We start from the raw sequence: 48,368 nt of genomic DNA, 5'->3' as shown, positions 1-48,368 counted from the left end.
CGCCTTTACCCGTAACTGATTGGAAATTTTCAGCTGGTGAAAGGTCAATATTTTGAAGCGACGAATACGCTACAATCGCACGCGCTAAGGGGTGACCTGAATACGATTCGATTGACGCTACTTTTTGCATGACTTCCTTTTCCGTAAAAGTTGCATCTGTTGATACGTCGGTTACTTCTGGAAAGCCTTTAGTTAATGTACCTGTTTTATCAAAAGCGATGGATTGCAAGCGGCCCATTTCTTCTAAATGAATGCCGCCTTTAATCAGAACACCTTGTTTTGCTGCATTGCCAATTGCGGTAACAATAGCGACCGGTGTTGACACTACAAGGGCACAAGGACAACCTACTACTAATACAGCAAGACCTTGATAGATCCAAGCTTGCCAATCCCCCATAAATAAAGGAGGAATAACAGCAACGAGTAGAGCGATAACAATTATGGCCGGTGTGTAATACTTAGCAAATTGATCGACAAATTTTTGAGAGGGCGCTTTTTCAGCCTGTGCTTCTTCTACTAGATGAATGATTTTTGCAATCGTGGTGTCTTCTACTCGTTTCGTTACACGAACTTCAAGAGCACCTTCTTCATTTAATGTACCCGCAAACACTTCGTCTCCTTGGTTTTTGACAACAGGCATTGATTCTCCTGTAATCGGAGCTTGATTAACTGAAGAATACCCAGTCAATACCTCCCCATCCATGGCAATTTTTTGACCTGGTTTTACAAGAAGTATGTCTCCAATCACGATTTCTTCCGTAGCTAGTTCCATCGTTTCGCCATTTCTACGAATAAAAGCCCGTGCTGGAGCAATATCCATTAACTGACGAATAGATTGACGTGCTTTTGTCATCGAGTATGCCTCTAGTGCTTCACTGACTGCGAATAAGAAGACAACCACAGCCCCTTCACGCCATTCTCCAATAATGGCCGCACCAATAATCGCAATGGTCATCAGTGTCTTCATATCGAAGTAGAAACGTGATAAGTTTTTCAAACCACTCCAAAACATTTCATAGCCACCAATTGCTATTGATAAAGCAAAAAAGAAGATAGCATATGGATCTGCTTCAGATGTTTGAAATGAAATGATTGTTCCCACAACCAATAACATAAAGGACAGCATCGTCAGTATATTTTCTTTTCTTTTATAAAACGGCTTATTTTCAATTGTGCGCTTTGAGGTCATTGGCACTACTTTGATGCCATCAAATGCTCCTGCCTTTTCTAACTCTTCAACAGTAATTGGACCACTAACTCGCAATTTCGATGCTCCGAAATTTACATTTACTTCACTAACATCCGGTAGAGCTTGAATATTTTTTTCGAATTTCATGGCGCAGTTCGCACATGTTAGATTTTCTAATCGAAATTCCTGTTGATCAGTTACTTTCATGTTTTTCGCCTTCTTTCGCATGTTCGTAAGCAATTTTCACAAGTTGACCTACATGATCATCAGCTAACCGATAATAAACAAGCTTGCCTCTTTTTTGGGATTTGGCTAAATCGAGATCTTTTAAATAGCGTAAATGATGTGAAGCTGTTGCTGTAGACGATTGAATAATCGCTGCGACATCGCAAACACACAATTCATTTTGGAGTGTTAATGCATATGAAATTTTCAGTCTTGTTTCATCTGCTAATGCTTTGAATATGACGGTCATGCCCTTTAAGTCAGGTAAGTTTTGTTTCACATACCTTACATCTTCTTCATGCACGCATGCTACTTCGCATGTTTCAGTATTCATCGTCTCAACCCCTCATTCAAACGTTCATTTGATTATTAGTTAAAGTATATGCTCGAGTACTTTGGAATGCAAGGGCAGTGATACGTTATATACTGATTTAGGGATGGTGTAGTGGTGCCCAGGTTGACGGAGTGGTGCTCCAGGTTGACGAAGTTGCTCTCCAGGTTGACGAAGTGTCCCTACAGGTTGACGAAGTCGCTCTCCAGGTTGTACAAAATACTTTTCTGCTCGCTATCGGGGACTACGTCGGCACACCTAAAAATTATAATGAATCTGTGTAAATAAAGGATTTAACTTCCACTCTGAAGAATATATATTTAGTACATAAGCTATTTGTTTGTTTTGAAATGTAACCAATTGCAAAGAAGAAACACTCAACAAGGGGGGCTCGTGATGTATAAAAGAATATTAGTTGCTGTAGATGGTTCTTCGCACTCGAAGAGAGCAGCGACTCATGCTGTGTTCTTAGCAAGTTCCACTGAAGGTGCACAAGTAACGTTACTCTATGTGTTGGATTACGATAAAACACGGGCTGAGGTCATTCATAGCATGAGTAGCGAAGAGCTACACATTGATCGCAAAAACAAAATTTTGCCCATTAAAGAATTATTCACATCTCAAGGAATTTCAACCGACATTAAATTGCTTCATGGCGAAGCTGGACCAGTAATAGTCGAGCATGCCAACAAAGAAAAGTATGATATTGTGGTCATAGGCAGTCGAGGACTCAACACGCTGCAGGAAATGGTACTTGGTAGCGTAAGCCATAAAGTGGCAAAACGAGTTCATTCACCGGTGTTATTAATTAAATAATTAAACTCAGACTGGTCCACTCATTGGTCAGTCTGTGTTTTGTATTTGGAGATGATTAATTTGAAGAAAGGCACGTTAAATTTAATTACTGATGTACCAGGGGTTAAAATTGGGCATGTTACCTTGCATGAAACCATCAATGATAAGGATTCCATTTGTACAGGAGTGACAGCAATCTTGCCCCATAGTGAAAATTCCTTTTCACATAAAGTTCCCGCTGCAAGTTTTGTCTTAAATGGTTTCGGAAAAACGGTAGGTCTCATTCAACTTGAAGAATTAGGACTGATGGAATCTCCAATTATGCTCACGAACACATTTAGCGTCGGAGCGGTTTTAGAAGGAACACTTTCCTATATGTTGGAACAAAACCCTGCGATTGGTGACTCTACAAGCTCACTTAATCTGGTTGTCGGTGAATGCAACGATAGCTATTTAAATTCGATGCGTCTTCTAGCTGTTCGTCCACATCATGCGATAGAAGCATTACTAGCAGCGAGCTCAGGAAGTTTTGAGCAAGGAGCGGTTGGTGCGGGTACAGGTATGATTTGTTACGGAGTAAAAGGAGGTATTGGTAGTTCTTCACGGATTGCCCAACACGAAGATCTTGCGTTTCATGTTGGAGTACTAACACTAACGAACTTTGGTCGTGCACAAGAATGTCGAATATCGAATTGGCAACAAGATGATTTAGACAAACCAGATGGCTCCGTCATCATCGTTGTCGCAACAGACGCACCTGTTGATGCACGTCAATTGAAGCGACTAGCAAAACGGGCTGCGATTGGCTTAGGTCGAACGGGAACACATATACATAACGGTAGTGGCGATATTGTCATTGCATTTTCTAATGCTCACACTGTTGCTCATGAGTCAGATACTGCTTATAACACATATACACTTTTACGTGACGATCATCCATTAATGAATGAATTATTCCAAGCTGTGATCGAAGCAACAGAAGAAGCCGTGTATCAATCTATACGTCACGCAGAAACGACAACTGGTCGATTAGGTAGAGTGATAGAAAAAGGAGCATTTCAATAAAAAGCAGCCACTCCGTCACGATAAGTGACAGAGTGGCTGCTTTTTAGTAAAGGAAGTTCCCAATCCACCACCCAATTGTGACGAAAATAAACCCTCCAATTAGGGTCAACATCGCATAACTAATTGCTTTGGATTGCTCAGCTTTAGACCAGCTTTCCACGAATTGAACTGCAAACGTTGAAAACGTAGTAAATGCTCCTAAAAATCCTGTTATCCAAAAGATGGCTATCCAGTTCGTTTGTATTGCTATGTGTAAGGACAAGCCCATCAGCAATGAGCCTAAACAGTTAACTAATAAAATCCCTGTCATGCCTTGAATTTTTAGAGAGATAGCATAGCGAGATATTGCGCCAAAGAAACCGCCAATTGCGACTGCCAGGAGAATCATGTAGAACCGCCCCCAACCTTAAAGCCTAAAGCGGCTGCTAGGAAGCAAATCAATGTCATACCAAGCCCATAAAAAATCGCTTCTATTATGTTTTCCTGCATCAAACCAAGCCACTCTGCAGAAAAGGTTGAAAACGTGGTAAAAGAACCAAGAACTCCTGTCGTCCATAAAATTGATGCCGTTTTCCCGGTTGCCACAGCACGCCCTGTCAACCACCCTAAGACGAGACTCCCTATTCCATTCTCCAACCATAGTACAAGCATGTCTGGTGCCGTTAACATCACGCTATAGCGTAATAATGCACCAATCATTCCACCCATGCCCACCAAGAGAAAATTCTTCATCATTTACACGTCCTAATAATTACTCGTTTGGAGTTAATGTTAACGTATGAGCATCTTGTATGTCACCATTAAGCAGCGTTTCGTGATAGTCTCCCTCCGCCCAGTCATTTACTTGGTTATGGAACCACTCCGATTTCATATGGCCACTTTGACCAGGCCCAACTATGTGATGAGTACTTGAAAGATCTTGTAAATCAGCAACAAATCGCCACGAAGCTCCGTGATCAACTGAACCATCTTCAGTAAACCCTGCAGCTTGAACGGTTATGTTGGAGCCACCAATCGGCACTGGTTTCGGATTCAAGAAATAAGCAAAAATTGATGAGGCACCGCTTAGCGGATGATCGAAGGTCAATTGGTGATATTCACCCCACTCCCAATCACTCGGTTTATCACCAAATTCATCATTAATCGAAGCCACTGCAGTTACAAAGGAATCCATCATCCACGCATCAATTCCCCCGTGTTCACTCACCCAAGCTCCATCTTGTCCCGAGAAACTTTCTCGCATCATCATATCCGTAATATTGCCTTTGCCACCCATTAAGTCATAAATATCTTTTGGCATTTGTTCCTTGAATAGTGTAATGGGTAATTGCTTTATCCATTTATGGAAAACAAGAGGCGCTGCCGCATCAACGGAATCAACTTGATTCCATTGTTTTAATATAAACGTAACATCATCGTATTCATTTTTTGTATCCATTTTTTCAACTGAAGCGACCATGTCTTTTAAGAATTCGCGAGCTTGCAGGTTATGTTGATCCATTTGTAGAGCCATCATATCTTCTTTTGTGAATTTATCCCCTTTTTCTAGCACTTCTGAGATACGTTCATAGCGATATGATTGAGCCCAAAAGTCGGTGATATGGTAGGGATATGTTTCATCTACTACTTGATTATTAGCTGTTGCAATAAATCCTTCATCCGGATTTACGACAGTCGGCAATTCATCATACGGAACATATCCTTCCCATCCATACTCTTCAGAATCACCTGGTACTGGTAACTGCGCATCACCAGACTTCCGTATCGGGATGCGTCCATTCGCTTTATAAGCAATCGTTCCGTCTTTCCCTGCAAAGACAAAGTTTTGAGCAGGTGCATGGAAATCTTCCAATGCTGTTTCGAATTGTTGCCAGTTTGAGGCTTTATTCATATTTAATATTGCTTGTAATTCTAGTGTTGGTTCTAGTGCAGTCCACTGCATTGAAAACTGTGCACTTGGTTCTTCTTTATCAAACATGACATTGGAAATAATTGGACCATGACGCGTCACCACAACTTCGAAGTCAACCGTGTCACCATCTTTCACCTTAATTGGTTCGTCTCGAACTTCGGCTTGTTCCCATTTTCCTTCGTATTTATATTGGGTAGGAGCATCAGGATTTGGAGTTTCAATATATAAATCTTGAACATCCGGTCCAACATTCGTAACTCCCCATGCAATTTCATCGTTATGTCCTAAAATAATTCCTGGAATCCCAGCAAAAATAACACCGCTTACATTTTGCTGCGGTGATTGCAAATGCATTTGATACCATATCGAGGGTGTACTCAGCCCTAAATGTGGATCATCAGCAAGTAACGGCATTCCTGATTCCGTTTTATCGCCAGATAGTACCCAGTTGTTACTCCCATTAAATTCATTAGGAATCACTGAGGGATCAAATTCACCTGCCACATCAACAGGATTATTCAGATTGGCCTGGATTATTGACGGTTTATCTTCTGGATATGTAATAAATAACTCTCGAGCTTTTTCTTCAGAAAAATTCCCAAGTGCCCAGTGACGTATTGCCATACTTGACCAGTTTCCACCGAGGTCATATGCCATAAACTTACCAATCGTCAAAGAATCCACTTCTGTCCATGGTTCTGGCTCATATCCTAACAATTTAAATTCAAAGGATAATTCACCTTCGACCTGCGCTTGATCTATGTAAGCATTAACACCTTCAGCGTACCAAGTAAGCACTTGCTTTGCTTCGTCCCCATAACTAGACCATGAATCTTCTGCGGCTTTTTTCAAACTAAATGTACGGAAGAATTGATCTGTTGTAACTGCAGCTTCTCCAACTACTTCTGATAATCTACCACTAGCTTGTCTTCTCGCTAAATCCATTTGAAACATACGGTCCTGAGCTTGCACAAAACCTTGCGCACGATATAAGTCCGCATCACTTTCAGCTTTAATATGAGGCACTCCTTGCTCGTCACGTGTTACAACAACTACTTTCTCCTCTAATACTTTCAGTGCCATATTTCCTTCAATTTGTGGTTTCGATTTCCCAATGTAGACATTCAAAAAAAGAACGCCAATGAGAAGAATCAACACCAGACTACCTAAGATCCAAGCAATCCACTTTCCAATCTTTCTTTTATTGGTCATGTCCTTCTCCCCTTAAACTTTCTTACTATATTATTTCGGCTGAATAGGAAAAAGTCCTGCTTATGCTAGAGAAGATGAAATTCTCTGTATTTACACAAAAAAACTAGAGGGCACGAAGACACCTCTAGTTTTAGATCATTAACTCTTCTGCTAACACTAATTTCACATTAGCTACTTGCTCTTTTGCAGTGAGTATATATAATATGTCTTTCTTTTGCAGTTTCGTTCCTCCAGTAGGCATAACTAAATTCCCTTGACGAATAATCGCACTAATTACCGTCTTTTCTGGTAAGCCAATGGTTTGAATAAGTTGCCCCGCAAATGGGGATGACTCAGAAACCTCGAATTCTAACATTTCTGCATTAGCACGATCCATTGAGACAAGTTCCAATGTATGAATACGTTTTGGTTCCGGTGGTCCATTTAACCCCAACACTTTTGCCACAAATGGAATGGTCGATCCTTGAAGTAAAGCCGAACTTAGCACGATAAAGAACACGATGTTGAAATACAGCGTACTGTTTTCAACGCCAGCTAACATAGGGAAAGTCGCGAGTACGATCGGAACGGCTCCGCGTAGTCCAGCCCATGACATAAACCATTTCTCTTTCATGGAATAAGGGAAGAAGATGGTGGATGCAAATACAGCGATAGGTCTTGCAATAACAATTAATACAAAAGAAAGGACAAGCCCTTTCCAAATAAGGTCCCATTGTGCAAGTTCACTCGGGAATACTAATAATCCCAAAATTACGAACATGGTAATTTGCATCAACCAGGCAAAACCCTCATGAAAGCTAAATATGGAATGACTATGTGTCAATTCTCTGTTGCCTATTATCATGGCAGCTATGTAAACGGCGAGTAGTCCACTTCCCCCTAATACGGCCGTAAGACTGTAAATAAAAATGGCAAAACCTGCAGATAATACAGCGTAAAGTCCACTTGCATCTAATTTTATTTTATTCATCGTTTTTGATGCTATATAGCCAAGACCGAATCCAAACAATAAGCCAAGTCCCATTTGCATAAGGAACATTCCAACTAAAGACCACACAGAAATGTCTGGCATCAAAATCCATTCGATAAAGACAATTGTTAAAAACATAGCCATCGGATCATTTGTTCCCGATTCAGCCTCTAAAGTTGATGTTAGTTTTTGTTTAATATTTTGACCTGATAATACGGAGAAAACAGCAGCCGCATCGGTAGAACCCACAATCGACCCAAGCAGGAATGCTTCTAGCCAGCCAATGTCTAATACATAGTAAGCTGCAACCGCTACAATAGATGTTGTCAACACGACTCCAAGTGTCGCAAGCACTGTTGCTCCTCCAATAATTGGGCGAGCGTGTTTCCACTGTGTTTGGAGTCCTCCTTCAAATAATATAATGATAAGTGCAAAGACCCCTACCATCTGAGCAAGTTTTGCATCAGTAAAATGGATGAGGCCAGAAATATCACTACCTAATGCCATTCCTAAAAACATGAATAAAATAAGTGCTGGTACTCCCACTCTTGCTGAAAGTTTTGTCATCATAACACCACACAAAAGAAAAATACCGACTAATAATACCGTAAAATCCGTTGAAAACTGTTCCATTGGTCCTCCTGTCTTTACATTAGTAGTCTCTTCAGTTTAATAGAACATGCAAGTTTTCGCATGTAAAAAGCCTCGAATTCAAAGAATTCGAGGCTTTTGTTTATTCATTTTCGCCAACAATTTTCACTTCAAGGTCGAGTAAAATCCCGAATTTCTCTTGAACCTTTTTACGGACCATATCAATTGTTTGAATATAGTCGGTAGCAGTAGCGTTATTTTTATTAACAATAAAGCCTGCGTGCTTCATGGAAACTTCTGCACCGCCAAATCCCTTACCCTGTAATTCACAGTCTTGAATTAACTTTCCTGCAAAATAGCCAGGGGGACGCTTAAAGACACTACCAGCTGACGGATATTCTAAAGGTTGCTTCGATTCACGTAAATGCGTTAAATCTGCTACCTTGGCATCGATTGTTAATTGATCACCTGGTACTAAGTCAAATTCTGCAGATAATACATAATATCCTTTTTTGGTAATCACACTCATACGATAATCTAGCTCGAGTTCTTCCTTAGACAACACAAGCTTTTCACCTTCGTGCGTCAATACAGTCGCTTGGAAAATAATATCTTTAATCTCGCCGCCATACGCTCCTGCATTCATTGCCATTGCTCCACCTACAGAACCTGGAATTCCGCATGCAAATTCAAGCCCAGCTAATGTTTCCTTCACTGCAGCTCTTGAGACATCAATGATATCGGCGCCACTTTCAGCATATACACGAGTTCCCTTAATTTTTATGCGATTTAATTTAGACAAGTTCAATACGATTCCGCGTACTCCGCCATCTCGAACCACCATATTAGATCCATTACCGAGTAATAACAATGGAATTTGGTTGTGATGAGCATATGAAACGACAAAAATAGTTTCTTCTTCAGTTGTCGGAGATACATACAAATCTGCTCGACCACCCATTTTTGTCATCGTGTGCAAGTAAAGTGGTTCATCTATTTTGACACATTCGTGTGCAATTTTTGAAGTTAGATCGTCAAACCAACGCTGTTTATTCATGAAAAGCCAAATCCTTTCGCTTAAATCTTTTCATTACATAGTATGCGTATTGACGACCAATTTGACAAGTGATTTTCAAGATAACCATACTTTTGACCAATGTTCGATGTTTTCAATTGCATCTTTAAGCCCTTTTCCTTTTTCTGTCAACGAGTATTCCACTTTCACAGGCACTTCTGCAAAAACATGACGTTCGACAATTCCTTCTTTTTCAAGCTCCTTCAATCGCTCTGATAAAAGACGCCCACTTACTGGCAAGGCAGATTCAATTTCATTAAATCTTTGAGGACCTTCTAATAACTGATATAGGATTAGCCCTGTCCATCTTTTTCCAATGAGTTCCATTGCTTTAGATAAACGGGGACATAATGTAATTTCTTTCATATTTCTCACCTCTATTACCTGAATTATAACGCAAAAAAAAATTCGTGTAAAATATAGTAATCTAATTACTTGATGTAATCACGTAATTTTTATATATTTACTTACATATAGTAACTTATTGAAGACAGTAGTTTTTTTAACGATAGAATAGAAGGATTCTTTAATTAGCTATTCGGCCGAAGATGCAATTTCGACCTCTTCAAGCTTCTTTTATTTTTGAATCTGTTGATTTTACTTAAAAACAAATGACTGCATTTGCGTCAAATATGCCGAAAGAGCATGGAAAATGAGATCCATGAATATGTGGGTTTCATACTTGTCATGCCCATACGTAACGTCCGGCTAGCGCAACTGAAAAATTGTCAAAACAGAGGCTTGAAAAACAAGTACTGATTCAGAAGATTAACGACCAATTAAAAAATATATCTCGAATTCAAGATATATGAATTAAAACATATTGACATCAAGATAATACCCGCATATAGTAAGACATAGAAATTAAAAAACAATTTGGAGGAATTTAAAATGAAAAAATGGAACGTAGACGCTGCTCACTCAAGTATTGGATTTTCAGTGAAACATATGATGGTATCTAAAGTACGCGGAAGTTTCGGTGACTTTGGTGCAGAAGTTGAAGCTAATGAAACAGATTTAACTGCAGCAAACATTGCATTCACTATTAAAGTAGCAAGTATTAACACTGGCAACGAAGATCGTGATAATCACCTTCGTTCAGCTGACTTCTTTGATGTTGAACAATATCCAGAAATTAAGTTCGTTGCTAACAACATCACGAAAAAAGACGATGACTATGAAATCGCTGGTGATATTACAATTAAAGACGTAACTAAACAAATTGTATTCGAGGCTGAATACGGCGGTAAAGGTACAAACCCATGGGGACAAGAAGTTGTAGCTTTTTCAGCTGAAACGAAACTAAATCGTGAAGATTTTGGTTTAACATGGAATCAAGCACTTGAAACTGGTGGAGTTTTAGTTGGTAAAGATATTAAAATCACGATTGATCTTGAAGCTAACCCAGCTTAAGTAGTTCAGAGGCAAATGTGCAACGGCGCGACTGTTTGAGAGTTTCCTCATAATTAGCCCTTTCAAACAAAAAAGGAACTTTCTCTTTAATTAAGAGAAGTTCCTTTTTTAATGCATCCAAATTTGTTTTCGAAGTTCAATTGCCAACTCGGCTACGACAGGACGACTGATTAGGTACCCTTGAACTTTATGCGCACCCATTTCTCTCAATAATTCGAGTTGATCTAGCGTTTCTACACCTTCCATAATTGTAGACATTCCTAGGTTGTTAACGATATCTAATACTCCTTGTAAAATAACCAGTGATTTCTCCCCATCTTGCTCCATTTCCACAATAAATGAACGATCCACTTTCACTTGTTGGATTGGCAACAATTTCAATATCGATAGTGAAGAGTAACCGGTACCAAAGTCATCTAGAGCCGTTTTTACACCCAGATTATTTAATTCAGTTAAGATTTGAGTTGCCAACTCAATATTTTGTACAGCAACAGTTTCAGTAATTTCAAAAACTAAACGTTGAGGTGAGATATTCGTCTCATGAATAATTGATTTCACCTCATATAAAAAATCAGGATGCATCATTTGTTTAACCGAAATATTAATGGCTACCTGAAAATCTTCGTATCCTTCTTCTTCCCATTGTTTCATCTGCGCAGTTACTTTTCGTAAAATCCATCGCCCAACAGGAATGATCAAATCACTTTCTTCCAACAAAGGAATGAATTCTACTGGAGATACTTGCCCAATTATGGGGGAATCCCATCTCAACAATGCTTCATAACTCGTAATTTTTTTCGTAGATAGATTATAAATAGGTTGAAATACCATAAAATATTCTTGATTTGCTAATGCATGTAAAACATTGTTAGCAATCAAACGAACACGCTCATTCTGATTGGCTAGTTCTTGAGAGAAATAGATATAGCGATTTCCACCCTGTTTTTTCGCCTCTTGAACGGCAAAGGTTGCATCCTGCATCATTAAATCCGACCAATCTCCTAATGAAGATTTTCGAATACCTACGCTTAAGGTTACCCAAACGCTTTCAAATGAAGATAACTCTATTGGACTTTCCATTAATTTAACTAAGTTTACTGCAATGGTGCGTATTTCTTCTTCAGAATCAAAAGGTACAAGTAAGACAAATTCATCGCCCCCAACACGGTACAACTCATGTCGACCAGCAAACATTTGAATTTTACGACTCGTTTCAAATAATACTCGGTCACCTAACTGATAACCATTGCGTTCGTTTATTTCTTTGAAACGATCTAAGTTTATAAAAAATAACGTGAATTTTTTAAAGCTGTGTGGGTTTAAATCCTTCGTTAAGTTTTCTTCTAGCATGAATCGATTCGGTAAGTTCGTTAATAAATCCCGTTTTAGTAAATTCTCTTCACGCTTTTCATTTAGTCTTAAGTAAAATAAAATTCCACATAGAACTAGCACTGCAAATACAACAATCAGTGTGTTGCGCCAAAAAAGAGATGCGATTTGATTTTTCATTCTGTTAGTGAAGGAATCTACGACAACTGTCCAATCGCCACTTGTCCGTTGATACATAACATAGTGAGCAGTTTTTTCATCTATTAATATGGACCCTTGTTTGTTTTGTTGTATTTCTTCTAGCACACTTGTAGCCTGCGGACCAATTTTCTCTAATTCAGAATCTGATGTTGAAAAAACTAATTGATTTTCTTTTAATAAAAAAAGTGTCCCTGGCAAATTTGATTCTTTTGATAAAGCCCCCAAAATATTTCCCATATTGACCACACCAGAAAGAACCCCGATCGTTTGATTATTTTTTATAACGGGGATTCTAATCGCTGTAACAAGCTGTGTGGAATCTTGAAAATAAGGAAATAAATCGCTAAAAGCCTTTTCCCCCTGTAAAGCGCTCTCAAATGACTCTATTTGATTCACAGGAAAACGGGTTCCATCACCTGCTAACACTTCTCCTTCGGGCGTAATGAAGCCCAGAGAAGCAAAGAAAGGCATTTTTTCACGTTGTTGACCCAAAAACCGAATAATTTCTTCATCCGATTCAAGAAATTCTATATATGCAGCGATTAATTCTAGCTCCGCAACACGTTCATTTGAAAATTTATTAGTTTCATCAGTAAAGTTCTCTAGTAATGCTTTTGTTTCTTTTTGAACCGTTTCGAGAATAAAACTCTTTGTAGATTTATAATTAAAGATAGTTAATGTAACAACTGTCAATAATATAATGGTTAGCAAAATATATGCTTGGAGCTGTCTAACTGACATGTTGTCACTTCCCGCACTTTAAATTTCCACAATTTGTGTAATATTTTTCTTACACTCTATTTTTCATTGTCGAGGAATGTCGGAAATTAGTCAATGATTGATAGAGAGATATCTCACTATTAATAGGGAGAATATGACTTATTTCCATTTACATTGGACTTTTTTTGATAGGCGAGTTTTTTATAACATTTAATCAACGACAAGTTTTGATTTAAAAAAGCAGTTGCTCTCAATTTTTTGAGAACAACTGCTTTTGCTGTTATATGATTAATTTCATTTTCATTTCGCCTTTTCCATGTGCAACTTTAATCTCTGCATATGCTCCATTTACGAGGGTCATTTGTGGAGGTACATGACCAATATCAGCGCCGTAAACAATCGGTAAATTAATCTCTCCCGCTAACCTTTCCAAGGCATCAAGAGTCGTGAATCCCCCCACTTCTTGACCGGCATCTGTACGGCCAAATAGGAGACCAGAAGCGTTTTCAAACCATCCAGATTGATGCATTTGCATTAATGTTCGGTGGAAATCTGTAGCAGACATTTCACAGTTTTCAAAATACCAAACGAGCGGTTCATCATTTAAATGAGTTTTTTGGAATTCTTTTACGTTCCCATATGGAGTTCCAATCAAATGATGAATGGTGTCCATACACCCACCAAGCAAACGCCCTTTCATTTCTACAGGGGAATTGTTGACAGTTTCCCACTTTGTTTCTGTATCCAAGTTAAAAACATATGGATCTGGTTCTTTCTCATGCGACCATTCTAATTGGTAATGCGAGGAGGATACTTGATTTATCGTAGCCCCTTCTTCTGAAGAAAGCACTTCAAGAAATTTACTGGTCGTTAAATCCCATTCGTCACTTCGTAAATCGACTAAGTTGGTACCGTGTGCAGTAGCTATTCCTGTCTTTAAAGTTAATGCAAACAATAAAGTACTCGTATCTGAATAGCCAAGAACCCATTTTGGTTGTACTTTATCCCATTCAATAAGTGGTAAGATTTCTTGCAATATTTCGCCTCCCCATGGCGGAATAATTGCCTGGAAATCCTGACTTTGAAGCATTGAATTTAATTCAACTGCACGCTTCTCTTTAGTTGACGACGCAGCTTTGTATTGAGTCCACACAGTCACTCCAATTTCAATATTGTATCCCCGATTTACGAATTGTTTTTTACTAAGGTGTATTAAATCGTGTAATTCACTATCCACACCTGAAGAAGGTGCTGTAATTCCGATTGTTTGACCTGTTTGAAGCGCTTTCGGATATTGAATCATTGCCTTCACCCTTTTTTGTAAGATTGAAACTATTTTACATGGTTTTCGTATCATATAATAGAGGAGATGAGAAATATATGGATATAATGGCATTTGGAGGAATGGGTATATTTTTTGTGTTTTTTGTCATCATTTTTACATTAGTTATCGGGACGTTTATTTTTATTGCTGTTAAAGGAATATCTCAATGGTCTAAAAACAATCATTCTCCTGTATTGACTGTACCAGCTGAAGTCGTTGCAAAACGCACAGATACGTCTGGGGGTCATGGAGATTCCTCAGCAAATACTTGGTATTACGTGACATTCCAAGTCGAAAGCGGGGATCGAATGGAGTTAGGTGTTCCTGATAAAGAGTTTGGTTTACTGGCTGAAGAAGATTTAGGAATACTTACGTTTCAAGGAACCCGTTATCAAGGTTTTGAACGCAAGAAAATGGTTGAATAAATGCAAAAAAGGATTGGACACGTTGATGTCCAATCCTTTTTACACTTTTATACAGTTACTGTCGCTAAACGATTTGCCACTGCTTTAACGTCTTCCATTCCGTCAGCAATAATCTGTTCTGCACGGTCTGGATATTGATTGTGCCCTTCAATAATCACTTCTTCAATGTTTGTAATCCCGAAGAAATTCATGATCATGCGGACATAATTAACACTCATTTCAGATGGAGCCATTTCTGGCGTTGAGTATACTCCACCACGAGCGTTCAAAATGATAACTTTCTTATCTGGCACTAATCCAACTGGACCGTTTTCATTATAGCTGAACGTTACACCGGCACGGTAAATATAGTCAATAAACGTTTGAAGTGGTGCTGGAATTGTTTTGTTCCACAATGGGAAGGCGAAAACCACGACATCAGCATCCAAAAAAGCGTCCATTGCTTTGTTTGAAGCTGTTAAAATACGTTGTTCGATATCCGTTAACTGTTCAGCTTGTGCTGATTTAGTCATAGCGTTAAAGAAGTCTTGACCAAAATAAGGCATATCTTCTTTGAAAACATCAAATGTGTTGATGTTTAGGCCAGTTGTTTGTGGTAATTCATTCATAAATACATCGTGCATTTTACTAGAAACTCCTTCTGAAGAAGGACGGTTATTTGCTTTAACAACTAAAATATTCATATATAGAACTCCCTTTTACCCTAATTTTAAATATCTTTAATTCGAGATATATTACAATAATAAAAGAGCATAGTCGATAAGTCAAAGACTATGCTCAGGTAATTCATTCTATTTCACAACTGTCATCTTTGCAGATTCCCACGTTTGTTTGTCCAAGTGTTTGTAATTTTGGCGAAATGCCTTCTTCTTCAGCTACTTTTCTCAATGCTTCTTCAAACGCTTCTGCAGGCTGTGCTCCAGAAACAGCATACTTACGGTTAATAACAAAGAAAGGTACTCCTTGTACACCTAGTGACATGCCTTCTTCGATATCTCTTTTCACTTCAGCTTCAAACGCATTAGAAGTCAAAACTTCTGCAGCTAGTGCACGATCTAATCCAATTTCTTCAATTAAATTCAGCAACACTTCGTGGCGTCCAATTTCTTGTGCTTCAATGAAATATGCTTTTAACAATCGTTCACTTACCTCAGCTGGTTTCCCTTGTGCTTCCGCCCATTTTGCTAAGCGATGTGCATCGAATGTGTTTGCCGGTTTTATGCGGTCAAAATCATATTCGAGACCAACCGTTTGTGCCTGCTGTTTTACAGAAGTAGTCATTTGTTTTGCAGCTTCTGGTGTCGTTTGATACTTTTCAGCAAGCATTTCATATGTCGACTTTTCAGAAATGGCTGGAGAATTAGGATCTAGTTCATACGCTTTAAATTGTACCTCAATGTTTTCAGCTAAGCCTGATGATTGAATCGCTTCTTCTAAGCGACGTTTTCCTATATAACAAAATGGACATACATAGTCCGACCATACTTCGATTTTCATTTTGTTCACCTCAAAGTAATTTTAGAGCGTTGTCATTTATGTCGCAATTTTTTTGCTCGGAGCAAGCTATGATTGCCCTATTTGGCTCGTACCTTTTGTTAATTCCGAAAAGAAAAAGTCGACTCCATAAGGAATCGACCTTTTATTATTTCTATTCACTTAATGCTTCTGTTAAAGCTGGAACTACTTGTTTTTTACGCGATACAACGCCTTTTAACAAAGCTACATTGTTTACGAAAGGAACACCGAATGCTTGGCTAGCTTTCTCTGATTGACTACCTAAAGCTAATGCCACAGAGTCGTTGTTTAAAATATCTGTAACCACGAAAAGGAACATATCTAATCCTTTTTCAGCAATTTTTCGATAAATCAACTCTTCTAGTTCTCCTTGATTCACCATTACTTCGTTTACGTCGACCGCATTAATTTGAGCAATTTCCACTTTGTATTCACCCATACCAAATTCTTTTGCATCAAGTGTCAATAAGTCTTCAAGCGTTTTGCCACTTAAGTCTGCTCCTGCTTTTAACATGGCCAATCCATACTCTAGAGCATCAACTCCTGCAATGGCCTCTAATTCTTTCGCAGCCGCAATGTCTTGCTCGGTACAAGTTGGCGATTTAAATAATAAAGAGTCCGAAATAATAGCAGATAGCATTAATCCTGCAATGTTTGCTGGTATTTCAATTCCATTTTCTTTAAATAGCTTGTTTAGAATGGTCGCTGTACAACCGACAGGTTCAGCACGGAAGTATAATGGATCCGATGTTTCAAAGTTTGCAATTCGGTGATGATCAATAACTTCAATCACTTGGACGTCATCAATATCTTCTACACTTTGCTGTTTCTCGTTGTGATCGACTAAAATGATTTGTTTAACATCATTTGAAGCTTTCTCAATGAACCTAGGCGCTTCAAAACCGAATTTATCTAAAGCAAATGCTGTTTCATTTTGAACTTCTCCTAAACGAACTGCTTCAGCATTCATTCCTAATTGACGTTTCAAATATGCATAAACAATCGCAGAAGAAATCGAATCTGTATCTGGATTTCTATGTCCTACTACATATACTTTTTCCATGAGTATCCTCCAATAATTCAAATATCAGATGTTCAAAAAGTTCTCTAAAAATAGCTGTCAGATCTCTTCGGCTCTTTTCGTTCTTTTTTTGAACACATACACGTTCTCGTTGTTCATTTTAGCATACCTATTTCATAAACAAAATGGCTCCAAGTTGTTCTTTATTTACGAGTAAATCTTCCAAGGTGTATGTGTCAAGAACTGAGAAATACGCTTCGAGCGCCTCACGTAATACGTTTCGAAGTTTACAAACTGGCGTAATGACACATCTGTTCGAGGCACAGTTGAAACATTCAACCAAATAAAAATCATCTTCCGTTTTCCTTACAACTGTTCCGATATTTATTTCAGAAGGAATACTAGCAAGACGGATTCCGCCTCCTCGACCACGAATTGTCTCGATGTAGCCATGTTTGCCTAATTCATATGTGACTTTCATTAAATGATTTTTTGATATGCCATAAGCAGTTGAAATTTCTTGAATAGTTGATAGTTGGGAATTTTCTTTTGCCCCCACGTACATTAACACGCGAAGTGAAAAATCTGTGTACATTGTTAAACGCATAAATTCACCGTACTTTCCATCTCCATTATACCGATTATGTCTTTTCCGTGAAAGAAATGTGTCAGAAAAATTAAAGATGTATTTTATATATTGCTTTAAACAAATGTCAGGCGTATGGTTAAGTTAACAAAAGATAAGAGGAGGAAACAATCATGTTATCCCAGAATTCAATCGATATCGTCAAATCAACAGCACCCATTTTAGCTGATAGAGGTGTAGAAATAACAAGCGTTTTTTACAAAAATTTATTCACTGCTCATCCAGAATTACTCAATATGTTTAATCACGTCAATCAGAAGCAAGGACGTCAACAAACTGCTCTTGCCAACACTGTTTATGCAGCAGCCTTACACATTGATAATTTAGGTGTTCTACTTCCTGCTGTTAAACAGATTGCACAAAAACATCGGTCATTAGGCATAAAAGCTGAACATTACCCGATTGTTGGTGAACATTTGTTAGGGGCGATCAAAGAAGTCTTAGGCGATGCTGCAACAGATGAAATTATTCAAGCTTGGGCGGAAGCATATGGAGTGATTGCCGATGTCTTTATTTCAGTGGAAAATGAGATGTACAAAGCAGCACAGGAACAAGAAAATGGCTTTAGGGAATTCAAAGACTTCAAGATTGTGAACAAAGTTGCTGAAAGTGACATCATCACATCTTTCTACCTGCAACCAGCAGACGGATCTGGAGTACCGACATTCCTTCCTGGCCAATACATTACGGTTCGTCTAACTATTCCTGGTGAAACCTATTTATTCAACCGTCAATATAGTTTGTCACAAGCGCCTAACCAAGATACTTTCCGCATTTCAGTGAAAAAAGAAAACGAAATGAATCCGAATGGAAAAGTTTCAGTGTTCTTGCATGAAACTATTCAAATAGGAGACACACTCGAAGTAAGTGCACCAGCTGGTGATTTCTATATAGACATGGAAAGTACTCGTCCTGTGACTTTGATTAGTGGCGGAGTAGGAATAACACCTATGATGAGTATGTTGGATGCCATCGCTAAACATTCTCCTACGCGTCCAGTCGCTTTCTTACACGGAGCTAGAAATAATGCTTTGCATGCTTTCGATAAAGACGTCCGCAAATTAATGGCGACAATGGAAGACACAACGTATTTAGCGTTATATTCAGACGAAAATCTCTTACTTACAAAAGAACTATTAGCAGAACATGTTCTTTCGAATAGTGATATCTATGTTTGTGGTCCTGTTCCATTTATGAAAGCGATCATCCCGACTCTATATGAACTTGGTTTTGCAGAAGAACATGTTCATTTCGAGTTTTTCGGTCCTGCCGTTTCTTTGGAACCAACACACGTATAAAACAAAGAGCTATCACCCGGTTTGGGTGATAGCTCTTGTACTTTGGATCGTCGTAATAAAGTCAATCGAAAGTTTGTTGAATACATCTGGTTGATCGATGTTACATACATGTCCCGAATCTTTAATCTTAATAAGTTTAAATTCCGCATTACGCTTCACTACCTCTTCTACTGGAGGCATAAACAAGTAATCCTCTACACCCATTAAGAACAAAGTAGGAATGGAATTTGTTTTTATTTGCAATCTCGATAAATATGGGTTAATGAGCTTAGTTAATGAAAACCATTTAATAAACTCTTTTTGACACATCTTTTTCGCTTGGTTCACAAAAACTGAACGCGATTCTTCGTGACGCTTTTTAGGCATGATAATCCAAGCGAATAATTTATAAAGCAACATATACGGAATGAAACGCTTTGTCACGCGGCCTGTCCATAATAATAGTTTTGTTCTGATATCTAGGCGAATGATTGCGCCTCCTAATATGAGAGAAGATACTCGTTCAGGAAAACGTTCTGCCATCGTTTGGGCAACGATTGTTCCGAGCGACATACCAATAACATGTGTGCGTTTTATATTTAATTCATCTAAGACCGTTTTTACTTCATCTGCGATGTGTGCAAATGAATCACCTTTTTTCCAACGTCCACGAGCAGATTTGCCGTGCCCACGAAGGTCGATCAATAAGACATTATGTGCTTTTTTAAACTCTCGTATTTGCTTGTACCAGATGGAAGAACTTCCACCAGCACCATGAACAAAAGATACCCAAGGGGCATCCGGTGATACGATATAGGTTTTATAGTGAAGCATTATGTTCAAACTCCTCTAGCAGTCTGTTTTCTCTATTAAACCACCTGACACCTTGTGGTATCAACAGATTTGACTAGATTAATATGTCCACATGCTCCATTTTCCGATGTCTACGAAGCCTATTCTCTTATAGATAGCACCTGCAGAGGGGTTGTCATAAAACAGACACAACATTTTATTTTCTTCTAATAACTCACGACAGAGCTTCGACATACAGTAAGTTGCTAGTCCTTTTTTCTGATGACTTGGTAAAGTTCCCACACCAACAATCATGGCAGATTGACTGTTTTCGGCAGTGCTAGAGGCCGAACTAATGATTGTACCTTGATCTTTAATAAAATATCCTCGTGCAAGCCCTTTTTCTATAGAAACTTGCTTATTTTCAACACTATAATTACCTTCTGCAAATTCAGGGATAGCTTTCATTAGCCCAATAATATCTCGCGCATCATCAGCTCTAACTTTTTCTAAACGAATTTCAGATGGGATTTTTGGTAGGAATTCTGTTGTTTCACATTTAGCATAGTAAAAAATGCGTGGATTTTTCGGTTGTGCGGTTATGTAAGGCTTTAACTTATTAACCATTTCTTCAATTCCCGACAAATAACTGAACGATGAATCCTTATTAATAATGGATGCAATTCCTTTTGCATCAAAATCTCCTGGTGCATAGATGATGAAGTTTATGTCATATTTTAATAGAACAGCTCTTAGATTTCCTTGTTCATTGAAATCTCCCCAAAGCGTTTGGATAGACGAATGAAAGCCGTGGCCCTCAATGTCTCCAATAATAAAGACATTTTCAGCAGGTTTTTGTGAAACAAAATTCATTGTTTTTTGGCGATCTATTTCTTGTAATTTCCTAATCATATGACAACATCCCCTCTTAGCACTTTAGTCTCTATTATGTCCGAAAAAAATTTTTGTTACTTTATAACGTTATTCCATAATAATTCCATAATTATAACAAATAATACCCATTTTTTTCTTAATTATAGATAAATTACTCTTAAAGTAGTGTATACTACTAAATAAGTGATAGTATTATACCAATTTATAAGCATTTCTTTTGATACAGAAAAGAGGGTATTTATGGTAAAGAAAATGGAGAAAAAGTATATACCTCTAGAATCTTTTTTTACAGAAGTTGCACAAAGTGAAGTCACGCTTACTTACACTGCGATTGAAAATATTGTCGGTCAACCATTACCAAATGCGGCTTATTTAAATAGTAGTTGGTGGAAAAAAACGAAACCACCTGCCACTCACTTTTTAGCTTGGATGAACTCTGATTATACAATAAAAGAAATTGACTTAGGTCGATCTGTCACTTTTATTAAAGAGTCCGACGAAATAAATGTGAACCAGTCTACTTCTAATCCTAAAAATATATTAATTATACGTCCTGTTGATTTAGATGATGCACGTTCCTTCATTCATCTCCAACAAGATATCGATTCAGAATCAGACTTTATGCTGTTCGGCAAAGATGAGCGTAAAATGTCCGTTCAATCCATTCGTAAGAGAATTGGAGAATGGAAAAAATCCGATAACTCCAGAATGTTTGTCGGTATTCTTAACGGAGAGTTTGCTGGTTTTGTCGCTGTAGTTTCTGGCCCATCTCCACGAGCAAGTCACCGGGCTTCTATAGTAATTGGTGTACGTAAAGCCTATTATGGACAAAATGTAGGAACATCGCTAATGAGTAAAGCAGAATCTTGGGCACAAGAAGTTAGCATTTCTCGCTTAGAACTTACAGTAATTGAAAGCAATGAATCCGCTCTCGCTCTTTATAAGAAAATGGGATATACAGTGGAAGGCACTCGAATTAATTCCTTATTCATTAATGGGGAATATGTAAATGAATTGTATATGGGGAAAAATATATAAAAAGCGATGACGTGAACTCACTCACGTCATCGCTTTTGTTTATTTTCCAGTTTTTGAAAACTCTTCAATTCGTGCAGCTATTTCATCACGGACTCTTTGGAACACAGCCCACTTCTCTTCTTCAGTTCCTTCAGCACGAGCAGGATCGTCAAAGCCCCAGTGCCAGCGTGTCACGTGAGGTGGCGTCATTGGACACTTATCGTCTGCATCCCCGCACAATGTAACAACGAAGTCTGCATTATTTAACAGCTCAGAATCAATCATATCCGACGTTTGGTTTCGAATGTCTATACCGACTTCATCCATCGCTTTAATGGCATTTGGATTAAGACCGTGTGCTTCAATACCAGCTGAATATACATCAAACTTGTCACTTAAGTATTTATGACCAAATGCTTCCGCCATCTGAGAGCGACATGAATTGCCTGTGCATAAAAAATAAAAAATTTTCTTTTCCATGAGTAATCATCCTTTTTAGTGAATTATAGTTAACCATAAATAAAGACCAGTTAATGTTATAAACAAAGTTGGAACTGTTAAAATGACACCTATCTTAAAGTAGTAGCCCCATGCAATTTTTACGCCTTTTTGACTTAATACATGCAACCATAATAAAGTCGCAAGAGAACCAATTGGTGTCATTTTCGGACCTAAGTCAGACCCGATAATATTTGCATAAATTAGTGCTTCTCGCATCACACCAGTAGTATTTGTATCTGCAATTGCAAGAGCATCTATCATTACCGTAGGCATATTATTCATAACTGAAGATAAAATAGCTGCGATAAAGCCCATGCCGAGTGTTGCTGAATATAACCCATGACTAGCTGTCCATTCAATCACTTCAGTTAACACTGACGTTAAGCCTACATTTCGAAGTCCATAAACCACGACATACATTCCGATTGAGAAAAAGACAATTGCCCATGGAGCGCCTTTGATGACATTTTTCGTGTGAACAGCTGAGCTTCTACGAGCAATGAATAAGAAGATGAACGCTACACTTGCTGCAATAAAGGATACGGGAATGTTTAATGATTCGCTTAAGAAATAACCAATTAGTAATATGCTAAGTACGTACCATGACACATGGAACATGCGAATATCTTTTAACGCTGCCTTTGGTTCTTTTAACATCTTCTCGTCAAAATGTTTAGGGATTGACTTACCAAAGAATAAATACAGCACTAACATACTTGCTGCAACACTAAATAAATTGGGTACAAACATGCGTGATGCGTATTCAATAAATCCTATACCGAAGAAATCTGCTGAGACAATATTCACTAAGTTACTGATGACAAAAGGAAGTGATGCAGTGTCTGCAATAAATCCTGAAGCCATAATAAACGGTAATATCATCTTATCTTTAAAATCGAGCGCACGTACCATGGCTAGTACAATCGGCGTTAAGATAAGTGCTGCACCATCGTTTGCAAACAACGCAGCTACTGCTGCACCAAGTAACGTGACGAGCAGGAACATGCGCATTCCGCTTCCTTTTGCAAAGCGAGCCATGTGAAGGGCTGCCCATTCAAAGAATCCAATTTCGTCTAAAATTAATGAAATGATGATTAACGCAATGAATGTTAATGTCGCATTCCACACGATTCCTGTTACATCAATTACATCTTGAAAATTTACAACTCCGACAAGAAGAGCAATTGCGGCTCCAGCCATCGCTGACCAGCCAATTGATAATCCTTTAGGTTGCCATATGACAAAGATTAACGTCACAATAAAAACAATACTTGCTAACCATAAATCCATTTTGAAACCTCCGCTTATGCTTCACACATGACTTTTTTTCCTTCTTTAATTAAGTCTTCTACAGTCCGGGTTGGAGCTGGTAGTAAACTGAGTAAATGTATTAGTACCGGATATTGAGGATGTCGAACTTGCAACGACCAAATGGTCCAGCGACCTCGTTTTTCTTCACTTACAATGCCTGCATCTTTTAATTTACGCATATGTTGACTAATTGCTGGTTGTGTCATTTGTAGCAACTCCGTCAGTTCACACACACATAATGACTGATGCATGAGATAGCTTAGAATTCTAAGACGATTTTGATCACCAATGCCTTTTAAATATTGTTCTAGCGCTATGTAATCCATAAGCATCTCCTTATCTAATAATGAACACTTTTATTATATAAGCATTGTCTTATGAATGCAATATGAAATGATGATTGGGTTATTAGAAAATTGAAGCGATATTTCAGTGTATCCCTAAAACCGACATTAAAGTCTGTCCATTGAGCATAAAGAATGACACACAGGTTTCCAGTCCGCTTTGGACGCTTTACCTACTGCACCTTGATCTAGAGAATAAAGAGGCTGGGCTTGTGACTGCGTCATTTCGCCCAGCCTTATTTTTGCAGATCATCTTGCGGCAATTGTGCGTCCTTCGCTCCCTTTCAACCTGAACACTCATAGTTAGGAACGTTTGGATTAATAAAAAATCGAGATTTTCTTTAAGTAGATATTCGGCCGAAGATACAATTACAGCCGAATTCTGCTACTTATTTTGGTTACCGTCCTTTGTTCCCAGCGATCTATTCAATCTAAAGTAACATTCAAATGAGCACCTCATTAACCAAGTCGACTAGTCGTGAAACAACATCCGCGCCGTAAAATTACCAATAATAGTAAGAGGGGGATGTGACTAGGTCACATCCCCCTCTTACTTATTCAGCCTTTTTTTCATCTATTAGTTTAATCGTATTAAGAATGGTTTTAGTTAGAATCTCAATGCCCGTATGGATACTGTCCTGATTGAAGGTCATTTTTGGATGATGGAGTCCTGGAGAGAGACCGCATCCTAGTCCGAGCATTGTCGCTTTAATATTTGGTTTATGTAGGGAGTAAAAATGAAAGTCTTCACCACCTGGAGTCGTAATCCGTGGTTCCAATTTATCGGCACCCAAAACTGTGATAATTGCTCGTTCCATTAGATCATACGCTTCTTCATTCACAATCGCAGCTACTAATCCTTCGTGCATTTTATATTTAATTTTCACATGATAGATGGATTCCACACTACGAAGGACTTCGTTCACTTTAGCCCGAAGAATACGCATTGCTTCATTCGTTTGTGCACGTGCATCTAGTGTAAATGATGCTTTTCCTGGAATGATATTGCCTGTTTCACTACCAGCATGTAACTTGGTCATTTTTACTGAATAAGGGACTAGAGGATCCATTCGAATCCCTTCTAACCCATGAACAATTGCCGCACCTACTTCAATTGCATTTTGACCAAGATGAGGTCGAGCAGCATGGCTATCTTCTCCAATAATTGTTCCTTTTATTAATCCAGCAGCTCCGTGACAAATAGCAGCTGATGCTGTACCGTCTGGAATTTCTTGAATAGGTCGAAGATGAACGCCAAATAAATAGTCCACATCGTCTAAAACGCCTAGGTTAAGCATCTTTAACGCTCCTTGTCCTTTTTCCTCAGCCGGCTGAAAAATCCATTTGAAACGAATATCTTTCGGAAACCCAATTTCTTTCATTCTAAGGATAGAACCTAAGCCTATGGTCATATGAGCATCATGACCACATGAATGATTTGCTTTAAAAACACCGTCTACTTCTTGCCAAAGTGCATCTATATCTGCGCGTATCGCAATACAAGTTGGTCCTTCTCCTATCTCTACAACCAAACCCGTAATGTCATCAAATGTTTGAACGCTGAACCCCTCTTGTTCAATCAGTTTTTTTAAGTAAGCCGTCGTTCCAACTTCTTTCCAACTGATTTCTGGGTGTTCATGTAAATAGGTAAATATCTCATTTAATCTAGACCTGTTTGATTCCTTGCTGTCTTTCATATCTTTCACCTCATGAATATGTTGTTTCTATTACATTATCCTATTTTGAGTGAAAGTATTAGGCTTTTTTTCGGAAATATAAAGTTAACGTGTACAAACCGCAAGAATGAGGGTATGTATCAATAACGTGTACTGTTTATGAACATTCTTTTTTAAAAACATTTTTACTCTGTATTAGGTATGTTAACGAGTTGTTGATATTGACGAACAAATGAAAGAGTATATTTGCGTCTAACTTGCCGCAAGTGAGTGACCAAAAACTATTTGTTTTTCACACTTGTTGGATCGTTATGAACGTCCGGCTAGTGCAAATCTTAGATAAACAACAGTTTAGTTTTACAGAGCATTTTTTAAAGAAGAGCTTGTTTAAGGGGTCTATTTTAAGCAAACAATATGAAAGAAATCTTGATAAAATAACTTCAAATAAAATAATGACTTTTAGAAAGGACATTAAACTCGATGAAAATATACCATCTTGATAAGTATTTAAAAAAATACACAAGAATGTCCGAGAAAGAGCTAGCCCATCAGGTTAAGTCCAACTTATGGTTTACGCCAGTTCTTTACGTCTTTTTTGCCATCATATTAGTAACTTTATCATTAAATGGTGACTTGAATTATGAACTAGGCGATAGAATGAGACCGCATTTCGCCTTAGATTATGATCTAACTCTTTCTCTTTTAAGCATCCTTACTTCAGCAACTTTAACGATTACAATCTTCACATTCAACTTAGTATTAGTTGTTTTCACGACTTTTTCAGGACAATTTTCCCCACGTATACTTAAAAATTTTATTGCGAGCAAAGCGACACAGCGTGTTTTAGGAATATTTACTGGAAGTTTTATCTATGTTCTTTTATCCTTATTCTTCATTAATAAAAGAATCACCGAATATTATTTTGCAGTTCCTCTTACAGCGACTCTTTTAGCCATCTTTTCGATAGCTACTTTTATATTTTTCATTAATCATGCGGTTGCGTGGCTACAAGTGAATCAACTGACGGATGACATGAAAAAGGAAGCATTGGGAATTGTAAATGGAACCTTGAAAAATGAACTCGATATTTATAAAGTGGAAAATTTCAATGATGCAGATGCAGATATTAGAAACGGCAAAGGTATCCAAATTAAAGCTGGTGCACCCGGGTATATTCAACTCGTGGATTTTATATCGATGATTGAAGAAGCTCAAAAAGATGACATTACGATAAAGCTTGAGTATACAATAGGCAGCTATGTGTTTGAAACTACGCCACTTTTGACTTATTGGAAAAAGCATGAAACTTTAATAGACGAAGATAAGTATTTGGCGTTTTTTAGTGTTAGAAAGAAACAGACAGAAGTTCAAGATATTGAATTCAGCATTAATAAACTAGTGGAGGTTGCCATACGAGCTCTTGGCAATTACGATCCCAAAACAGCGACTACCGCTATTTATCAAGTAGGAGAAATACTTGTTTCCATTTCACAAGTCACCAACTTCTCTAATTATTTAGTAGACAATGAGAATAACCTGCGATTAATTTTACAAAAAAGAGATTTTAATCACTATTTGTACAACGGATTAGGTTATATCAGACACTATGCAAAAGATAATGTTATTGTTTCAACAGACATACTAAAAGTTTTAGATTTAATGGCTAAATCGCTACATCCACGAGACTATACATCAGTTTGGGATTTCGCCATACACACGGCAATCGGGTTCGAAAATTTGTTTCTGTTCGAACAAGACAGTCAACAATTTTATTTGGCGTTATTTAACCTAGCCACTACCACCGACAATATAGAAGAGTATGAAAAATTCCTTAAAAAAATTTAAATGAATATGTTTAATTAAGCATAAGAAAAACAGGGCATAGTGCGCCAGGTTCTTTTAAGAAGAGTAACCATAGTAGCCTGTTGATTCCGCTACGGTGGACGCTTTTCGCGGGCACGGCTTCAGTCTCCTCGTCACTGAAAAACATGTGCTCCTGCGGTTACTCGTCGCAAAGATACTGGCTCTTGGCCAGCATCTTTCCTGCGGGGTCTTCAGCTCATGCACCTGCGCTTCAATCAACTTTTAGAGATGGCAACTACCCTTTAGGTTGGTTCTATCTCTAACTTAACTTTGAAACATTCGTGTCTTAGCAATAGGCAATTGATAGATTTTCTTGCTACTCACTTCATGGATTGTAGTGGAAGGCGGCGACTCCAGCGGGATAAGCGGACAGGTGAGACCCCGCAGATCGCGAAGCGACCGAGGAGGCTCACCGCCCGCCCCGCGGAAAGCGTCCGCTTGTAACGAAAATCTTCCGCACTAAATAAAGAAAGGAACTGCCCTTAGTCATATTTTATGACTTTTAGGACAGCTCCCTTTTTTGTTTATAGTTGTTCTAATAATTTTAGAGATTCCCGATTAAATGCTGGAATATCCTCAGGTTGTCGACTTGTGACCAATTGGTTTTGGCAAACAACCACTTCTTTATCTACAAATTTCGCTCCGGCATATAACATATCTTGTCCAATCGATTTATAGCCTGTTGCGTCACGACCTTCAAGTGCTTTCGCTGAAATTAATAATTGTGGACCATGACAGATTGCAAATACTGGTTTCTTTGCATCCATAAAGGCTTTTGTGAATTCAACAAACCGATCATCTGCTCGTAATTGATCAGGTGAAAAACCACCCGGTAGGAACAATGCATCGAAGTCTTCAGGTTTCACATCATCAATGCCATGATCAATGTTCACCATCGCATCACCTTGTTTGCCTTTTACTTCTTTCCCAGCTTCTTTTTCTATTGTAAATACCTCATGACCCGCTTCGTTAAAAGCTCTCGCCGGATCCATATACTCGATGTCTTCAAACATATCCGTGATTAAAGTTGCAATCTTAGCCATTTCTAAATCACTCCTTAATAGTTTGTTCATCATTAGTATTCCACTAAAATATCCCATTAAACATTTTATCGATACTTGGAGACCATGGAATGGCCTTTTTCAGAAAACCGATAAGGATAATGTACCGCTTCTCCAGTATTTTGAATCCCAACACGTGGCCCTATTTCAATTTCAGTTGCACCTGGACCAGGAGCAATGAAAAGTGGTTCTTCTGTCCAATGATGCCCATAGTAACTCATACTTATATCTAATGCTTTGGATAGCTTTCCCGGACCATTTGTCCAATTTTTCATTGCATTAGTTCCACGGAATTGTTGCATTAATTCATGTCCAACAATAGGTTCTCCAGCACGCAACAAAATAGCCTCCGGTTTGCCAACGGGACCACTAACCACGTTCATCAATGTATGTGTGTGCATTTGATAGGTATACACATGACCTGGTTCTCCAAACATTACTTCAGTTCTTTTCGTTCGTCGATTACCAAAACTATGTGCTGCGCGATCTTCAGATCCCATATACGCTTCAGTTTCTATTATTTTCACAACCAATAAACCTTCAGGATGTTGGTGAACCAGGTATTGGCCAATTAAGTTTTTAGCTAGTTCAAGAGTGGGTTGTTGAAAAAATTTGGTTGAAATCGGTTGGTAATTCATGTGCATTCCTCCTTCTTTTATTATACTAAAACAATACATAGAAATTTATCGAAAAGGGGACACTACACATGAAAGAAATCATTAAAGAAATCCAACAATTTCGAAATGACCGTGGTTGGGGTGGTAATCACGATGCACGGAACTTAGCAATCTCCATCTCTCTCGAAGCTAGTGAACTGTTAGAGCACTTCCAGTGGCGATCTCCTGAAGATGCTATTGCTAAAGATAAGCAAGCGATTGTCGACGAAATGGCTGATGTATTTATTTACTTATTGCAGTTTTCAGATGTCATTGGAGAAGATTTAATCTCAGCAGCACATGCAAAAATGAAGAGAAATGCCATAAAATATCCAATTCCGACAAAATCATAAAAATTTCGAACACATGCTTCTTTATTCCTATTGAGTAACAGATGACTGAATATTATATTAATTATATACATACATAAGGAGTTGACCGCATGAACAAATGGAAGTGGTTAATTTGGATCGCTGCGGGAGCACTCCTCTTCTTCTACTCAAGGAATGACGAAAAGCAGGATCAAGTTAGTGCGAATGAATCATCTATTAAGAATTATGACCCGAAATACAATCCAAACCAGTCTCTTGCTGACTACTTAATTTTCCGCTCCATGATTTCTGGTGAAGCGAAAATGGCCGTCACTGGTAGCAGCGTAACACGTGGCTCAGGATCCACTAATCAAAGCAATACTTGGAGAGGTCGTATCGAAGTTAATCTTCGGAATTCGAACCCGGCTTTGGAAAGGTTGACGATTTCAAATCATGGGCACTCAGGCTACACATCAGTCCGATTGCTTGAAGATCATGTCACTGCTCCTATTTTAAGAGAGCAGCCAGACGTATTGTTTATTGAGACCTCCGTCATTAATAATCACAATAAAAATGTCTCATTGGAAGATACGTTCAATTCTTTAGATTCATTATATCAACTGTATTCACAGGCATTACCCAATACACGAATTGCCTTCTTATCTCCTAATCCTTGTACAGCGAATAAATTCGGACCAACACTCAATCAGTTTGGACTTAAATTCACGGATTATGTCGATGAAACTGCAGCTTATATTAAAAAACAAGGATGGACATATTTTGATACACATGGTGCTATGCTTTATAACATGTCTTCAAAAAACACCCCTCTTTCATCTACATTAAAGGATGGGATTCATCCAAACGACAGCGGCTACAAAATTTGGGCAGATGTCTTATGGCCATTTGTGCAACAAAAACAAAGTGCATTGCCACCTTCTATGTAAAAACAAACATGCACATCTCGATGTCGGAGATGTGCATGTTACTTATTTATGTGAGTATAGCTTTTTTGTATGATTGTTTGTCTAGACTTGACTTTTATTAAGCTTCACCTAAGTTTTATACCACTTCGAGAACGATTTCATTCGGCTTAAACTCAAAGTTTCCCTAAAAAGAGACTACCTAAACTACGGTAGTCTCTCCATCGTCTTATTCTTTTATTAATCCTTTATCAATCAAGAAATCTCGAGCTACATCTTCAGGTTTTTCTTGATCGATGTCCACGCGAGCATTCATTTTTTGCATATCTTCAAGTGAAATCTTTCCTGCTAATTCGTTTAACACGTCTTCAAGTTCTGGATACGCTTCAAGAGTTTCTTGTCGTACAAGTGGTACGGCATCATATTTCGGGAAGAAGCCTTTGTCATCAGTTGTAATCGCTAAGTCAAAACGTTCGATTCGACCATCCGTTGTGAAGGCTGTGATGACATCTACATCCCCTTGTTTGATTGCTTCATACATAACGTTAGGGTCGAGGCTTTCTTTGCCAGAGAATTCAAATGGATACTCTCCGACCATTGCATCATAACCATCTCCTGGACGCTCATAAAAAGCATGAGGGGCTCCAAATACCATATCTTCTTTCTTTGACGCTTCAACTAATTCAGAATACGTTTCCGCATTGTATGGCTTGTCTTTGCTATAAGCTAACGTATACGTATTTTCAAAGCCAAGAGGCTCTAACCACGTAACACCATACTTTTCTTCATAACCTTTACGTGCACGTTCTAAAATACTTTCTGAGCTTTCGCCTTGTTCAAGATCTTCTCCTAATACCGATTGCAAACCAGTCCCTGAGTACTCAACATACACATCGATATCACCTTTTTCAAGCGCTGGTGTTAATATCGCTACTTCACCGAGTCCTTCTTTATATTCCACCTCATAATCTGTTTTAGACTCTACATATTGGCCTAAAATTTGGGGTAAAATAAATTGTTCGGTAAATTGTTTACCACTAATAATAATGGGCTCATTTTTGTCTCCTTCAGCATCATTTGAAGAACCACATCCTACTAATGCGACTGATGCTAGTAGCGCTAATCCAGCTAATCGTTTTTTCATATAATTTCCTCCTATTGTGTTTTCATTCCTTTTGGCGTTGCTTTCTTCTCCACCCATTTCAATAACAAATCAAAACTAATAGCTAGTAAAGCTACAGGAAGTGCACCTGCTAAGACGAGCGAATTATTATACGATTGTAAACCTCGATATATGACGTCACCTAAACCACCTGCTCCCACAAATGTAGCGAGCGTGGCAATCCCAACGGTTAAAACCGTGGCAGTGCGAATACCCGCCATAATAAAAGGTAAAGCAAGTGGGAATTCAATTTGTTTTAGTATTTGCGTAGTGGTCATTCCCATTCCTCGACCCGCTTCAATGATCGATGAATCTACAGATGTAAGTCCGGTATACGTATTCCGTAAAATAGGTAAGAGCGCATAAATAATAAGCGCAATGAGAGCTGTGTTTGAACCAATTCCCATTAAGGGTACTAAAAATCCGAATAACGCTAAACTTGGAATCGTTTGAAAAACTGCCGTTACTCCTATTACTGGTTCTGCATATTTACGATGTCGAGCAATTAATATTCCCAGTGGAAGTGCAATAGCAATCCCTATAGACAATGCCACAAACGATAAATAAATATGTTCGAGGAACGCTTGTTGAATGAGATCAGAGCGGCTTTGAATCGTTTCCAAAAAGTCAGTCATAAGAAGACGCACCTACTTCCTTAGCTAAGACTGCCTTCAATATTGATGATTGGTCGATGTACCCAACAAATTCTTCATTTGTATAGATAGCCAAGACATCTGTATGAGGTTGCTCTAAGAGGGCAATTGCTTCTTCAACATCTTCAGATGAATTTATAGAGACTACCTGTTCGCCGATTTTCGCTTGTTTGTAGTATGACGAGAGTTCACTAATTTTACGTTGTCCAAATGAACGCTGACGATTAATTCGATCTTGGCCAATAAAATCACGTACGAAATCATTTGCAGGTTCGTGAATCAATTCTTGTGAAGAACCCATTTGTTCCACTTTTCCAGCGCGTAAAACAATCATATGGTCAGCTATTTTTAATGCTTCGTCCATGTCATGTGTTACAAAAACAATGGTTTTTTGAATACGTTGTTGCAAATTTCTTAGCTCATCTTGAAGTTGTTCCCGACTGATTGGATCTAGAGCACTAAATGGCTCATCCATTAGCACGATGTTTGGATCACCTGCAAGCGCACGAACAACACCTACTCGTTGTTGCTGACCTCCACTAAGTTCAAGTGGAAAACGATGCAAATACGTATCGGGATCTAGACCCGTAATATTCATTAGTTCGCTTACTCGTTCTTTCGTTTTTTCTGTACTCCACCCTTTTAATGTAGGAACCAATGCAGCATTCTTTGCAATGGTCATATGAGGAAATAAACCAATTCGCTGAATGACATATCCGATGGAACGTCGAAGCTCCACCTCATTGCGGTCTTTAATCGATTGTTCGTCAATCAATACATCGCCCGTTGTCGGTACTTCCAAACGATTAATCATCTTCATTAACGTTGTTTTTCCACAACCACTTGGGCCAATAATTACCGTTAATTTTCCTGTTGGAATAGTTAAAGAAACATCTTTTAATGCTTCCGTTCCATCCGCAAATCTCTTCGTTACTTGATCAAATCGAATCACAGCCTCAGCCCCTTTTAAGCTTCAGTTTGTATATCTTTTTCTAATACCCTTTAATCATCCCACATATGCATGTTTCTTTACTAATTTTCGAGATCAAGCACATTCATTCCTTAAGTTTATCCGAGACCAAAGATGATTACTCTTTTAATGCTTTTATTTGTTTCGATAATTCGTTATATCGTTGGTCTAATTTAGCATATTCACCGTCTGTTTTTGGCAAAAAACTAATTTTCCCAAGGAGAGCTTGTCGTTCTACTTCTAGTTTCAGCAACTGTTGCTGTTGAGCCGTTTCGATTTGGTGATTATTCCATTCACTAAATGACATGTCGACTTTTTTCAGACGTCCATTTTCAAATACTAGGAGCTTATTTGCAATTTTGTCCAAAAAATAGCGGTCATGAGTCACGAGAAGTATCGTGCCTGGATAAGTCGACAAGGTTTGTTCCAGTTGTTCACGTGAAGGCAAATCCAAGTGATTGGTCGGTTCATCTAATAACAACACATCTTTTTGTTCCATCATGAAAGCCATTAGTTTTAACTTTAATCGCTCTCCCATACTTAAGGAGCCTATCGGTAAACGCCAATGTTCTTTCCCGAAACCTAAATTCGTCATCAACGTTTGAATCTGTCCACGTGTTTCAAAATCTTGCGGATCAAACCACTCTTCAGGCGTCTTCTTTTCTGGCAAGTCTTCTACGGTTTGTTGCAAATAGCCAATACTCATTGCACTTGTTTTCCACAAGTCGCCTTCAAACGTCTCTTGACCCATAAGCATCCGCAACCAAGTAGACTTTCCGCTACCATTTGGTCCTATAAGCGCAACGCGTTCCCCTCTTTGAATGGTGAACGATGCTTTTTCCCATAATAGGTGCTGACCAAATCCTTTTGAGAGATTTTTAGCCTCAATCACTCGATGCCCTTGTTTTTGATTGCCTTCAATTGAAAACGAAATTTCTCTTTCTTCTAACGGTCTATCGATTTTCGCTTTTGCGAGTTCACCTTCCAAACGCTTACGCTTTGAGCGAATTTGTGTGTCCATACGTTTGGCTTTCGAACGATAATACTCTTTATAGCCATCTTGCTTTGTTGAATCGGCATGAGCTTTTGATGACCAATTTTGAAGAGATGAAATTTGTTCATCAATCCGTGTGATTTTTTTCTGTTGCGCATCGTACAATCGCGAATGCACTTTTCGTCGTTCTTCTTTTTCCAACCTATAAGCAGAATAATTCCCTTCATAAGCAGTCACTCTTTGGTGTTCAACTTCCCAAATTGTCGTCGCGACTTCATCTAGAAAATAGCGATCATGTGAAACGATAATCAGGGTACCTGAATAGGATTTCACCAGTTTTACCAATTCTTTTAAACTTTCTTGGTCTAGATGGTTTGTTGGTTCATCCAATAGTAACAATTGAACATGACTTGAAAATGCTTGTGAAAGTCTTTTTTTCATTCGTTCCCCACCACTCAATACCTCATACGAACGATTTTTGGGAACCTGCCATTTATGCGAAAGATTACTTTCCTCATTGTTACCCAATTCAAAAGCTTGATCTTCTTGTCTAAAGTAATGGGTTGTTGGAGTTCCACCTATCCATTTTATTGTGCCTTCACTTGCCCCTATCTCGCCAGCAAGTAGAGACAATAATGTGGATTTCCCTTCACCATTACCTCCTACTACCCCAATACAACTGCCTTTTTTAATATCAATTGACACGTTTTGAACCACTATTTTATTGCCATATTCAATCGACACATTTTGTGTTTTACCAATCACGAACATTCCTATTCCCCCTATTTCGAAGGACAAAAAATCCCTCCGAGAATTATCGGAAGGATTAAATATACCCAAAATAGATCAAGACAAAAAAAGTCTTTTTAAATAAAGAGACTTTCTGTGACAGTGAAAAAATGGGCAGACTAATCCTATTTCCGATTTCGCAAAATGTTTAATTTGCTAAGAAATAAGATTACTTTTCCATTGTTCACCCATCGTCCCTTCATACAACATTTCTTACTGGTTAATACGAATTATAGCATATTGTTTTAATATTCCCACACAATTTCGTTAATTTGGTTTTCAGAACCTGCAACTATATGGATTATATGTATCACTTTTGAGTATCATGACTTCTGGCAAAGTGACTAGTTCATATCTTTTGATTTTCGGAGACTACCTCATTTTGCACTTTTTTGGGTAAGCCTTTAAGAACCAATTCATACGAATGAGTTATGCATTCTTTGAAAAGTTTTGGTGGTAAGTTACCGTTTAACGCAAGTGAATTCCAATGCGTTTTGTTCATATAATAGCCAGGTTTAATTCCTTCATATTCCTCTCGAAGAGATTCCGCTCGTTGTGGATCACATTTTAGTGTAAGAATTGGGGTTCCAGATTTGTCATGACCAAACATGGCAAACATCTTCCCTTCTAATAGATAACGCTCAGCATCCCAGTCTTTTTGATAATCAAATTGAGCCCCTTTATGCCCTTCGCACCATCTCTTCAATTCGCTCAATTTCATATCATAACCCTTCTTCCATAAATTCAATGTGGATGGAATCCGCAATCTTCCGGTAGCCAATTTCTTGATAAATCTTGTTAGAAGTTGGGTTCATCATATCCGTGTAAAGTACACAGAAGTCATATGTTTTTAATAGCTCTTCACTTCCCGCTGCAACCATCGTTCGGGCATATCCTTTCTTCCTTTCCTCAGGCGGAGTATAGACAAAAGATACAGTGACTCCACGTTCAGAAGGGCGCGCTTTTTTCATCATAGAAACGATTTTTCCTTGGTCTTCCCAAAAGAAAACTTCTTCATCTTCTAAGAATTGATTAACCTTCTCCTTTATCGCTTCCATTGGGCTATTTTTAAGTCCTGTATCTTTTTCAAACGCTTTAAACCAAAGTGCAAGTAATGGCGCTTCATCTTTTCTTGCATAACGCCAAGACCCTGGACTTTTCTCGAGTGATTGATCAACCTGGTCCAAACGGTAAAGACCTTGATTCATTAACAATCTGGATTTACATTTCGACGTCTCCTGCCATTTCTCTGAAAACGTAGTGACTACAGATTTCACACCAACAGCCGAGTTAATAGGTAGTTTTAACTTGAAAAGTTCATCGACGGAAAACGTTATAATGTCATCCATTTTCGATTCATCAATAATAATAAGATTCAAAGGATGAGGAGGTGTCATTTGAAAAAGAGCAACGATGACGTCATTTACTTCAATGGTAGCCATGAAAGGATTTTCATAACGCCCCGCTTTGATTCCTTGCAACACGCCATAGAACAGACTATACACATCGTCATTTTCTGTTAAAAAAGGTTTTGCTTTATCTTCAAATTCCTGAGCTTGTGTAAACACATTGAATTTCATGCGATTCTATCTCCCTACTGTTTTTAATAGTAGATATTACACAAATTGGTAGTGAATGTCACTCTTTTCCGAGATATTTTAATGGATTTGAAAAATGAATGGCTATTCGTTGCAACTTTTGGAATTTGGTTGCAACTTTGTTGATTTCGTTGCAACTTTTGACTTTTCGTTGCAACTTTCTCGATTTCGTTGCAACTAACCAATTATCTCCTAAAAAAAATCCACCCCGCTACTCTGAGGGGATGGATAGATTTTTATTTACGATTTGTTTATGTTCAAGTTGTTTGACAACCACGATACTAATTTCATACAGCAAAATCATGGGAATGAGCACCAAGAAATCACTCACAAAATCTGGTGGCGTCATTAGTGTCGACACTACAGCTAATATTACATACGACCATTTCCGCACCTTTTTCATTTTTTCCGAAGTCAAAATTCCGATAGCTGACAAGAACATTGCAATAATTGGTAGTTCGAATAATATTCCAAGAGGCACTGTGGTCATTAACAAAAAGTGAATATATTCACTTGCAGATACCATTACATTAAAATTCACTTCACCAATATTGATTAAAAATTGATAACTTAAAGGATTCACAACAAAGTAACCAAAAGAAATTCCGACTATGAAAAGCGCAAGCATGAGTGGTGAATACAATCCGATAAATCGGCTCTCAATATGGGTTAACCCAGGTTTAACAAATTGCCATATAAAATGAAAGATAAAGGGCAGTGAAAAGCCGAGGGAGAGCGCACTCGAAATCGACATATAGAATTTCACAACTTCAAGTGGCCCAAGCACGACTAATTCATTGCCTCTCGTAATATATGGGAACCATAGATTGATGGTTGAAAGTACGACAAGGAAGAAAAAAAGAAATACTGCCACGCTCTTAATAATTTGTTTGCGTAAATCAGTTAAATGCTCCACAAGTGAGGATTCGTCAGAAGCAGTAACATGTGTTTTTACGTCTTCAACTTCGACCACTATTTTTTTGTCTAATGGACTAATTATTTTCTTATTGTGATGTTCATATGGGTCCATTTCTTTCACCTTCTATAGAACTTCAGATTTCTTTTCTTCTTTTTTCACAGGTTCATCGTCATCCATAAGTCCTCTTGTCGACTTCTTAAATTCTGAAAACGTCTTCCCTACTGCAGAGCCAATTTCGGGTAATTTTTTCGGTCCAAATACGATGAGTACAATAACCAAGATGATGATTAATCCTGGAACACCTATTGCTCCTAATCCACCCATAATAGTTCCTCCTTTTTTAGACGAGTGAGCCACCCGATTTGCTATATTTGATTATGCCTTCAGCAGCACGATAGGCAAGTGCTCCCACTGTACCAGTTGGGTTATATCCTCCGTTATGAGCAAAGTTCCCTGCACCTACAACAAATAGGTTTTCTGCATTCCAATGCTGCAAATAATTGTTCACTACTCCTTCTTCAGGAGCTAAACTCATAACTGTACCGCCAGTGTTATGTGTTGTTTGATACGGCACAATATCATATTGATCGATCGCTTCCCGTCCAACTACTGTTTTTGCTCCCATTTCTTTCATAATCTCTGCAGATTTCTCACTAATAAACTTATGAAGTGCAATGTCTTGTTTCGTAAAGTTGTACGTAAGTTGCAACAAAGGAATACCATATGCATCTTTATAGGTTCCATCTAACGATAAATAATTCTCTTTATGTGAGATTGATGCTCCTTGAGCACCCACAGATAAGGTTCTTGTGAAATTATGAATCGATTGCTTTTTAAATTCCGCTCCCCATGTTGGTGTGTCAGGCGGGGCAACATTTGTAGCAATAGGTCTAGAACCCGTTTGTGTAATGGAAATATTTCCACCATGAATGAATTCAAGATTGCTATGATCGAAACTATCACCATTGAAATCATCTATCGCCATTCCGAGAGCCCCTGCTCCCATGAACGTATTGTATTGTTCATCAAAGAATCCAGTGGCACCTGGTAGTATTTGATAACAATAATTCCGTCCAAGTGTACCTTTTCCTGTATCCGGATTATATTGTTCACCAATTTTCGATACCATTAATAACTTAGTGTTATTAAAAATATAACTGGTTAATACAACGATCTCTGCAGGTTGAATGAATTCTTCTCCAGACAACGTATCGACATAGCGTACCCCCGTCACTTTGTTCCCACTTTTCAAAACTTCTACAACGTTTGCTTGGAATTTCATTTCAAAATTTCCTGTTTTTCTTGCGGTTGGTACGACTGTAATTTCCGGTGAAGTCTTCGCACCGTATTCACAACCAAAGCGTTCACAGAACCCACAATATTGACATGCAGTTATTTGTGCCCCGTCTGGGTTCGTGTAGAATTCTGATAGATTTGCTGAAGGCATCATAAATGGGTGGTATCCCAATTTACTTGTTGCTGATTCAAACTTCTTCAAAATTTGCGTCTTCTTCATCGGGGGAGTCGGATAATCCGCCGATCTTTTTCCCCAATTTGGATTATTATCTTCTCCAGAAATTCCTGCCGTTTTCTCAAACTTATCGAAATAAGGCTCAAGCTGGTCATATGTGAGCCCCCAGTCTTGCAAAATATAATCTTTGGATAATTTATTCGGACCATATTTCTTATCAGTCATCGTTTTAATCTGAAAGTCATAAGGCAAAAAACGCCATGTTTGTCCATTCCAATGCGTACCGGAACCGCCTAAGCCCTCTCCCAATAAAAAAGAGCCCATTTGTCGCATAGGAAGAGCTGGCATTTTGCGGTTGTTTCTAAATGTAATCGTTTCTTTTGCCAAGTTTTGCATCAACTCATAGCGTATGGCATAGCGATATTCGTCATGTACCTTGGAGAAGTCTTCGGTTCCACGTTCTTGACCGCGTTCTAACCCTATTACTTTCAAACCCGCTTTCGCACATTCTGCCGCTATAATACCGCCTGTCCACCCTACTCCTACTGTTACAACATCTACTTTTGGCAAGGTCTTTACCATATCGTTTCCCCCTTTTCTTAATGCATACTACCAAGTGACTTCGGCTCAATTTTTTGAAACGTATCACTTTCAATAACATTGATATATGCCGCTTGATGTCCAGGGTATTGTTTCATTCTCCAACCATCCATATTGTTGTTGCCGTTATAGATTGGATCTGCATAAGCCCCCTCCAGCGTGGCAGCTCTTAGTAACCGGAAGAAAAAGGCGGAAGTAACACCACTCATGGCAATTTCATCTTTTTGAAACGCTGTTAAAATTTCATCCATTTGAGCTGGTTCTAAATTGGAGAAACCATCCTTGAAACGTGTTTGAGCCTCCGCTTCCAATTTCAAGACGCCTTGTTTGAAAATCTCAGCACGAGTCAAACGGCTTTGATAACCTTGAGTAGCTGCACCCACTGCAAAAGGTGGCTGCATATATTCTTTCGTGTTACTACCATATTGTCCCGCCAATTGGTTATCAATAAAATATGGCACCCCGAGATCAATTGCACCTGGACCTAAATCGTCTTTCGGAAAAATCCTTTCTGTTGCATTAGCTAATATTTGAAACTCTCTGTCGTTTGTAAAAAACATTAGCCCTTTGTTCAGCGTGGCTTCTTGTTTGTGGTCGCCTGATTTCATGTCAGTTGTGGATGGAGTCGCTTTATTTGCATTGTAGCCGATCAATCCACCAAGAAGACCTCCCCCAATAAGTGCACCCGTTGCCACACCAGAAGTTTTCAGAAAAGCACGCCTTGAAATATTCTTATCTTTACTTTCCATTCACTTTCCCTCCATTAATAGATGGATTTTAAAATATCGATATTAACTTTTAAACTCTACTAGTAGAATAGGCAAATGGAGGGGGGATTAAACAATCAGATTGTAGTGACTTCAATTTATATAGAAGGAAGATACGTTTCATAACCGTCGCAATCAAATTTGATTCATGAAATCCTTTGATTAAAGTGATCTTTTTGGTCATTACGTTCGTTATCTATATGAACGGAAGTTGTGAACACTTTCGACCTTCTGTATGATGTATATAGAAAGTTTGTACAGAGGGGGGTAAAAATGGATAAATTCACTGATGCACAGCTTTATGTCCGAATGAGGGCAAAAGACCAGTCAGCACTTGAAGAATTATATGACCGTTATGAACGTCTCGTTTACTCCTTTGCGTATCGCATGACTCAAAATGCGCAAATGGCTGAAGATACTGTACAAGAAGTATTTATAAAATTGTGGAAAGAACATGCACCTTATACAGAAGATAAAGGCAAATTTTCTTCTTGGCTTTTAACAATGACTCGAAACACTTCTCTTGATGCACTTCGAAAAAAAGGAAAACAACAAGAAGTCGGTTTACTTGATAAAGATGCAGAACAAATTAAAGTTCCTATTGAAGAGATGCCTGAACAAATGCTTGAATGGAAAGAAAAAGGTGCCGTTTTACATAAAGCCATTAGTCGTTTAAAAGTAGACCAACGAACAATTGTGGAACTGTTCTACTTCAATGGTTTATCGCAAGAATCTATTTCTTCAAAACTCGACATACCTCTTGGTACGGTAAAGAGTCGGATTCGATTAGCACTGCAACATTTACGAAAACACTTAGAATCAGAAAGGGGGATGTCACCAAATGGAACGTCAGATGTGTAATCAGCTCGTTGACTATTTTAATGAACAATTGAGCGAAGTCGAAAAACATGCTTTTGAAAAGCACCTAGAAACGTGTGAAGAATGCGCATTAGAACTTGCTGAGTGGCAATCTTTAACGGACGATTTGCCGTATGTTTCTGCTTCTATAAATCCCCCTGAAGGTATGAAGGAACGGATACTAAGTAACGTGTTTGAAGAAGAAGTAACAAAAGAAGTGACGCCAGTTACACCTAATGTAAAAAATGACAAGGTCACTCCTATAAAAAAGAATAGATCTTTTAAATGGTTGCCTACAGTAGCTGCTGCATTAATGCTTTCAGTTGGTGCAAATATTTTCTTAGCTTCTATTGTGAAAAATCAACAAGATGATTTGGTAGCTCAAAGTGAAGCTGTCGACCAATTGTTAGCATTCGTGAATTTGAGTCCTGTTGAAGGAAATGCTACTGGTACAGCATCCATCGTGAAACACGGAGATGAAACTCGTGTTGTCGTACAGGCAAGTTCTTTACCCGCACTTTCAAATGACGAAGTATACCAAGTATGGTTGATTGACGAGGATGGCCCGGTCAGAGCAGGAACGTTTAAATCCGAATCACAAGACGGAGCAGTTGTCTTTACGCTACCTGAAGGTTCGAAACAAGATTGGACGCAAGTTGCTGTCTCTCACGAACCAAATGCTGAAAGTAAAACACCTCTAGGTAATGTACTAATGGCTTCAGAATTTAAATAAGGAGGAATTGAGAAGGTTTTTAATCCTTCTCAATTTTTTTTGCTTTTCAGACCGTTTCAAATGCTTTACCAGCTCCACCATAATCAAAAGAACAAAGCGATGGGCTTGTGACAGGTGTAATGTGTCATGTGCCCATCGCTTTTTTAATTACTTATACACATAGAAGGAATCTTAAAGTAGATGTTCAACAGAAGAATCTCTTCCCTCTTCAAACAAAAGCGTAGCGAAAATAGAACCAATAAAAAGAACTTAGATAGGAGCCATTTCGCTTTGCTACATGGCTCTTTGCTGTGGGTATGCCGTAGGACTTTAAGTGTTTCATTAAGTTAACTAGGTCATGAGACGAGTTTGAGCGATAAAACCTTCAAGATGAGCGATAAATCTCCAATTTGAGCGATAAATATTTCACAACCTAAAAAATCGTCTCATTAACCAAGTTGACTTCTAGTGAAACAACCCTTTATAAAAAATGTGGGCATCTGCTCCCTTTCCACAGACGAACAGGCAAGCCCCCTCCCTTTTATTCTGATGGAAGACGCTAGCCACAACTTTCATCTAGCCCACTTAAAATACTTCAGTTCATCTACATATTTACTCGTGCCCACTTAAAGTCAGTAGTCACAGGTATTAGATTCGTTTTTTTCACTAGGAAAAGTGTGGGATATAAAAGTTTTTAAATTTTCTTTAAATAAAAGTGATCCAAACTAAACTTGTCTTCGTTAGCTATTCGAAACCAAATAAAACAAACACAAAAGGAGAGAATTTAAAATGAAAAAACGCACATTATTAGCAGTTCCATTATCAATGAGTTTACTGGTACCAACTGTTGCATTCGCAAACGACCATGAGGGCAAAGCTGCAGAGACAAATGCTGATACTAGCGTTTCAACTCCAGCATCAGAACTACGATCAGCATTAGGTCACTTATTCACAGAACATGCTTTCTTAGCAGTTGAAACATTGAAAAAAGGTGCAGACGGCACTGAAGATTTCGACGCATTAGCAGGAGCACTTGGTCAAAACACAGATGATTTAACAGCAGCAGTTGCATCAGTCTACGGTGAAGAAGCAGGAGTTGCATTTAAAGAAATTTGGAGTTCACATATTGGCTACTTCGTTGATTATGCAACTGCAACAGCAGGAGACGACCAAGCAGGGAAAGATAAAGCAGTAGCTGAACTAGATAAATATATTGTGGAACAAGCAGCATTCTTAGAAACGGCAACTGAAGGTCGCTTAAAAGCAGCTGACTTAGAAGCTGGATTGAAAATGCATGTTGACCAACTAGTTTGGGCATTTGACAGCTATGTGGCTGGGGATTATGAAACTTCTTACATGAATGAACGTGAAGCAATTAAACATATGACAATGGTTGCAGCTGGATTATCAACTGCTATCACAGATCAATTCCCGGATAAATTTGAAAACTCAATGGCTGTCACTCCAGCTGCAGATTTACGCTCAGCTCTTGATCAAGTATTTACAGAGCACGCTGGTTTAGCAGTAATGGCTATGCAAAATGGTGTAGATGGAGATCCTGACTTTGAAGCATCATCAGCAGCATTACTTGCAAACGCTGATGATTTAGCAGCAGCAGTAAGTTCAGTGTACGGTGAAGAAGGCGGAGAAGCATTTGATGCAATCTGGAAATCACATATCGGATACTTCGTTGACTACGTAACAGCTACAGCTAACGACGATCAAGCTGGTAAAGACCAAGCGATGAAAGAATTAGAAGGTTATGTAGTTGAACAAGCAGCGTTTTTAGAAACGGCAACTGAAGGCGGATTACCAGCTGCAGATCTTGAGGCTGGCCTTACTGAACACGTTAAACAATTAATTGCAGCTTTTGATCAATATGTAGCAGGAGATTATGAAGCTTCTTATGCTTCATTACGTGGAGCTTATGCACATATGTTAATGCCTGCTGAAGGATTATCTCAAACAATTGTTAATCAATTCCCTGATAAATTCAGTGGACAATCTATGCCAGACGGTATGCCTAAAACAGGTATGGGTGGCACAGCAGATCAAGATGGTATGCCTTATGAGTGGTTCCTTCTTGGTGGTTTATTAGCAGCAGCTATTGGTGGCGCATTCGCATTACGTAAAGCTTCAAACGAGGCGTAAACCTTGAAAAAATTACTAAGTGGTATTCTGGGACTCTCACTTCTTCTCACGGCTTGCCAAGCAGAAAAAGCGAAACCAGAGCCAGAGTCCACTGTAGTTAAGCAAGAGGCTTCCAGTGAGGAAGCCTCTTCTTCTACACCAAAAACAAAATTAACATTAAGCGAAAGCCAGCTATCTGCTTCTAAACTCATAAAAGATGAAAGACAAGGAATTGTTCCTTCTCGCCTTAAAATCCCAGCAATAGATGTGGATGCTCCAATAGATCCTGCTGGATTGACTGAAGATGGAGATATGGATGTACCAAATGATATCGTATCTACTGGTTGGTTTGAACGTGGCTATATGCCAGGAGAACCAGGGAACTCGGTAATTGCGGGACATGTTGACGGGAAAAATGGACCTGCCGTTTTCTATGATATTGGAAAACTAAAAAATGGAGATGAAGTTCTCGTCACTGGCGAAGACGGTTCTGAACTCGTTTTCGTAGTAAATAAGGTTGAAATATATCCTTTTGAAGAATCTCCGCTTCGAGAAATTTTCGGATTTAGTAATGGTAGTAGATTAAATCTTATTACATGTACAGGTGAATACAATAAAAAAGGTTCTTATTACGAAGATCGACTTGTCGTTTATACAACCTTAAAAACAACATAAAAAGAGTGAATTATCCTAAGTGGATGATTCACTCTTTTTTGTTTGTATATTTAGAAGCCATTGATCCACTTCTTTAGGCGATTTGAAAGTAACAACATCCGTATGTGTATGGGCCAAAAAATCCAACATTTTCGGTCGTATATCTTTTGGATAACTCCATATCCATTGAACAAATTCCCAGTCTATCTTTTCTTTACAGTCTGTACCCATATCTGGCCTCGTCTTTCCACGATAGGTCCAAGCCCTTTTGCACGCTCGATATAAACAAAGGACATTGGAAAAATCGAGAAAAATGATAAGATCGGCATACTTTGCTCGTAATTCAATACTTGAGTCATAGTTACCATCAATAATCCATTGTGGTTTTGTTAGTTCGTATTTCACTTTTGTCATAAATTCAGCACGTGGCAAAGGATTCCATCCAGGCTGCCAAAACAGTGCATCTAAATGAACGATTGGTAAATCCCATAGTTCCCCTAGTTTGCGGGAAAAGGTAGACTTCCCAGCCCCACTTGATCCTACAATCAATATTCGTTGATGATTAGGCTGCGTCTCCTTCAAATGAACAAACTCCAATCGTATTGCCATCAAGATCTTTAAATTTAAAAAATTCCACATTACCACCACTTTCAACAGGAGTTGCCTCGACTCCAGCGTCTAACATGTGATGATGGGTTGCATGGATATCCGATGTATATAAATTAAACCATTCATGTTCGGAAGGTTGATCACTTCCCATTTGTGGGCTACGAACTAATGTAAATGCCGTTTCTCCGTTTCCAACATCCATTGCTGCATAACCATTTTCTTCATCATGCCATCGTAAGACAAACCCACACTTTTCTTCAAACCAACTAATCGCGCCATTCGTGTCTTGAACAGGTAAAAATACGGTATCAATTCGTTTAAACATAGCCGACTCTCCCTTGATAGACAATATTTGATAGTTTCATTTTAACAAGGAAAGTACTCTACTACTACAGATTATTGAAAAGTCAGAATAATTTATTCGTAACAAAAGAGGTAGTTAACCAAATCACTTGATTTCCGTTACATCGCTCTCCCATGTTTCGAAGCTAGCATAGCGATGCAGAAACAGAAACAGAAACAGCTGGAGAAAATGAGTCGTTTTCTCCAGCTGTTTTATGTCAGGGACTTATTAGCCTCCCCTTTAACACTATTCTAATTCAATTTGTTTTGTCTCTTTACCGAGGATTATAACTGCTAAAACTCCAATCACAATGGCTATACAGAAGATAGCGAAGATCCATCCAATATCGTAACCCTTCATGACAAGTGAACCAACTAATAAAGGTCCTAATATTCCACCAATACGACCGATAGCTGCTGCCATACCTGCCCCGGTTGCGCGAATGACGGAAGGGTATTGTTCAGGTGTATATGCGTAGAGTGCACCCCATGCGCCTAAATTGAAGAAGGACAAGAAAGCCCCAGATACAACTAACAACATCGTTGTGTCCGCATTACCAAATACAAATGCACTTGCAGCAGTACCTAATAAATAAGTAACCAATACAAATTTACGACCTACTTTTTCAATTAAATATGCAGCAGTGAAATATCCAGGCAACTGTGCAATCGTCATTAATAATACGTATTCAAAACTCTTAATTAAGCTAAATCCTTTAATGACCATTACACTTGGCAACCATAAAAACATGCCGTAATAAGAAAATACGACAGTAAACCATAGTATCCATAACATCAACGTTGGCTTGGTGTACGGTTTTGACCAAACAGCTTTAATATTTTGTCTATATGTCCGATTACGTACTCGTTTCGCGGTGAACTGTGGTGAATCCGGCAAATTTATGCGTAAATAAATAGCATAAAAAGCCGGTAATGCTGTAATAATTAATGCCAATTGCCAACCGTAGTTTGGAATAATAAAGTAGGAGATTAATGCTGCAATTAACCAACCGGCTGCCCAAAAACTTTCGAGTAATACAACTACGCGACCACGTTCTTTTGCCTCCACACTTTCAGCTACAAGTGTTGATGCTACTGGAAGTTCCCCACCAAGTCCCATTCCAACAAAAAACCTAAATACTAAAAAGACTGCAAGCGTCGTGGATAATGCTGAGAGACCACTTGCTACAGAGAATAGAACTAGTGTAATAATAAAGACTCTTTTACGACCGATACGATCTGCAAAGAGACCAAATGCAAATGCCCCCACTGCCATCCCTATTGAGTTGACACTACCTATCCATCCCATTTGCCCGGGAGATAAATTCCATTCAATCGCGAGTGCTGCTATAACAAATGATAGAATTCCTACATCCATAGCATCAAACATCCAGCCTAGCCCTGCTATTCCTAATAATTTATTTCTCGAGAGAGGTTTATTCTCTTTACTAATTGAAGTTGTCATTATTTTGCTCCTTGTCTTGACACATGTCTATTTAACTCATTACCCATCAGTATAGTTTTATAATCATTAACTTACAACAAGAAAGTGCAGGGGTTCACTCAAAAAGTGAAAAGCGAAATAATCTACTAAATACGAAAAAACACGTTATCTAGATAGACTAGACAACGCGTCATTAATTTAAGCAATTAATAATAAACTTAATGCCATTACGGCCATACCCCCAACGACTCCATAAATAGACAAATGAGCTTCGTCATATTTTTGAGCAGCTGGTAACAATTCGTCTAAAGAAATGAATACCATAATTCCAGCAACACCTGCAAAAATCATCCCAAACATAACATCATTCAAAAAAGGCATTAAGAATAAGACCGCCACAATTGCACCTACCGGCTCTGCTAGACCCGATAAAAACGACCATTTGAATGCTTTTTTACGATTCCCTGTTGCGTAATAAATAGGAACTGCTACAGCAATTCCTTCTGGTATATTGTGAATCGCTACTGCAACGGCTATAGCAATTCCTAGGTTCGGATCTTGCATAGCAGAAATAAACGTCGCAATTCCTTCAGGAAAGTTATGTATTCCGATGGCCAGAGCTGTAAACAACCCCATCCTCATCAACTTTGTATACTCATCATTAGACGGTTGTAAATCCATGTCTTCCACACCTTTAACTTCATGTGGATTCGTAGATTTCGGCAATAGTTTATCGATTAGTGCTATCACGAGAATCCCACTAAAAAACCCGATAACTGTTAACCAATATCCTTGCGAAGCACCTAGCTCATTTACTAGAGCATCTTTCGCTTTCACAAATATTTCAATCATTGAAACATAAATCATGACACCCGCAGAAAATCCGAGGGCTAAAGATAAAAATTTAGTATTAGTCCGCTTTGTCACAAAAGCTAATAAACTACCGATTCCAGTAGCTAATCCGGCAAACAATGTTAATGCCAACGCAAATAAAACATTTCCTTCCATAATTCCAACCACTTTCTCTATCCATCTATTGAATTTATTGTAGGAGATATGTTTTCTTTGTGCAACTTCTAAAGAAATTTATGAGTTTAGAAAGCTCAAACAA

The 48,368-nt window shown here is 38.4% G+C and carries 49 protein-coding genes; 13 read left to right on the top strand and 36 right to left on the bottom strand.

Features of this window, described 5'->3' with window-relative positions; all coding sequences use genetic code 11:
• Both WBG45_RS07485 and WBG45_RS07480 read right to left on the bottom strand, forming a co-directional pair.
• The coding region (locus WBG45_RS07485) for a heavy metal translocating P-type ATPase (protein ID WP_424413384.1) at positions 1-1,396 on the bottom strand (1,396 nt) is incomplete at its 3' end.
• A complete protein-coding gene (locus WBG45_RS07480; protein WP_424413382.1) occupies positions 1,383-1,748 on the bottom strand; it encodes an ArsR/SmtB family transcription factor in 366 nt (121 codons plus the stop codon). The genes WBG45_RS07480 and WBG45_RS07485, both read right to left, overlap by 14 nt.
• Positions 1,749-2,141: 393 nt before the next feature.
• Between WBG45_RS07480 and WBG45_RS07475 the strand changes: the two genes are divergently transcribed.
• Both WBG45_RS07475 and WBG45_RS07470 read left to right on the top strand, forming a co-directional pair.
• Positions 2,142-2,561 (top strand): universal stress protein, encoded by a 420-nt coding sequence (locus WBG45_RS07475; RefSeq protein ID WP_424413380.1) that lies wholly within the window; start codon positions 2,142-2,144, stop codon positions 2,559-2,561.
• 60 nt (positions 2,562-2,621) lie between these two features.
• Entirely contained in the window at positions 2,622-3,605 is a 984-nt protein-coding gene (locus WBG45_RS07470) for a P1 family peptidase (RefSeq protein ID WP_424413378.1), read from the top strand.
• Positions 3,606-3,648: 43 nt separating this feature from the next.
• Here WBG45_RS07470 and WBG45_RS07465 read toward each other — a convergent pair whose 3' ends face one another.
• The 6 genes from WBG45_RS07465 to WBG45_RS07440 all read right to left on the bottom strand — a co-directional run bounded on the left by WBG45_RS07465 (position 3,649) and on the right by WBG45_RS07440 (position 9,731).
• Positions 3,649-3,993 (bottom strand): fluoride efflux transporter FluC, encoded by a 345-nt coding sequence (locus WBG45_RS07465; protein WP_424413376.1) that lies wholly within the window; start codon positions 3,991-3,993, stop codon positions 3,649-3,651.
• Positions 3,990-4,337: a fluoride efflux transporter FluC gene (locus WBG45_RS07460; RefSeq protein WP_424413374.1), complete on the bottom strand. Its 348-nt coding sequence runs from the start codon at positions 4,335-4,337 to the stop codon at positions 3,990-3,992. The genes WBG45_RS07465 and WBG45_RS07460 overlap by 4 nt, the downstream gene beginning before the upstream one ends.
• Before the next feature lie 19 nt (positions 4,338-4,356).
• Positions 4,357-6,729, bottom strand: a complete 2,373-nt coding sequence (locus WBG45_RS07455) for a penicillin acylase family protein (RefSeq protein ID WP_424413373.1) — start codon at positions 6,727-6,729, stop codon at positions 4,357-4,359.
• Positions 6,730-6,859: 130 nt separating this feature from the next.
• Entirely contained in the window at positions 6,860-8,332 is a 1,473-nt protein-coding gene (locus WBG45_RS07450; RefSeq protein ID WP_424413372.1) for a potassium/proton antiporter, read from the bottom strand.
• 100 nt (positions 8,333-8,432) lie between these two features.
• Positions 8,433-9,347 (bottom strand): UDP-N-acetylmuramate dehydrogenase, encoded by a 915-nt coding sequence (murB, locus tag WBG45_RS07445; protein ID WP_424413370.1) that lies wholly within the window; start codon positions 9,345-9,347, stop codon positions 8,433-8,435.
• Positions 9,348-9,422: 75 nt separating this feature from the next.
• Positions 9,423-9,731: a winged helix-turn-helix transcriptional regulator gene (locus tag WBG45_RS07440; protein ID WP_024536746.1), complete on the bottom strand. Its 309-nt coding sequence runs from the start codon at positions 9,729-9,731 to the stop codon at positions 9,423-9,425.
• Positions 9,732-10,256: 525 nt separating this feature from the next.
• Between WBG45_RS07440 and WBG45_RS07435 the strand changes: the two genes are divergently transcribed.
• Positions 10,257-10,778, top strand: a complete 522-nt coding sequence (locus WBG45_RS07435; protein ID WP_424413368.1) for a YceI family protein — start codon at positions 10,257-10,259, stop codon at positions 10,776-10,778.
• Positions 10,779-10,886: 108 nt separating this feature from the next.
• Here WBG45_RS07435 and WBG45_RS07430 read toward each other — a convergent pair whose 3' ends face one another.
• A complete protein-coding gene (locus WBG45_RS07430; protein WP_424413366.1) occupies positions 10,887-13,049 on the bottom strand; it encodes a putative bifunctional diguanylate cyclase/phosphodiesterase in 2,163 nt (720 codons plus the stop codon).
• A 259-nt stretch (positions 13,050-13,308) separates the two neighbouring features.
• Positions 13,309-14,331: a S66 family peptidase gene (locus WBG45_RS07425; protein ID WP_424413365.1), complete on the bottom strand. Its 1,023-nt coding sequence runs from the start codon at positions 14,329-14,331 to the stop codon at positions 13,309-13,311.
• 77 nt (positions 14,332-14,408) lie between these two features.
• Here WBG45_RS07425 and WBG45_RS07420 point away from each other — a divergent pair, with 77 nt between their 5' ends.
• Positions 14,409-14,777 carry a DUF2500 domain-containing protein gene (locus WBG45_RS07420; protein ID WP_424413364.1) on the top strand — a complete coding sequence of 123 codons (369 nt, stop codon included), beginning with the start codon at positions 14,409-14,411 and terminating at the stop codon, positions 14,775-14,777.
• Between the two features lie 47 nt (positions 14,778-14,824).
• Here the strand turns inward: WBG45_RS07420 and WBG45_RS07415 are convergent, their stop codons facing one another.
• The 4 genes from WBG45_RS07415 to WBG45_RS07400 form a co-directional block, all read right to left on the bottom strand.
• The gene (locus WBG45_RS07415) at positions 14,825-15,460 is read right to left on the bottom strand and encodes an FMN-dependent NADH-azoreductase (protein WP_424413363.1); all 636 of its coding nucleotides are present in this window, start codon (positions 15,458-15,460) and stop codon (positions 14,825-14,827) included.
• Between the two features lie 103 nt (positions 15,461-15,563).
• Entirely contained in the window at positions 15,564-16,274 is a 711-nt protein-coding gene (locus WBG45_RS07410) for a DsbA family oxidoreductase (RefSeq protein ID WP_424413361.1), read from the bottom strand.
• A 151-nt stretch (positions 16,275-16,425) separates the two neighbouring features.
• On the bottom strand, positions 16,426-17,355 hold the full coding sequence (locus WBG45_RS07405; RefSeq protein WP_424413359.1) for a manganese-dependent inorganic pyrophosphatase: 930 nt from the start codon (positions 17,353-17,355) through the stop codon (positions 16,426-16,428).
• Positions 17,356-17,482: 127 nt separating this feature from the next.
• The gene (locus tag WBG45_RS07400; protein WP_424413357.1) at positions 17,483-17,920 is read right to left on the bottom strand and encodes an RrF2 family transcriptional regulator; all 438 of its coding nucleotides are present in this window, start codon (positions 17,918-17,920) and stop codon (positions 17,483-17,485) included.
• Between the two features lie 152 nt (positions 17,921-18,072).
• Between WBG45_RS07400 and hmpA the strand changes: the two genes are divergently transcribed.
• Complete coding sequence (gene hmpA / locus WBG45_RS07395; protein WP_424413355.1) at positions 18,073-19,257, top strand: NO-inducible flavohemoprotein; 1,185 nt, start codon at positions 18,073-18,075, stop codon at positions 19,255-19,257.
• 12 nt (positions 19,258-19,269) lie between these two features.
• Here hmpA and WBG45_RS07390 read toward each other — a convergent pair whose 3' ends face one another.
• Both WBG45_RS07390 and WBG45_RS07385 read right to left on the bottom strand, forming a co-directional pair.
• A complete protein-coding gene (locus WBG45_RS07390; protein ID WP_424413353.1) occupies positions 19,270-20,070 on the bottom strand; it encodes an alpha/beta fold hydrolase in 801 nt (266 codons plus the stop codon).
• Positions 20,071-20,148: 78 nt separating this feature from the next.
• Positions 20,149-20,940 carry a GNAT family N-acetyltransferase gene (locus tag WBG45_RS07385; RefSeq protein WP_424413351.1) on the bottom strand — a complete coding sequence of 264 codons (792 nt, stop codon included), beginning with the start codon at positions 20,938-20,940 and terminating at the stop codon, positions 20,149-20,151.
• Positions 20,941-21,162: 222 nt separating this feature from the next.
• Here WBG45_RS07385 and WBG45_RS07380 point away from each other — a divergent pair, with 222 nt between their 5' ends.
• Complete coding sequence (locus WBG45_RS07380; RefSeq protein ID WP_424413349.1) at positions 21,163-21,960, top strand: GNAT family N-acetyltransferase; 798 nt, start codon at positions 21,163-21,165, stop codon at positions 21,958-21,960.
• A gap of 39 nt (positions 21,961-21,999) precedes the next feature.
• On the opposite strand, the gene arsC is transcribed toward WBG45_RS07380, so the two are convergent.
• The 4 genes from arsC to WBG45_RS07360 all read right to left on the bottom strand — a co-directional run bounded on the left by arsC (position 22,000) and on the right by WBG45_RS07360 (position 25,792).
• A complete protein-coding gene (arsC, locus tag WBG45_RS07375; RefSeq protein WP_424413347.1) occupies positions 22,000-22,419 on the bottom strand; it encodes an arsenate reductase (thioredoxin) in 420 nt (139 codons plus the stop codon).
• 15 nt (positions 22,420-22,434) lie between these two features.
• On the bottom strand, positions 22,435-23,730 hold the full coding sequence (locus tag WBG45_RS07370) for an arsenic transporter (RefSeq protein WP_424413345.1): 1,296 nt from the start codon (positions 23,728-23,730) through the stop codon (positions 22,435-22,437).
• Between the two features lie 14 nt (positions 23,731-23,744).
• A complete protein-coding gene (locus WBG45_RS07365) occupies positions 23,745-24,077 on the bottom strand; it encodes an ArsR/SmtB family transcription factor (RefSeq protein WP_424413343.1) in 333 nt (110 codons plus the stop codon).
• A gap of 572 nt (positions 24,078-24,649) precedes the next feature.
• Entirely contained in the window at positions 24,650-25,792 is a 1,143-nt protein-coding gene (locus WBG45_RS07360; protein WP_424413342.1) for a M20 peptidase aminoacylase family protein, read from the bottom strand.
• 459 nt (positions 25,793-26,251) lie between these two features.
• Between WBG45_RS07360 and WBG45_RS07355 the strand changes: the two genes are divergently transcribed.
• On the top strand, positions 26,252-27,616 hold the full coding sequence (locus tag WBG45_RS07355; protein ID WP_424413340.1) for a DUF2254 domain-containing protein: 1,365 nt from the start codon (positions 26,252-26,254) through the stop codon (positions 27,614-27,616).
• 542 nt (positions 27,617-28,158) lie between these two features.
• On the opposite strand, the gene WBG45_RS07350 is transcribed toward WBG45_RS07355, so the two are convergent.
• Positions 28,159-28,677 (bottom strand): type 1 glutamine amidotransferase domain-containing protein, encoded by a 519-nt coding sequence (locus tag WBG45_RS07350; RefSeq protein ID WP_424413338.1) that lies wholly within the window; start codon positions 28,675-28,677, stop codon positions 28,159-28,161.
• 65 nt (positions 28,678-28,742) lie between these two features.
• Positions 28,743-29,333 (bottom strand): DNA-3-methyladenine glycosylase, encoded by a 591-nt coding sequence (locus WBG45_RS07345; protein WP_424413337.1) that lies wholly within the window; start codon positions 29,331-29,333, stop codon positions 28,743-28,745.
• Between the two features lie 68 nt (positions 29,334-29,401).
• Between WBG45_RS07345 and WBG45_RS07340 the strand changes: the two genes are divergently transcribed.
• Positions 29,402-29,704, top strand: coding sequence for a nucleotide pyrophosphohydrolase (locus WBG45_RS07340; protein WP_424413335.1), 303 nt, complete (start codon positions 29,402-29,404; stop codon positions 29,702-29,704).
• Positions 29,705-29,793: 89 nt separating this feature from the next.
• Positions 29,794-30,609: an SGNH/GDSL hydrolase family protein gene (locus WBG45_RS07335; RefSeq protein WP_424413333.1), complete on the top strand. Its 816-nt coding sequence runs from the start codon at positions 29,794-29,796 to the stop codon at positions 30,607-30,609.
• Positions 30,610-30,814: 205 nt separating this feature from the next.
• On the opposite strand, the gene WBG45_RS07330 is transcribed toward WBG45_RS07335, so the two are convergent.
• The 10 genes from WBG45_RS07330 to WBG45_RS07285 form a co-directional block, all read right to left on the bottom strand.
• Positions 30,815-31,729: a glycine betaine ABC transporter substrate-binding protein gene (locus tag WBG45_RS07330; RefSeq protein ID WP_424413331.1), complete on the bottom strand. Its 915-nt coding sequence runs from the start codon at positions 31,727-31,729 to the stop codon at positions 30,815-30,817.
• A gap of 11 nt (positions 31,730-31,740) precedes the next feature.
• Entirely contained in the window at positions 31,741-32,382 is a 642-nt protein-coding gene (locus WBG45_RS07325; protein WP_424413329.1) for an ABC transporter permease, read from the bottom strand.
• Positions 32,375-33,352: an ABC transporter ATP-binding protein gene (locus WBG45_RS07320; protein ID WP_424413327.1), complete on the bottom strand. Its 978-nt coding sequence runs from the start codon at positions 33,350-33,352 to the stop codon at positions 32,375-32,377. The genes WBG45_RS07325 and WBG45_RS07320 overlap by 8 nt, the downstream gene beginning before the upstream one ends.
• 136 nt (positions 33,353-33,488) lie before the next feature.
• Positions 33,489-35,135 carry a ribosomal protection-like ABC-F family protein gene (gene abc-f / locus WBG45_RS07315; RefSeq protein ID WP_424413326.1) on the bottom strand — a complete coding sequence of 549 codons (1,647 nt, stop codon included), beginning with the start codon at positions 35,133-35,135 and terminating at the stop codon, positions 33,489-33,491.
• 367 nt (positions 35,136-35,502) lie between these two features.
• Complete coding sequence (locus WBG45_RS07310) at positions 35,503-35,874, bottom strand: MmcQ/YjbR family DNA-binding protein (RefSeq protein WP_424413325.1); 372 nt, start codon at positions 35,872-35,874, stop codon at positions 35,503-35,505.
• Position 35,875: 1 nt separating this feature from the next.
• Positions 35,876-36,733 carry a GNAT family N-acetyltransferase gene (locus WBG45_RS07305; RefSeq protein WP_424413323.1) on the bottom strand — a complete coding sequence of 286 codons (858 nt, stop codon included), beginning with the start codon at positions 36,731-36,733 and terminating at the stop codon, positions 35,876-35,878.
• A gap of 229 nt (positions 36,734-36,962) precedes the next feature.
• Positions 36,963-37,781: a twin-arginine translocase subunit TatC gene (gene tatC / locus WBG45_RS07300; RefSeq protein ID WP_424413321.1), complete on the bottom strand. Its 819-nt coding sequence runs from the start codon at positions 37,779-37,781 to the stop codon at positions 36,963-36,965.
• A 12-nt stretch (positions 37,782-37,793) separates the two neighbouring features.
• Complete coding sequence (tatA, locus tag WBG45_RS07295; RefSeq protein ID WP_424413319.1) at positions 37,794-37,994, bottom strand: twin-arginine translocase TatA/TatE family subunit; 201 nt, start codon at positions 37,992-37,994, stop codon at positions 37,794-37,796.
• A 16-nt stretch (positions 37,995-38,010) separates the two neighbouring features.
• The gene (locus tag WBG45_RS07290; protein ID WP_424413317.1) at positions 38,011-39,723 is read right to left on the bottom strand and encodes a GMC family oxidoreductase; all 1,713 of its coding nucleotides are present in this window, start codon (positions 39,721-39,723) and stop codon (positions 38,011-38,013) included.
• Positions 39,724-39,740: 17 nt separating this feature from the next.
• Positions 39,741-40,490, bottom strand: coding sequence for a gluconate 2-dehydrogenase subunit 3 family protein (locus tag WBG45_RS07285; RefSeq protein ID WP_424413315.1), 750 nt, complete (start codon positions 40,488-40,490; stop codon positions 39,741-39,743).
• Between the two features lie 291 nt (positions 40,491-40,781).
• On the opposite strand from WBG45_RS07285, the gene WBG45_RS07280 reads away from it, so the two are divergent.
• The 4 genes from WBG45_RS07280 (at position 40,782) to WBG45_RS07265 (ending at position 44,883) form a co-directional block, all read left to right on the top strand.
• Positions 40,782-41,369, top strand: coding sequence for an RNA polymerase sigma factor (locus tag WBG45_RS07280; RefSeq protein ID WP_424413314.1), 588 nt, complete (start codon positions 40,782-40,784; stop codon positions 41,367-41,369).
• Positions 41,350-42,099 (top strand): anti-sigma factor, encoded by a 750-nt coding sequence (locus WBG45_RS07275; RefSeq protein ID WP_424413312.1) that lies wholly within the window; start codon positions 41,350-41,352, stop codon positions 42,097-42,099. The genes WBG45_RS07280 and WBG45_RS07275 overlap by 20 nt, the downstream gene beginning before the upstream one ends.
• 768 nt (positions 42,100-42,867) lie before the next feature.
• Positions 42,868-44,229: a copper amine oxidase gene (locus WBG45_RS07270; protein ID WP_424413310.1), complete on the top strand. Its 1,362-nt coding sequence runs from the start codon at positions 42,868-42,870 to the stop codon at positions 44,227-44,229.
• 3 nt (positions 44,230-44,232) lie between these two features.
• On the top strand, positions 44,233-44,883 hold the full coding sequence (locus tag WBG45_RS07265; protein ID WP_424413309.1) for a class F sortase: 651 nt from the start codon (positions 44,233-44,235) through the stop codon (positions 44,881-44,883).
• A 15-nt stretch (positions 44,884-44,898) separates the two neighbouring features.
• Here the strand turns inward: WBG45_RS07265 and WBG45_RS07260 are convergent, their stop codons facing one another.
• The 4 genes from WBG45_RS07260 to zupT all read right to left on the bottom strand — a co-directional run bounded on the left by WBG45_RS07260 (position 44,899) and on the right by zupT (position 48,265).
• On the bottom strand, positions 44,899-45,444 hold the full coding sequence (locus WBG45_RS07260) for an adenylate kinase (RefSeq protein ID WP_424413307.1): 546 nt from the start codon (positions 45,442-45,444) through the stop codon (positions 44,899-44,901).
• Positions 45,425-45,796 carry a VOC family protein gene (locus WBG45_RS07255; RefSeq protein ID WP_424413305.1) on the bottom strand — a complete coding sequence of 124 codons (372 nt, stop codon included), beginning with the start codon at positions 45,794-45,796 and terminating at the stop codon, positions 45,425-45,427. The genes WBG45_RS07260 and WBG45_RS07255 overlap by 20 nt, the downstream gene beginning before the upstream one ends.
• A gap of 264 nt (positions 45,797-46,060) precedes the next feature.
• Positions 46,061-47,278 (bottom strand): MFS transporter, encoded by a 1,218-nt coding sequence (locus WBG45_RS07250; RefSeq protein ID WP_424413303.1) that lies wholly within the window; start codon positions 47,276-47,278, stop codon positions 46,061-46,063.
• Between the two features lie 177 nt (positions 47,279-47,455).
• Complete coding sequence (gene zupT, locus WBG45_RS07245; RefSeq protein ID WP_424413301.1) at positions 47,456-48,265, bottom strand: zinc transporter ZupT; 810 nt, start codon at positions 48,263-48,265, stop codon at positions 47,456-47,458.
• Positions 48,266-48,368 lie beyond the last annotated feature (103 nt).

This window comes from Paenisporosarcina sp. (assembly GCF_049671445.1).
In the GTDB taxonomy this organism is placed as follows: domain Bacteria; phylum Bacillota; class Bacilli; order Bacillales_A; family Planococcaceae; genus Paenisporosarcina.
This window is presented reverse-complemented; position numbering and strand designations above follow the sequence as displayed.

Excerpts from the sequence above, each read along its gene's own strand:
- WBG45_RS07480 (WP_424413382.1), bottom strand. The coding sequence starts at position 1,748 with ATGAATACTGAAACATGCGAAGTAGCATGCGTGCATGAAGAAGATGTA.
- WBG45_RS07475 (WP_424413380.1), top strand. The coding sequence starts at position 2,142 with ATGTATAAAAGAATATTAGTTGCTGTAGATGGTTCTTCGCACTCGAAG.
- WBG45_RS07465 (WP_424413376.1), bottom strand. The coding sequence starts at position 3,993 with ATGATTCTCCTGGCAGTCGCAATTGGCGGTTTCTTTGGCGCAATATCT.
- WBG45_RS07460 (WP_424413374.1), bottom strand. The coding sequence starts at position 4,337 with ATGAAGAATTTTCTCTTGGTGGGCATGGGTGGAATGATTGGTGCATTA.
- WBG45_RS07455 (WP_424413373.1), bottom strand. The coding sequence starts at position 6,729 with ATGACCAATAAAAGAAAGATTGGAAAGTGGATTGCTTGGATCTTAGGT.
- WBG45_RS07450 (WP_424413372.1), bottom strand. The coding sequence starts at position 8,332 with ATGGAACAGTTTTCAACGGATTTTACGGTATTATTAGTCGGTATTTTT.
- murB (WP_424413370.1), bottom strand. The coding sequence starts at position 9,347 with ATGAATAAACAGCGTTGGTTTGACGATCTAACTTCAAAAATTGCACAC.
- WBG45_RS07440 (WP_024536746.1), bottom strand. The coding sequence starts at position 9,731 with ATGAAAGAAATTACATTATGTCCCCGTTTATCTAAAGCAATGGAACTC.
- WBG45_RS07435 (WP_424413368.1), top strand. The coding sequence starts at position 10,257 with ATGAAAAAATGGAACGTAGACGCTGCTCACTCAAGTATTGGATTTTCA.
- WBG45_RS07430 (WP_424413366.1), bottom strand. The coding sequence starts at position 13,049 with ATGTCAGTTAGACAGCTCCAAGCATATATTTTGCTAACCATTATATTA.
- WBG45_RS07425 (WP_424413365.1), bottom strand. The coding sequence starts at position 14,331 with ATGATTCAATATCCGAAAGCGCTTCAAACAGGTCAAACAATCGGAATT.
- WBG45_RS07420 (WP_424413364.1), top strand. The coding sequence starts at position 14,409 with ATGGATATAATGGCATTTGGAGGAATGGGTATATTTTTTGTGTTTTTT.
- WBG45_RS07415 (WP_424413363.1), bottom strand. The coding sequence starts at position 15,460 with ATGAATATTTTAGTTGTTAAAGCAAATAACCGTCCTTCTTCAGAAGGA.
- WBG45_RS07410 (WP_424413361.1), bottom strand. The coding sequence starts at position 16,274 with ATGAAAATCGAAGTATGGTCGGACTATGTATGTCCATTTTGTTATATA.
- WBG45_RS07405 (WP_424413359.1), bottom strand. The coding sequence starts at position 17,355 with ATGGAAAAAGTATATGTAGTAGGACATAGAAATCCAGATACAGATTCG.
- WBG45_RS07400 (WP_424413357.1), bottom strand. The coding sequence starts at position 17,920 with ATGCGTTTAACAATGTACACAGATTTTTCACTTCGCGTGTTAATGTAC.
- hmpA (WP_424413355.1), top strand. The coding sequence starts at position 18,073 with ATGTTATCCCAGAATTCAATCGATATCGTCAAATCAACAGCACCCATT.
- WBG45_RS07390 (WP_424413353.1), bottom strand. The coding sequence starts at position 20,070 with ATGCTTCACTATAAAACCTATATCGTATCACCGGATGCCCCTTGGGTA.
- WBG45_RS07385 (WP_424413351.1), bottom strand. The coding sequence starts at position 20,940 with ATGATTAGGAAATTACAAGAAATAGATCGCCAAAAAACAATGAATTTT.
- WBG45_RS07380 (WP_424413349.1), top strand. The coding sequence starts at position 21,163 with ATGGTAAAGAAAATGGAGAAAAAGTATATACCTCTAGAATCTTTTTTT.
- arsC (WP_424413347.1), bottom strand. The coding sequence starts at position 22,419 with ATGGAAAAGAAAATTTTTTATTTTTTATGCACAGGCAATTCATGTCGC.
- WBG45_RS07370 (WP_424413345.1), bottom strand. The coding sequence starts at position 23,730 with ATGGATTTATGGTTAGCAAGTATTGTTTTTATTGTGACGTTAATCTTT.
- WBG45_RS07365 (WP_424413343.1), bottom strand. The coding sequence starts at position 24,077 with ATGGATTACATAGCGCTAGAACAATATTTAAAAGGCATTGGTGATCAA.
- WBG45_RS07360 (WP_424413342.1), bottom strand. The coding sequence starts at position 25,792 with ATGAAAGACAGCAAGGAATCAAACAGGTCTAGATTAAATGAGATATTT.
- WBG45_RS07355 (WP_424413340.1), top strand. The coding sequence starts at position 26,252 with ATGAAAATATACCATCTTGATAAGTATTTAAAAAAATACACAAGAATG.
- WBG45_RS07350 (WP_424413338.1), bottom strand. The coding sequence starts at position 28,677 with ATGGCTAAGATTGCAACTTTAATCACGGATATGTTTGAAGACATCGAG.
- WBG45_RS07345 (WP_424413337.1), bottom strand. The coding sequence starts at position 29,333 with ATGAATTACCAACCGATTTCAACCAAATTTTTTCAACAACCCACTCTT.
- WBG45_RS07340 (WP_424413335.1), top strand. The coding sequence starts at position 29,402 with ATGAAAGAAATCATTAAAGAAATCCAACAATTTCGAAATGACCGTGGT.
- WBG45_RS07335 (WP_424413333.1), top strand. The coding sequence starts at position 29,794 with ATGAACAAATGGAAGTGGTTAATTTGGATCGCTGCGGGAGCACTCCTC.
- WBG45_RS07330 (WP_424413331.1), bottom strand. The coding sequence starts at position 31,729 with ATGAAAAAACGATTAGCTGGATTAGCGCTACTAGCATCAGTCGCATTA.
- WBG45_RS07325 (WP_424413329.1), bottom strand. The coding sequence starts at position 32,382 with ATGACTGACTTTTTGGAAACGATTCAAAGCCGCTCTGATCTCATTCAA.
- abc-f (WP_424413326.1), bottom strand. The coding sequence starts at position 35,135 with ATGTTCGTGATTGGTAAAACACAAAATGTGTCGATTGAATATGGCAAT.
- WBG45_RS07310 (WP_424413325.1), bottom strand. The coding sequence starts at position 35,874 with ATGAAATTGAGCGAATTGAAGAGATGGTGCGAAGGGCATAAAGGGGCT.
- WBG45_RS07305 (WP_424413323.1), bottom strand. The coding sequence starts at position 36,733 with ATGAAATTCAATGTGTTTACACAAGCTCAGGAATTTGAAGATAAAGCA.
- tatC (WP_424413321.1), bottom strand. The coding sequence starts at position 37,781 with ATGGACCCATATGAACATCACAATAAGAAAATAATTAGTCCATTAGAC.
- tatA (WP_424413319.1), bottom strand. The coding sequence starts at position 37,994 with ATGGGTGGATTAGGAGCAATAGGTGTTCCAGGATTAATCATCATCTTG.
- WBG45_RS07290 (WP_424413317.1), bottom strand. The coding sequence starts at position 39,723 with ATGGTAAAGACCTTGCCAAAAGTAGATGTTGTAACAGTAGGAGTAGGG.
- WBG45_RS07285 (WP_424413315.1), bottom strand. The coding sequence starts at position 40,490 with ATGGAAAGTAAAGATAAGAATATTTCAAGGCGTGCTTTTCTGAAAACT.
- WBG45_RS07280 (WP_424413314.1), top strand. The coding sequence starts at position 40,782 with ATGGATAAATTCACTGATGCACAGCTTTATGTCCGAATGAGGGCAAAA.
- WBG45_RS07275 (WP_424413312.1), top strand. The coding sequence starts at position 41,350 with ATGGAACGTCAGATGTGTAATCAGCTCGTTGACTATTTTAATGAACAA.
- WBG45_RS07270 (WP_424413310.1), top strand. The coding sequence starts at position 42,868 with ATGAAAAAACGCACATTATTAGCAGTTCCATTATCAATGAGTTTACTG.
- WBG45_RS07255 (WP_424413305.1), bottom strand. The coding sequence starts at position 45,796 with ATGTTTAAACGAATTGATACCGTATTTTTACCTGTTCAAGACACGAAT.
- WBG45_RS07250 (WP_424413303.1), bottom strand. The coding sequence starts at position 47,278 with ATGACAACTTCAATTAGTAAAGAGAATAAACCTCTCTCGAGAAATAAA.
- zupT (WP_424413301.1), bottom strand. The coding sequence starts at position 48,265 with ATGGAAGGAAATGTTTTATTTGCGTTGGCATTAACATTGTTTGCCGGA.